Origin of the sequence: Geomicrobium sp. JCM 19037, from assembly GCF_000698105.1 — a bacterium.
Lineage (GTDB): Bacteria > Bacillota > Bacilli > Bacillales > Marinococcaceae > Geomicrobium_A.
Map to the genome: position 1 here is coordinate 57,672 of NZ_BAWZ01000001.1, position 56,701 is coordinate 114,372.

Annotated in this window: 60 protein-coding genes and 11 pseudogenes (2 of these 71 only partly in view); 39 read left to right on the forward strand and 32 right to left on the reverse strand. The window is 43.0% G+C overall.

Going from position 1 to position 56,701, the window contains the following annotated elements; genetic code table 11:
* The 4 genes from JCM19037_RS21675 to JCM19037_RS26340 all read left to right on the forward strand — a co-directional run.
* Positions 1–306: the 3' portion of a D-alanyl-D-alanine carboxypeptidase family protein gene (locus JCM19037_RS21675; protein ID WP_052363375.1), read on the forward strand. Its footprint begins 174 nt before the window's first position; the window shows 306 of its 480 coding nt (coding positions 175–480); its start codon lies off the left edge, out of view; its stop codon occupies positions 304–306.
* Positions 269–1,069: an aminoglycoside phosphotransferase family protein gene (locus tag JCM19037_RS00245; RefSeq protein ID WP_081828946.1), complete on the forward strand. Its 801-nt coding sequence runs from the start codon at positions 269–271 to the stop codon at positions 1,067–1,069. The genes JCM19037_RS21675 and JCM19037_RS00245 overlap by 38 nt, the downstream gene beginning before the upstream one ends.
* Before the next feature lie 186 nt (positions 1,070–1,255).
* The gene (locus JCM19037_RS00250; protein WP_052363377.1) at positions 1,256–1,912 is read left to right on the forward strand and encodes an alpha/beta hydrolase; all 657 of its coding nucleotides are present in this window, start codon (positions 1,256–1,258) and stop codon (positions 1,910–1,912) included.
* Positions 1,876–2,181 (forward strand): alpha/beta hydrolase, encoded by a 306-nt coding sequence (locus tag JCM19037_RS26340; RefSeq protein ID WP_238544461.1) that lies wholly within the window; start codon positions 1,876–1,878, stop codon positions 2,179–2,181. The genes JCM19037_RS00250 and JCM19037_RS26340 overlap by 37 nt, the downstream gene beginning before the upstream one ends.
* Positions 2,182–2,197: 16 nt before the next feature.
* On the opposite strand, the gene JCM19037_RS00255 is transcribed toward JCM19037_RS26340, so the two are convergent.
* From JCM19037_RS00255 to JCM19037_RS00265, 3 genes are read right to left on the reverse strand one after another with little or no spacing between them, the layout of a single operon-like run.
* Complete coding sequence (locus tag JCM19037_RS00255) at positions 2,198–2,404, reverse strand: hypothetical protein (RefSeq protein ID WP_042396619.1); 207 nt, start codon at positions 2,402–2,404, stop codon at positions 2,198–2,200.
* Positions 2,401–2,613: a hypothetical protein gene (locus JCM19037_RS00260; protein WP_042396622.1), complete on the reverse strand. Its 213-nt coding sequence runs from the start codon at positions 2,611–2,613 to the stop codon at positions 2,401–2,403. The genes JCM19037_RS00255 and JCM19037_RS00260 overlap by 4 nt, the downstream gene beginning before the upstream one ends.
* A 45-nt stretch (positions 2,614–2,658) precedes the next feature.
* Positions 2,659–3,882: an MFS transporter gene (locus JCM19037_RS00265; protein WP_042396624.1), complete on the reverse strand. Its 1,224-nt coding sequence runs from the start codon at positions 3,880–3,882 to the stop codon at positions 2,659–2,661.
* 152 nt (positions 3,883–4,034) lie between these two features.
* On the opposite strand from JCM19037_RS00265, the gene JCM19037_RS25365 reads away from it, so the two are divergent.
* From JCM19037_RS25365 to JCM19037_RS00325, 14 genes and pseudogenes are all read left to right on the forward strand, one after another.
* Positions 4,035–4,196 (forward strand): hypothetical protein, encoded by a 162-nt coding sequence (locus tag JCM19037_RS25365; RefSeq protein ID WP_193744614.1) that lies wholly within the window; start codon positions 4,035–4,037, stop codon positions 4,194–4,196.
* Positions 4,197–4,211: 15 nt separating this feature from the next.
* Positions 4,212–4,370 (forward strand): hypothetical protein, encoded by a 159-nt coding sequence (locus JCM19037_RS26345; RefSeq protein WP_238544462.1) that lies wholly within the window; start codon positions 4,212–4,214, stop codon positions 4,368–4,370.
* 2 nt (positions 4,371–4,372) lie between these two features.
* A pseudogene (locus tag JCM19037_RS00270) lies at positions 4,373–4,827 on the forward strand (RraA family protein).
* Between the two features lie 117 nt (positions 4,828–4,944).
* Positions 4,945–5,142 (forward strand): hypothetical protein, encoded by a 198-nt coding sequence (locus JCM19037_RS00275; RefSeq protein WP_042396627.1) that lies wholly within the window; start codon positions 4,945–4,947, stop codon positions 5,140–5,142.
* A gap of 28 nt (positions 5,143–5,170) precedes the next feature.
* On the forward strand, positions 5,171–5,500 hold the full coding sequence (locus tag JCM19037_RS26350; protein WP_238544463.1) for an NAD(P)/FAD-dependent oxidoreductase: 330 nt from the start codon (positions 5,171–5,173) through the stop codon (positions 5,498–5,500).
* Positions 5,431–6,690, forward strand: a complete 1,260-nt coding sequence (locus JCM19037_RS00280; protein ID WP_238544464.1) for an NAD(P)/FAD-dependent oxidoreductase — start codon at positions 5,431–5,433, stop codon at positions 6,688–6,690. Before JCM19037_RS26350 ends, JCM19037_RS00280 begins: the two co-directional genes overlap by 70 nt.
* A gap of 12 nt (positions 6,691–6,702) precedes the next feature.
* On the forward strand, positions 6,703–7,581 hold the full coding sequence (locus JCM19037_RS00285) for a phytoene/squalene synthase family protein (RefSeq protein WP_042396629.1): 879 nt from the start codon (positions 6,703–6,705) through the stop codon (positions 7,579–7,581).
* A 16-nt stretch (positions 7,582–7,597) separates the two neighbouring features.
* Positions 7,598–9,103 carry an NAD(P)/FAD-dependent oxidoreductase gene (locus JCM19037_RS00290; RefSeq protein ID WP_042396630.1) on the forward strand — a complete coding sequence of 502 codons (1,506 nt, stop codon included), beginning with the start codon at positions 7,598–7,600 and terminating at the stop codon, positions 9,101–9,103.
* Positions 9,096–10,214: a glycosyltransferase family 2 protein gene (locus JCM19037_RS00295; protein ID WP_052363379.1), complete on the forward strand. Its 1,119-nt coding sequence runs from the start codon at positions 9,096–9,098 to the stop codon at positions 10,212–10,214. The genes JCM19037_RS00290 and JCM19037_RS00295 overlap by 8 nt, the downstream gene beginning before the upstream one ends.
* A 97-nt stretch (positions 10,215–10,311) precedes the next feature.
* Positions 10,312–10,751 (forward strand): annotated as a pseudogene (locus tag JCM19037_RS00300) (glycosyl-4,4'-diaponeurosporenoate acyltransferase).
* Positions 10,735–11,848: pseudogene (locus JCM19037_RS00305) on the forward strand (NADH:flavin oxidoreductase). Before JCM19037_RS00300 ends, JCM19037_RS00305 begins: the two co-directional pseudogenes overlap by 17 nt.
* Before the next feature lie 70 nt (positions 11,849–11,918).
* Positions 11,919–12,239 carry a hypothetical protein gene (locus tag JCM19037_RS00310; protein ID WP_042396634.1) on the forward strand — a complete coding sequence of 107 codons (321 nt, stop codon included), beginning with the start codon at positions 11,919–11,921 and terminating at the stop codon, positions 12,237–12,239.
* Positions 12,240–12,722: 483 nt separating this feature from the next.
* On the forward strand, positions 12,723–13,145 hold the full coding sequence (locus JCM19037_RS00320) for a GNAT family N-acetyltransferase (protein WP_042396639.1): 423 nt from the start codon (positions 12,723–12,725) through the stop codon (positions 13,143–13,145).
* A 326-nt stretch (positions 13,146–13,471) separates the two neighbouring features.
* Positions 13,472–13,876 carry a hypothetical protein gene (locus tag JCM19037_RS00325; protein ID WP_052363381.1) on the forward strand — a complete coding sequence of 135 codons (405 nt, stop codon included), beginning with the start codon at positions 13,472–13,474 and terminating at the stop codon, positions 13,874–13,876.
* A 96-nt stretch (positions 13,877–13,972) separates the two neighbouring features.
* On the opposite strand, the pseudogene JCM19037_RS26355 reads toward JCM19037_RS00325, so the two are convergent.
* A pseudogene (locus JCM19037_RS26355) lies at positions 13,973–14,092 on the reverse strand (recombinase family protein); the annotation flags it as partial.
* A 332-nt stretch (positions 14,093–14,424) separates the two neighbouring features.
* On the opposite strand from JCM19037_RS26355, the gene JCM19037_RS00330 reads away from it, so the two are divergent.
* From JCM19037_RS00330 to JCM19037_RS29760, 3 genes are all read left to right on the forward strand, one after another.
* Positions 14,425–14,835, forward strand: coding sequence for a PadR family transcriptional regulator (locus JCM19037_RS00330; protein ID WP_052363382.1), 411 nt, complete (start codon positions 14,425–14,427; stop codon positions 14,833–14,835).
* Positions 14,836–14,969: 134 nt separating this feature from the next.
* Positions 14,970–15,659, forward strand: a complete 690-nt coding sequence (locus JCM19037_RS00335) for a type II CAAX prenyl endopeptidase Rce1 family protein (RefSeq protein ID WP_042396642.1) — start codon at positions 14,970–14,972, stop codon at positions 15,657–15,659.
* Between the two features lie 729 nt (positions 15,660–16,388).
* Complete coding sequence (locus JCM19037_RS29760; RefSeq protein WP_202963208.1) at positions 16,389–16,541, forward strand: M23 family metallopeptidase; 153 nt, start codon at positions 16,389–16,391, stop codon at positions 16,539–16,541.
* A gap of 159 nt (positions 16,542–16,700) precedes the next feature.
* Here the strand turns inward: JCM19037_RS29760 and JCM19037_RS00345 are convergent, their stop codons facing one another.
* Both JCM19037_RS00345 and JCM19037_RS00350 read right to left on the reverse strand, forming a co-directional pair.
* Positions 16,701–17,069 carry a hypothetical protein gene (locus JCM19037_RS00345; protein WP_042396645.1) on the reverse strand — a complete coding sequence of 123 codons (369 nt, stop codon included), beginning with the start codon at positions 17,067–17,069 and terminating at the stop codon, positions 16,701–16,703.
* Positions 17,070–17,272: 203 nt separating this feature from the next.
* Positions 17,273–17,677: a nuclear transport factor 2 family protein gene (locus JCM19037_RS00350; RefSeq protein WP_042396646.1), complete on the reverse strand. Its 405-nt coding sequence runs from the start codon at positions 17,675–17,677 to the stop codon at positions 17,273–17,275.
* 258 nt (positions 17,678–17,935) lie between these two features.
* Here JCM19037_RS00350 and JCM19037_RS25375 point away from each other — a divergent pair, with 258 nt between their 5' ends.
* Positions 17,936–18,379 (forward strand): TetR/AcrR family transcriptional regulator C-terminal domain-containing protein, encoded by a 444-nt coding sequence (locus JCM19037_RS25375; protein WP_373900134.1) that lies wholly within the window; start codon positions 17,936–17,938, stop codon positions 18,377–18,379.
* 157 nt (positions 18,380–18,536) lie between these two features.
* On the forward strand, positions 18,537–19,622 hold the full coding sequence (gene xerS, locus JCM19037_RS00360) for a tyrosine recombinase XerS (protein ID WP_042396653.1): 1,086 nt from the start codon (positions 18,537–18,539) through the stop codon (positions 19,620–19,622).
* 69 nt (positions 19,623–19,691) lie between these two features.
* Here the strand turns inward: xerS and JCM19037_RS00365 are convergent.
* Both JCM19037_RS00365 and JCM19037_RS21695 read right to left on the reverse strand, forming a co-directional pair.
* Positions 19,692–20,368 (reverse strand): annotated as a pseudogene (locus JCM19037_RS00365) (DUF421 domain-containing protein).
* A gap of 192 nt (positions 20,369–20,560) precedes the next feature.
* Complete coding sequence (locus JCM19037_RS21695; RefSeq protein ID WP_052363385.1) at positions 20,561–21,010, reverse strand: hypothetical protein; 450 nt, start codon at positions 21,008–21,010, stop codon at positions 20,561–20,563.
* 127 nt (positions 21,011–21,137) lie between these two features.
* Here JCM19037_RS21695 and JCM19037_RS26360 point away from each other — a divergent pair, with 127 nt between their 5' ends.
* From JCM19037_RS26360 to JCM19037_RS00380, 4 genes are all read left to right on the forward strand, one after another.
* Complete coding sequence (locus JCM19037_RS26360) at positions 21,138–21,677, forward strand: Na+/H+ antiporter NhaC family protein (protein WP_052363386.1); 540 nt, start codon at positions 21,138–21,140, stop codon at positions 21,675–21,677.
* 23 nt (positions 21,678–21,700) lie between these two features.
* Positions 21,701–22,132 (forward strand): Na+/H+ antiporter NhaC family protein, encoded by a 432-nt coding sequence (locus tag JCM19037_RS27995; RefSeq protein ID WP_052363387.1) that lies wholly within the window; start codon positions 21,701–21,703, stop codon positions 22,130–22,132.
* Between the two features lie 13 nt (positions 22,133–22,145).
* Positions 22,146–22,520, forward strand: coding sequence for a Na+/H+ antiporter NhaC family protein (locus tag JCM19037_RS28000; protein WP_052363388.1), 375 nt, complete (start codon positions 22,146–22,148; stop codon positions 22,518–22,520).
* Between the two features lie 75 nt (positions 22,521–22,595).
* Positions 22,596–22,949 (forward strand): hypothetical protein, encoded by a 354-nt coding sequence (locus tag JCM19037_RS00380; protein ID WP_042396655.1) that lies wholly within the window; start codon positions 22,596–22,598, stop codon positions 22,947–22,949.
* Between the two features lie 163 nt (positions 22,950–23,112).
* Here the strand turns inward: JCM19037_RS00380 and JCM19037_RS00385 are convergent, their stop codons facing one another.
* From JCM19037_RS00385 to JCM19037_RS00430, 12 genes and pseudogenes are all read right to left on the reverse strand, one after another.
* Positions 23,113–24,123 (reverse strand): NAD(P)/FAD-dependent oxidoreductase, encoded by a 1,011-nt coding sequence (locus JCM19037_RS00385; RefSeq protein WP_042396657.1) that lies wholly within the window; start codon positions 24,121–24,123, stop codon positions 23,113–23,115.
* A gap of 2 nt (positions 24,124–24,125) precedes the next feature.
* Positions 24,126–24,923: an ABC transporter ATP-binding protein gene (locus JCM19037_RS00390; RefSeq protein ID WP_042396659.1), complete on the reverse strand. Its 798-nt coding sequence runs from the start codon at positions 24,921–24,923 to the stop codon at positions 24,126–24,128.
* A gap of 16 nt (positions 24,924–24,939) precedes the next feature.
* Positions 24,940–25,937: pseudogene (locus JCM19037_RS00395) on the reverse strand (FecCD family ABC transporter permease).
* A 2-nt stretch (positions 25,938–25,939) separates the two neighbouring features.
* Entirely contained in the window at positions 25,940–26,953 is a 1,014-nt protein-coding gene (locus JCM19037_RS00400) for an iron ABC transporter permease (RefSeq protein ID WP_042396662.1), read from the reverse strand.
* Between the two features lie 7 nt (positions 26,954–26,960).
* A complete protein-coding gene (locus JCM19037_RS23830; protein WP_081828948.1) occupies positions 26,961–27,554 on the reverse strand; it encodes an ABC transporter substrate-binding protein in 594 nt (197 codons plus the stop codon).
* A complete protein-coding gene (locus JCM19037_RS23835) occupies positions 27,482–27,886 on the reverse strand; it encodes a hypothetical protein (protein ID WP_081828949.1) in 405 nt (134 codons plus the stop codon). Before JCM19037_RS23835 ends, JCM19037_RS23830 begins: the two co-directional genes overlap by 73 nt.
* A 10-nt stretch (positions 27,887–27,896) precedes the next feature.
* A complete protein-coding gene (locus JCM19037_RS00410; RefSeq protein WP_042396665.1) occupies positions 27,897–28,838 on the reverse strand; it encodes an ABC transporter substrate-binding protein in 942 nt (313 codons plus the stop codon).
* Between the two features lie 194 nt (positions 28,839–29,032).
* A complete protein-coding gene (locus JCM19037_RS00415; RefSeq protein WP_042396668.1) occupies positions 29,033–29,347 on the reverse strand; it encodes a cytochrome c in 315 nt (104 codons plus the stop codon).
* 77 nt (positions 29,348–29,424) lie between these two features.
* A pseudogene (gene purU / locus JCM19037_RS00420) lies at positions 29,425–30,307 on the reverse strand (formyltetrahydrofolate deformylase).
* A 13-nt stretch (positions 30,308–30,320) separates the two neighbouring features.
* Positions 30,321–30,590, reverse strand: coding sequence for a hypothetical protein (locus tag JCM19037_RS24770; protein ID WP_152548873.1), 270 nt, complete (start codon positions 30,588–30,590; stop codon positions 30,321–30,323).
* A gap of 33 nt (positions 30,591–30,623) precedes the next feature.
* Positions 30,624–31,130, reverse strand: coding sequence for an inositol monophosphatase family protein (locus JCM19037_RS24775; RefSeq protein ID WP_193744616.1), 507 nt, complete (start codon positions 31,128–31,130; stop codon positions 30,624–30,626).
* Positions 31,131–31,141: 11 nt separating this feature from the next.
* Entirely contained in the window at positions 31,142–32,044 is a 903-nt protein-coding gene (locus JCM19037_RS00430; protein ID WP_042396671.1) for a LysR family transcriptional regulator, read from the reverse strand.
* 104 nt (positions 32,045–32,148) lie between these two features.
* Between JCM19037_RS00430 and JCM19037_RS00435 the strand changes: the two genes are divergently transcribed.
* Positions 32,149–33,120: a YeiH family protein gene (locus JCM19037_RS00435; protein ID WP_052363389.1), complete on the forward strand. Its 972-nt coding sequence runs from the start codon at positions 32,149–32,151 to the stop codon at positions 33,118–33,120.
* Here the strand turns inward: JCM19037_RS00435 and JCM19037_RS00440 are convergent.
* From JCM19037_RS00440 to JCM19037_RS00465, 6 genes and pseudogenes are all read right to left on the reverse strand, one after another.
* A complete protein-coding gene (locus JCM19037_RS00440; protein WP_042396674.1) occupies positions 33,115–33,684 on the reverse strand; it encodes a histidine phosphatase family protein in 570 nt (189 codons plus the stop codon). The two genes, JCM19037_RS00435 and JCM19037_RS00440, sit on opposite strands and share 6 nt — an antisense overlap.
* Positions 33,685–33,773: 89 nt before the next feature.
* Positions 33,774–34,228: pseudogene (locus JCM19037_RS00445) on the reverse strand (dTDP-4-dehydrorhamnose 3,5-epimerase family protein).
* A gap of 405 nt (positions 34,229–34,633) precedes the next feature.
* Complete coding sequence (locus JCM19037_RS00450) at positions 34,634–35,425, reverse strand: SDR family oxidoreductase (RefSeq protein ID WP_042396678.1); 792 nt, start codon at positions 35,423–35,425, stop codon at positions 34,634–34,636.
* Between the two features lie 17 nt (positions 35,426–35,442).
* The gene (locus JCM19037_RS00455) at positions 35,443–36,309 is read right to left on the reverse strand and encodes a fumarylacetoacetate hydrolase family protein (RefSeq protein WP_042396680.1); all 867 of its coding nucleotides are present in this window, start codon (positions 36,307–36,309) and stop codon (positions 35,443–35,445) included.
* Positions 36,310–36,324: 15 nt separating this feature from the next.
* A complete protein-coding gene (locus JCM19037_RS00460; RefSeq protein WP_042396682.1) occupies positions 36,325–37,110 on the reverse strand; it encodes a carbon-nitrogen family hydrolase in 786 nt (261 codons plus the stop codon).
* 14 nt (positions 37,111–37,124) lie between these two features.
* Positions 37,125–38,297 carry a pyridoxal phosphate-dependent aminotransferase gene (locus JCM19037_RS00465; protein ID WP_042396686.1) on the reverse strand — a complete coding sequence of 391 codons (1,173 nt, stop codon included), beginning with the start codon at positions 38,295–38,297 and terminating at the stop codon, positions 37,125–37,127.
* Positions 38,298–38,392: 95 nt separating this feature from the next.
* Between JCM19037_RS00465 and JCM19037_RS29765 the strand changes: the two genes are divergently transcribed.
* The 5 genes and pseudogenes from JCM19037_RS29765 (at position 38,393) to pepF (JCM19037_RS00485) (ending at position 44,222) form a co-directional block, all read left to right on the forward strand.
* Positions 38,393–38,632 (forward strand): 2-dehydropantoate 2-reductase N-terminal domain-containing protein, encoded by a 240-nt coding sequence (locus JCM19037_RS29765; RefSeq protein WP_373900136.1) that lies wholly within the window; start codon positions 38,393–38,395, stop codon positions 38,630–38,632.
* On the forward strand, positions 38,590–39,342 hold the full coding sequence (locus JCM19037_RS00470; protein ID WP_255357822.1) for a 2-dehydropantoate 2-reductase: 753 nt from the start codon (positions 38,590–38,592) through the stop codon (positions 39,340–39,342). The genes JCM19037_RS29765 and JCM19037_RS00470 overlap by 43 nt, the downstream gene beginning before the upstream one ends.
* Positions 39,339–41,147 carry an oligoendopeptidase F gene (pepF, locus tag JCM19037_RS00475; RefSeq protein ID WP_042396689.1) on the forward strand — a complete coding sequence of 603 codons (1,809 nt, stop codon included), beginning with the start codon at positions 39,339–39,341 and terminating at the stop codon, positions 41,145–41,147. The genes JCM19037_RS00470 and pepF (JCM19037_RS00475) overlap by 4 nt, the downstream gene beginning before the upstream one ends.
* Before the next feature lie 292 nt (positions 41,148–41,439).
* The gene (locus tag JCM19037_RS00480; protein ID WP_042396691.1) at positions 41,440–42,321 is read left to right on the forward strand and encodes a RimK family alpha-L-glutamate ligase; all 882 of its coding nucleotides are present in this window, start codon (positions 41,440–41,442) and stop codon (positions 42,319–42,321) included.
* Positions 42,322–42,427: 106 nt separating this feature from the next.
* Positions 42,428–44,222: pseudogene (pepF, locus tag JCM19037_RS00485) on the forward strand (oligoendopeptidase F).
* A 62-nt stretch (positions 44,223–44,284) separates the two neighbouring features.
* Here the strand turns inward: pepF (JCM19037_RS00485) and JCM19037_RS00490 are convergent.
* On the reverse strand, positions 44,285–44,620 hold the full coding sequence (locus JCM19037_RS00490) for a metal-sulfur cluster assembly factor (protein WP_042396696.1): 336 nt from the start codon (positions 44,618–44,620) through the stop codon (positions 44,285–44,287).
* Between the two features lie 110 nt (positions 44,621–44,730).
* Here JCM19037_RS00490 and JCM19037_RS23845 point away from each other — a divergent pair.
* Positions 44,731–45,350 (forward strand): annotated as a pseudogene (locus tag JCM19037_RS23845) (DNA-3-methyladenine glycosylase).
* On the opposite strand, the gene JCM19037_RS00500 reads toward JCM19037_RS23845, so the two are convergent.
* A complete protein-coding gene (locus JCM19037_RS00500) occupies positions 45,340–46,509 on the reverse strand; it encodes an aminotransferase A (protein ID WP_042396698.1) in 1,170 nt (389 codons plus the stop codon). The pseudogene JCM19037_RS23845 and the gene JCM19037_RS00500 sit on opposite strands and share 11 nt — an antisense overlap.
* Positions 46,510–46,624: 115 nt before the next feature.
* Here JCM19037_RS00500 and JCM19037_RS00505 point away from each other — a divergent pair, with 115 nt between their 5' ends.
* Both JCM19037_RS00505 and JCM19037_RS00510 read left to right on the forward strand, forming a co-directional pair.
* A complete protein-coding gene (locus JCM19037_RS00505; RefSeq protein ID WP_042396703.1) occupies positions 46,625–46,816 on the forward strand; it encodes a hypothetical protein in 192 nt (63 codons plus the stop codon).
* Between the two features lie 235 nt (positions 46,817–47,051).
* A complete protein-coding gene (locus JCM19037_RS00510) occupies positions 47,052–48,815 on the forward strand; it encodes a BCCT family transporter (RefSeq protein ID WP_238544465.1) in 1,764 nt (587 codons plus the stop codon).
* Between the two features lie 424 nt (positions 48,816–49,239).
* Here JCM19037_RS00510 and JCM19037_RS00515 read toward each other — a convergent pair whose 3' ends face one another.
* From JCM19037_RS00515 to JCM19037_RS00525, 4 genes are all read right to left on the reverse strand, one after another.
* Positions 49,240–51,483, reverse strand: coding sequence for an NlpC/P60 family protein (locus JCM19037_RS00515; RefSeq protein ID WP_238544474.1), 2,244 nt, complete (start codon positions 51,481–51,483; stop codon positions 49,240–49,242).
* Positions 51,484–51,677: 194 nt separating this feature from the next.
* Positions 51,678–53,303 (reverse strand): catalase, encoded by a 1,626-nt coding sequence (locus JCM19037_RS00520; RefSeq protein WP_042396706.1) that lies wholly within the window; start codon positions 53,301–53,303, stop codon positions 51,678–51,680.
* A gap of 63 nt (positions 53,304–53,366) precedes the next feature.
* Positions 53,367–54,188, reverse strand: coding sequence for a methylated-DNA--[protein]-cysteine S-methyltransferase (locus JCM19037_RS21725; RefSeq protein WP_081828951.1), 822 nt, complete (start codon positions 54,186–54,188; stop codon positions 53,367–53,369).
* On the reverse strand, positions 54,146–54,967 hold the full coding sequence (locus tag JCM19037_RS00525; RefSeq protein ID WP_052363395.1) for a D-serine ammonia-lyase: 822 nt from the start codon (positions 54,965–54,967) through the stop codon (positions 54,146–54,148). The genes JCM19037_RS21725 and JCM19037_RS00525 overlap by 43 nt, the downstream gene beginning before the upstream one ends.
* A 110-nt stretch (positions 54,968–55,077) precedes the next feature.
* Here JCM19037_RS00525 and JCM19037_RS00530 point away from each other — a divergent pair.
* The 3 genes and pseudogenes from JCM19037_RS00530 to JCM19037_RS00540 form a co-directional block, all read left to right on the forward strand.
* Positions 55,078–55,942 (forward strand): annotated as a pseudogene (locus JCM19037_RS00530) (YitT family protein).
* A 53-nt stretch (positions 55,943–55,995) separates the two neighbouring features.
* Positions 55,996–56,583: a flavin reductase family protein gene (locus JCM19037_RS00535; protein ID WP_042396709.1), complete on the forward strand. Its 588-nt coding sequence runs from the start codon at positions 55,996–55,998 to the stop codon at positions 56,581–56,583.
* Positions 56,584–56,646: 63 nt separating this feature from the next.
* On the forward strand, positions 56,647–56,701 hold the start of the coding sequence (locus JCM19037_RS00540) for an HAD-IIB family hydrolase (protein ID WP_042396713.1). 704 nt of this gene lie beyond the right edge of the window; 55 of the gene's 759 nt are visible here — the first part of the coding sequence; it begins with the start codon at positions 56,647–56,649; its stop codon lies off the right edge, out of view.

Here is a 56,701-nt window from a genome sequence, read left to right on the forward strand (position 1 = left end):
GAACGATTTATTAATACCAATCAACTACTTGAACGTGAAGATGATTGGAACGAAAATGGAGAATGGCCAGACGACTCATTTCTCATGGAAGTTGGCATGCCAGGAATGGATGGCTTGAAAACAGGTTATACGAGAGCGGCAGGATATGCGTTTATTGGTACCGCAGAGCGTGAAGGGACGCGACTGATTTCTGTTGTGATGCGTACGAGTAGTTCTAGCGAACGTTTCAAACAAACCGAGCAACTGCTGGAAGCAGGTTTCTCCCACTATGGAAACGGAAGTTTGCTTACTTCAACAAACGATTGAGGGGTGCGGTATGGAAATAAAATCACTGATTAGCGCATTTGGTCTTAATGAAACGCATTCGCGCGAGAGTCTGTACGCATATGCGCCGGTATATCGAGTCGGCGAATACGTGATTAAGAAAACCCAAAGCCCATTAACCAACGCAAAACGGCTCATGCAATTTACGACGTCACTTAAAGAAGCAGGTGTGAGAATTGTAACACCTGCCCTACTTTCGTCACCAAACCCCATTCAGGTTGGTGACGATTGCTTTGTTGTGTACCCTTTCATAAAGGGGGATGCATATACTGGCACACGAAAGCAAATTCGAGAAGCCGGAAAGCTACTCGGACAAATCCATCAACAATCCGAAGGTCAAAATATGTGGAAACTTCCGGTATACGATGTGTTTGATTTTTATCACCATGAGGTAAAAGAAAGTATGGCAAAAATTCGTGAGCATGCCATTCGTGCACAGTCTCTGATCCCTCTTGACCAACTCGAGCAAACGTTTGCGGCCGCGGTCGATGCTCAAGACGAGCTCGGCAATGCACCGCTCAAATACGTGTTAACCCCACATGATTATAAAGCGAACAACCTACTCTATACCGATTCATCACCGGTACTCATTGACCCTGATAATGCCGGTTACGTACCTGCTATCTTTGATCTGGCGTTGGTGTTATTATTATTCCATAATGAAATGGCTTCTGCCCTCATCGTGCATTTACTCCGGATGAATGGGCGTCGTTTATGGAAGGGTACAATGAATACTACGAAGTAGGCGCATCAGACCTTCCTGGTGGCATCAAGCAGTTAAACACGTATTTCTTGACGAAGTGATGTGGTTAATGGCAGAAGTGGAAGAGGATTGGGCGCGTCAAGAGCAAGTGAGCAGATTTGAAAGTGCAGTCAGTATCGTCCAAAATATTGACCAGTTTCGAATCGACGGGAGAAAAGAGGAATAAGAATGAAGAAAAAAGGCTGGCTAGCTGGTGGAGTTGCAGCCGCCGCAGGTTTGATTGGAGCGGGTACATATTTTTACTCTGTCGCGATCAAACGAGCGCCGAAAGATTTCTTGGAAGGTAGTGCAGATTTGCAAGATGACTTTTTTGAGCATCAGGATGTAACGGACGATTGGTTGCGGGATTACGATGCTGTTGAAGTGAATGTTCAATCCACGGACGGTTTTCGTCTTCATGGGTTTTATATTAATGGTGACATTACGCTAGGAAAAACCGTCATTATCGCCCACGGCTATGCAGGACAAGCTCAAGATATGAAAGATTGGGCTCAGATGTATGTAAAAAAAGGATACAACGTGCTGCTCCCTGACGCCCGTGGTCACGGGAAGAGTGAAGGGAATTACATCGGTTTTGGCTATCATGAACGTGAAGATTACGTCTCTTGGGTCAATTGGATTGGAAGACGGCGACCGAACGACAGTATTATTTTGCACGGTGTGTCAATGGGCGGTGCGACAGTGCTCATGACGAGTGGTGAAAAAACGCTATCCGAGCAAGTAAAAGCCGTCATTTCCGATTGCTCATTCTCTTCCTTAAGCCTTTGCTTGCCTACCAACTGCAACGAATGTATAAACTGCCCCGATACCCACTCGTTCCTTTAACGAGTGCGATTACGAAAATGCGTGCAGGCTATTCATTTAAAGATGCGTCCCCGGTAGATTTTGTTCAACGTTCTTCACTGCCAACGCTATTCATTCACGGAGGCGACGACTCTTTTGTGCCAACGTCGATGGTGTATGAGTTGTATAAACGAGCAGCCGGTGAAAAAGAACTTTATGTTGTCGAGAGTGCTGAGCACGGGAATTCCTATCATACCGATCCACAAGAATATGAGGATCGCGTTTTTTCATGGATCTCACAACACAGTTAACGATCGTACCGAGCCATTACATGCCGAGTAGCGCACGTAGTTGCTCGGTTTCCTTTTCAGTAAAGCTAAAATGAGCATCATTGTTTTCGGTATACTGGAAGCTTGCAACCCCTTGTTCAAAAAGCCAAAGATGGTATTTGGTGCCCTCGAAATCGAGTAAATACGGAGGGTCAACGATGTCAACAACACTCGGTTGACTCTCTTTCTCTCTTTCAACGATCAACCTTGGATGGATTGAACGGTGTCGGTGTCACGAAATGTCACGATGGGCTCGCCGACCTCTCTGAAGCTAACCATTTCATATAAGGCGACCGAATCGATATGGGCAGTAGCTAGTGTCGATTCATAATCATCTGAATACGGATCACTCGTATCGTTACACGCTGCGCATAAGGTTATGAGCAAAAGAACCAATAGCCTTTTCCAACTCATTGCAATACCCCCTTTTTCGATTAGACGGTGAACGGTCTTTCATTGTTACATCGTTTGATTTTCACGATCTCGACGCGCAACCGCCCGTTGTTTAATAAATAAAACGAGTGACAACAACACGAGAGCTGTACCGACGACGAAGTAGACAAAATGGACGCCAAACAGTTCAGCCTTTACGCCACCGAGCAATAAGCCAAAAATCGATGCACCGCTCGTTACGCTTGAAATCGCACCGAAAATGCGACCCGTACTTTGAACAGGAATCGTTTTTTGCACGTAGATTTGAAACGACACAAGCACACAACCAAAAGCTCCTCCACCAAACAAAAAGCAAATGGGAATCAATACCATCATTAATTCCTCAGGTAGTACACTTACGACTAAGATGAATAAAAAGGAACATCCTAATACGCTTGTAGCAACGCGTTGATATTTTTCAAAATGGACAAGTGTTTTTTTGCTCAAGTAAAACGCTGCAATGAGTGTTCCGAACCCACTTGCCGCTATCGCCATTCCTAACGTTTGCTCAGCGGATTGCATCGTTTGAGTGAGAAAGATCACGAGTTGAGAGTCGACGAGTTGTAAGAAAAACATGCACGTTGCAAGTACCATTAAGCCGGTGTAAATAGAGGTATGAGCACGGATTTCTCGGAATCCTTGGCTGAATGAAACCGCGGGTTTTTCTTCTGTTTGCTCAATCGGCACACTCTTATTTAAAAATAAGAGTGTGAGCACAGATAGAACGTAACTTCCACTAATAAATAAAAACAAAGACTGGGTAGAGAATAGTGCGAGCAGGAAGCCGGAAAGCGAAGGGCCGAGTACTTTGCTAGCATTGTCGATCATTCCGCTAATCGCAACGCCTTGTTGCAATTGGTCGTCACTTAGTATTTCTTTAAGCTTTCCGTTTTTTGCAGGAATAAAAAGACTGGAGAACGTACTAAGCAAGCCCATGATAATCATCAATTGCCACATGCTAAAAACGGCAAATGGAACGCATAAGACGACCACTGATCGGCCGATATTCGAGAAGATAATGACTCGTTTCCGGTCAAACCGATCACTCAGACTTCCAGCAATCGGAGAAATAAGAAGTTGAGGTAAGATGAACGCAAGCATTAAAAGCGACATTTCAATAGAACTCGCATTCAGATGAACGCCTGCAATCGTGAGGGCGGAGAGGAGAAACATCCAATCTGCAAACGAAGAAAATGTTTGCGATACAATCATCAGTCCATACGGTTTGTTACGCCAAACGGTTTCTGTCACGATAAACGCTCCTTAACGGTTGCTTTCTTTAGACAACGTAACAAGCGAAGTCATTGACGAAAAAAATCAAAAACTTGTAAGCCTTTCTAGATTCTACAGTGACTCGAGTATGATACATTGTGAATACATCTAGAAACAGGAGGATTTTTCTCATGAGTGAAGAAAAAGAAAAGAACAAGAAGATTGCCGCTAGAATTGGGATTGGCTTTTTGATCGGCATGGTCGTTGGGTTGGTCATTAACAATCTCGCAGTCGGCATCGGCTTAGGACTATTATTTGGTGTTGGATCTGTCGCATTTAAAAAACCAACGTAAAGGAGCGAACAAAACATGGTTACGTGGGAATCATTTAAAGAGTTGCCGACGACAGCGATCTCTGATGGATTGTCAGGTTCCAATCATATGAATCAAGGAATTTTTCCGCTAACCGCGTCGTGGCACACAGCGGACCAGCGTTTACTGTCAGCATTCCAGGTGGTGAAAATGTGAGTGTGCTCGAGGCGATTGGAGCTGCGTCACCTGGTGATGTGCTTGTTATTGACGGTAAAGGAGAACGAAATGCTGCGATTGCCGGGGACTTCATCATCGGGCTCGCAAAAACGAAGAAACTTAGTGGAATTGTTGTAAATGGCGTTATCCGGGATCTCTCAGATATACAAGCGCTTGATTTTCCGGTCTTTTGCTAGGTACTACGCCTGCAGCAGGGAAAAAGAATGTCAGAGGACAACTGCAAATACCCATCTCTGTTTGCGGGGTTGTTGTTCACCCAGGAGAACTCGTTGTCGCAGACAGAGATGGTGTCGTCGTTGTTCCAAAAACGCAAATGGAAGAAGTCTATCGAGCGGCAATAAACAAATTAGATAAAGATGAGCAACGAGCAAACCATATTGGTGAAGATCCTTTAAAAGTCGACGAATACATTCGGTCTGTTTTGTCAAAACAGTAAGGAAAGAAGAGTATTTTACTCTGAAAAGGTTTTAAAATGAACAGAAGGGGAATGGCACTTTATAACAGTGAATAAAGTAGCGATACAATCCATCTAAATTGTGAGGTGCACATTTCTATGGTGAAAATATCCCATATTAAAAATGTATTAGATGCAATGAAAATTGGACAGTCTCAAGTATACGAGCATGACTATGTAGGAATTGGCCGAGCATTTGATGAGCATCGACTAGCCGACCAAGGGGACGCACAGATCGATTTAGAAACATTTATCGTTTCACATGTACACGCCTTAAGAAATCCACAATCAGAGTAATTGAAACGAATGGAGCGGTAAATGATCCATGAATAAGAAAAGTGTAATCGTCATTGGTGCAGGCGTAGCAGGATTAGCGAGTGCCATTCGCCTCCAGCACGCCGGGTATCAAGTTGACTTATATGAAAAAGAATCAACCCCTGGTGGTAAGATGAACGTCATTAAACAAGATGGCTATCAATTTGACCTCGGGCCAAGCATCGTTATGATGCCTGAATTGTATCGAGAAGTATTCGAACTTGCAGGTAAAGACCTGATGACTACATACCGATGGAGCCGATTGATCCATTGTATTCAGTATTTTTCGGTGAAGAAAAGGATGACCATCACGAAGTGTCTACAGACCTCGTCAAATTAACGGAGACGTTAGAAAATATTAGCGAGGAAGATACGCAAGGATTTTTCACGTACTTGGAAAAGATCTATGAGCGGTTTCTCGTTGCGAAGAATCACTTTATTCAACGCCCATTTCGAAATGCTTCGGATTTTTACACACCGGCGATGATTCGCCAAGGGTTGAAGTTGAAAACATTTGGAAGTGCAGACCGTTTTATTAGTAAGTACATTAAAGATGAGCGGCTCAAACACATGATAAGCTTTCAAACACTGTATATTGGTATTTCGCCTTTTCAAGGGCCGTCTTTATATACGATCATTCCGATGATTGAGATGTTGTACGGAGTATGGTTCATTAAAGGTGGCATGCATACGATGGCTACCTCGATGGAAAGATTGTTTAAAGAACTCGGTGGACGTGTGCACTACAACACGAATGTCGATGAAATTGTCATTCACAATCAGCAAGCAAAAGGCATTCGTGTAAACGGAGAAGTGATAAACAGCGACTTTGTCATGTGCAATGCCGACTTCCCTTACGCAATGAAAACGCTCGTGAAGGACACGGTGGCAAAAGGGAAGTATACCGATAAAAAGATCGACAGTATGAAATATTCATGTTCTTGTTTCATTATGTATCTCGGAATGGACCGAAAATATGACGATGTGAAAAACGTCCATAATTTCGTTTTTAGTGATGATCTAAGAAAAAATTTGGACGATATTTTTAGTGGAGAGCGTTTGGAAGACCCGTCTTTTTATGTGTACATTGGTTCCAAAATGGATGCGGACCTTGCCCCTGAAGGGAAAGATGGGTTATACATCCTCGTCCCCGTTCCTGAGCTTTCCACGTCCAAAGATCAATGGGACGAAGAAACGATTGCCTATTACCGCAATCACGTATTGCAGTCATTAGCAAAAATGGAGCCTTTCAAATCCGTTGAGGATGAGATTGTATCTGAATCGTATATGACGCCGATTGACTTTAGAGACAAGTTTAATGCATACAACGGCGCATGCTTTGGCTTGAGACCAACGCTTACCCAAAGCAATCATTTACGTCCGCAAAGTAAAGCAAAGAACTGCGAGAACTTATATTTTACGGGTAGTAGTACACATCCTGGTGCAGGGGTGCCGATTGTATTGCTTTCCGCAAAGATTGCTACAGAGGAGCTGCTCTTAGATGATAGAGGAACACAGGCAACTTCTTAAGGAGGAATCGGTATGACGAATCTAGCACAACTTGAACGGGACTATACCTATTGTGAATCGATCATTAAAGAGAACTCGAAAAGCTTTTATTTCACATTTAAGCAATTGCCTAAAGAGAAAGCAAAGGCGGTCTTTGCCATCTATACGTTCTGTCGATTTGCAGACGATCGCGCTGACCAACATGCACCGGCGAATAAACGATTACATGAAGTCGATCAACTGGAGCACGATTTAAGCTTGTTCCAAAAAGGGTATGTGATTGATCAACCGATGTGGCGAGCTCTACGAGACGTTTTCCAACGTTACGAAATGGATATTCAGCCGTTTTTCGATCAGATCAAGGGTCAACGCATGGATATTGCATTTGAGCGATTAGAAACGGTTGAGGACGTCGAACAGTACAGCTATTATGTTGCGGGTACAGTAGGCTTAATGTTGCTGCCGATTATTGCAAGTGAGACGGATCGCGATTTAACGTCTCAAGCAATCAGCCTCGGTATCGGTATGCAGTTTACGAATATTCTTCGGGATATAGGCGAGGATTATCGTGAGATGTCGCGCGTCTATTTACCTGTACAAGAAATGAATCGATTTGCCTACACGATCGAGGATTTATCAACATCAACGATCAACGACAACTTTATTATGCTGTGGGAACAAATGGCTGCACGCGCAGAAAGTCGCTACGATGAATTTATGAGCGAGCTTCACCATTTTGATGCTGACAGCCAATTACCTGTCGGCTATGCGTCTACCGTTTACCGTGCCATATTAAATGCGGTGCGAGACAATGACTATCAATGTTTTACGACAAGGAATTATGTACGAAAAGAAGAAATGATTCGACTTACGGGGGAACTATCACTCGAGACGGTTCAGTCCGAATCATGAATGGAGGCAGACGAGCGTGACAACCTCGAAGAAAATCGTCGTAATCGGCGGTGGGCTAGGCGGCATATCAGCCGCAATTTCACTTGCCCAATCAGGATTTGACGTCTCTCTTTACGAGAAGAATGCCCATTTAGGTGGCAAGCTAAATCGCTTGGAACAAGACGGATTCGGTTTTGATCTCGGTCCGTCAATTTTAACGATGCCGCGGATTTTTGAGCGGCTTTTTCATCGTAGCGACAAACGGATGAGTGACTATGTTACGATATCCAGGTTAGATGTGGAGTGGCGCTCATTTTTCCCTGACGGGGTAAAAATCGATCTGCACCAGAATCTACAACAGATGTTTTCCGAACACAATCCGTCGTTAACACCGGAAGATAAGAAAGACTATGAAAAGCTATTAGCTTACTCCAAAAAGTTATACGATGTAACGGAGAAAGGGTATTTTGGTGAAGGAAGTGACAACGTTCGTGATATTCTCAAGCATCACGGAATGAAAGAGACGTTAACGCAATTTGATCTTTTTCATTCGATGTTTGACGGTATTGATAAGCGGATTAAAAACCCACACTTACGGGATATGCTGGCGTACATGATTAAGTATGTTGGATCCTCACCGTACGACGCTCCAGCAATATTGAACATGCTTCTTTACATGCAACACAAAGAAGGCGCATGGTACATACACGGGGGAATGCACAAGTTAGCAGAAGCTCTCGTCCGTTTAGGAAAAGAAGTGGGGGTTAACTTTCATCCATCGACAGAAATCTCACGGTTACATACTCAAGATCATCGGGTTGTAGGCGCTGAGCTCGCAAACGGTGAACAAATTCATGCGGATTATTTCGTTTCCAATATGGAAGTGATCCCTGCGTACAAGCATTTACTGCAAGAGGATGAGCCGTTTGTTGAGAAATTAGAAAAGAAATTCGAGCCTTCTAGTTCGGGTATAGTCATGCACATCGGTGTGAACCGGACGTATCCCGAGCTCGCTCATCATAATTTCTTTTATCCAGACAACCTTAAGGAACAAATGACGCGGATTTTTCACGATAAGCAACTGCCGACAGATCCGACGATTTATCTTGTGAATGTGAACAAAATAGACCCTTCACAAGCACCCGCTGGGTGCGAAAACATTAAGATTCTCCCGCACATCCCACCGATCCAAGACCGCCCGTTTACAAGTGCAGATTATGAAGCATTTCGAGATGTTGTGCTCACAAAGCTGGAGCGCATGGGTTTGAAAGATTTAAGAAAGCACATTATTACGGAAGATTTTTGGACGCCTGAAGATATTGAACGAAATTATTATTCCCATCGAGGCTCAATCTATGGAACGGTCTCTAATAAAAAAATAAACCAAGGATTCAAACACCCGAAACAGAGCAGCAAATATCGAAACCTTTACTTTGTTGGTGGTACGGTAAATCCAGGTAGCGGGATGCCAATGGTTACACTGAGCGGTCAACAAGTTAGTGAACGTATTGTTCAAGCTGAACAGGGGGCAAACGATGATTGAATGGGGGTTGATCGTTAGTTTTGCTTTCGTTTTTATGGCAACTGTAAGTTGTTTGCTCATGCTTTGGCGCATGCCTAAAATTGCAGACGAACCGCATGAAACGTCTGGCGAAGCACAAGTATCCATTATTATCCCAGCTCGAAATGAAGAAAAACGGCTAGGCCCACTACTCGCGTCCATTCAGCCTAAAAGTCGCCCGAACATGGAAGTGCTCGTCATTGACGATGACTCTACCGATCAGACAGCGGAGTTTGCACGTTCATTTGGAGCACGAGTGATTGCCAACACTCAAGTGGAAGACGGTTGGATTGGTAAATCTGCGGCATGTTGGCAAGGAGCAACTGCTGCGAGTGGCGAAATTTTATTGTTCCTGGATGCAGACACGCGCTTTTATAAAAACACGAGCATAGATGAGCTCATCGGTGCTTATCAAACATCGGGCTCTCGCGGCATTCTCTCCGTACAACCGTTTCATACGGTTACAAAGCCATATGAAAACCTATCGTTTATTTTTAATATGATCGTAATGGCGGGGATGAATGTATTTACCCCGTGGTCGTTTAAAGGAGCGGGCTCGTTCGGGCCATGTATCGTGACGAACCGTACAGACTATTTCGCTTCGGGGGGACATAAGAAGATTAGCGGGGCAGTGATGGATGATTTGGCACTCGGTGAGGCTTACCAGCACGTTGATTTGCCCGTCGACTGTTTCAGTGGCAAAGGATTGATTCATTTTCAAATGTATCCTGAAGGGTTGCGTCCACTCATTGAAGGATGGACTAAGAATTTCGCCACCGCATCACAATCGACGCACCCCCTCGTCACAACATTAATCAGCATTTGGATTAGCGGTGGGTTTTTAGCTTTGCCTGCACTCGTCCTTTCGCTCGTCGTTGGGAATGGCGCTTTTGTCGCAACGAGTGTACTGTTATTCGCACTGTTTACGTTGCAACTGTATGCGGTCGGTCGACAGGTTGGAAGCTTTCACTGGTGGGTATATCCATTGCATTTTATCTTCTTTGTTTTCTTTACCCTACTCTTTATGCGGTCGGTCTATTATACAAAAGTGAAGCAAACGGTCACTTGGCGCGGTCGAAAAATCCGAGTGTAGGGGGATCTTTATGCCACTTGTAGAACTTTCATTCGTTTGGCTTCTCGTCGTAAATATTGTGGCTTGGGGTTTCTTTCATATCGCCGTTTCTTACGCAATGCTAAAAGTTCCAGATCATTTTTTTCAAAAGAACATCCGCTTATTACGTATCCGAAATTGGGAGCGAGAAGGGGAGGTTTGGCAAACTCTCACACGTGTAAAAAAGTGGAAACATATCGTCCCTGACGGTGCAAAAATGTTTGAGGGTGGTTTTGAAAAGAGGGAATTGCAGGACCGTAGTATTGGTTATTTTGACAACTTTATCACGGAGTCAAAACGTGCGGAAGTTACTCATTGGTTAAGCATTGTTCCTGCCGCTTTATTCTTTTTATGGAACCCATTATGGCAGCTTGGCTCATGGTCGTTTATGCACTCGTGATCAACGTACCGATCATTATATTGCAACGCTTCAACCGCGGACGGCTTTCACGGGTCGTGAGAATGAAAAAACGAAAACGAACAAAAGAGGAGACTTACGAACATGAACAACTTAGGTAGCACACTACTCGACCAAGCCCCGTTTAAGAACAGTCACTTGCAAAGCCGAATTGCAATGGCTCCGATGACAAGAATGTTTTCACCAGAAGGCATACCAGGTGAAGATGTGGCTAGTTATTACGCAAAACGCGCGACCAACGGTGTCGGCTTAATCATTACTGAAGGAACAGCGATCAATCATCCGGCGGCGGTCATGTCCGATCAAATCCCACGCTTTCATGGTGATGACGCCCTCCAAGGATGGAACGAGTTGTTTTTGAAGTTCACCGAGCCGGTGGAAAAATTATTCCACAACTCTGGCACGTCGGGGCAGCGAGAAAAGCGGGCAGTTTGCCGAATCCCGAAGCGGCTCCAGTAAGCCTTCTGGCTACAGCTTAAAAGGGGAACCGGTAGAAGGGATCCATGAGTTAACAGCATCCGAAATTGAAGATTTAGTGAAGCAATATGCTAATGCGGCCAAAGATGCAAAAGACATCGGTTTCGATGGGATTGAACTTCACGGAGCACACGGATACCTGATTGATCAGTTTTTCTGGTCCCGTACGAATCACCGTACCGATCGGTATGGAGGAACCCTTGAAAAACGAATGACGTTTGCCATCGATATTGTGCGTGCTTGTAGAGCAGCTGTAGGCCCGGAATTCCCAATCGTGTTTCGCTTTTCTCAATGGAAAGGCGCTGATTACGAAGCAAAAATTGCTCGAAATTCCCAGGAGTTATCTACGTTTTTGAAGCCACTCGTTGAAGCTGGCGTTGATATTTTTCATTGCTCGACTCGTCGGATTTGGGAAGCGGAGTTCCCGGAGGAAGACAGTGAGCGGAACTTAGCTGCCTGGACAAAGCATTTGACAGGGAAACCGGTGATTGCTGTCGGTTCCATTGGTATTGATCGCGCATATCGAAGCGAAGAAGTCCATGAGCCGTCCATCATCGACAACATCCATTGGACAGAAGAGCAGATCAGACAAGGGCACTTCGATTATGTTGCCATCGGCCGCTCCTTACTTGCTGATGCAGCGTGGCCAACAAAATTAAAAGAAGGGCAACTAGATCAAGTTATTCCTTATTCAAAAGAGCGCGAAAACGACCTCATCTAAAAGGTTTACCGGATTGCCATTTGCGGTATAGAAGTAGAAGAGAGACAAGCTAACAGGAGGGAGAAGCACCATGAACAAGTACACAACAACGAAGCGTAGCAACCAACCGATTGCGCTTGTGGAAAATGTAGGAAACGATAGTGAAGAGAAGGTATTAAAACAGCTGGAACAGATGCATGAGCAGCTTTTGCTATTGCCGTGGAAATCACATCGTGCGCAAAAGGCAAATGATCAAACGTACACACTTGAACTATTTGAAAAAGAAAATCAAACGGGTCATCTCGTTTATCGTGTAGAAGTCAAGCAACAAACGAATGATGCGGAAGTTCCATTGCCGGTGGCCGCGGGGTTGACGTATTTCGACAATGGCCAGCCAAATTCCGCTAATTAAAGATCTAAGTGTTTTTATTTGATCATTGTACTAGGTCTATGCTAAGGTTAATATGTGCTTCAAATATTGGTAAGCGCTAGACCACCTTTTGTTTGACCCTACCAAGTAAACCGTCCAGCCTAGGGCGGTTTTTTCTTATTTTACCTAGTAAGCAAATCGAAGTGGGTAGCAAAATTCATAATTTCACATACCATAGATGAAATTAATCGTTTATTCTTACTATTTTAAAGGGAAGAGTAACTTAAAGCATTCCATGTGGAGAAGGAGTGAAAAGGTCATGCTTTTACGATTGATTTTTAGTGCCCTTGGTGGCGTTATTTTAATACTTGTTGTATACACTTTACTTGATTTGCTGTCATTGAACTTTGAAACTGCTCAAACAATTTTACTAGGATTTATCGTAGGCTGGTTACTTCTTATTTATGTCGAATTGCACAAAATCTCTACATCAATGAACAAACAGTAAACATTGGAGTTGAAGGAATGAACATTTCATACAGTAAAAGCAAAACGTTACCCCGTGCAGACGTGCTCGCTCTTTATAAAGATGCAGGCTGGACGGAATATACGAAAGATATATCCACTCTAATGGCTGGAATCGAACAATCATTAGCGATCGTTTCAGCATGGCACGAAAACCGATTAATCGGTTTTGTACGAATCGTAGGTGATGGAGAAACGATCGTTTATATCCAAGATCTTCTCGTATTACAAGCGTACCAGCATTCAGGAATAGGGTCATCACTGCTAACTAAAGTGATTAACGACTTCAAGCACGTGCGACAACTCGTATTGTTAACCGACGATGAACCAGCGGTGCGTTCCTTTTACGAAAAGCATGCATTCACGTCTTGTGATCAAGGAAGTTTAGTCGCATTTGCCAAACTAAATCATAGGGAGAGGTGAGCAGCTTGCTCGGTGTGTTAAAGAGGCATTGGCTGAAAATTATTATCGTGTATAGCATCTTTTTCAGCGTGAGCATGCCAATCTTTTTTTGGGTTCCTTCGCCTAGTAATACATTCGTTCATATACTATTGTCAATCGTTGCATTTTCCATTGTCATCATGTGGGCAAGGAAGAGCAGGAATCATGAACAGTGGGTATAATAACGCATACAATTATAGAGGGAAGTTATAAGGCAAGTTATCGAATGAAAAATTCGAACAATCATTCTTAACTAGGAGTGTAAAATAGAACTTGACGTCTAAAGCAGGGTTTGGGAGGGGCATCTGATGATTGATGCAAAGCGTGAACCAGTCAGTGTAGAGTTTCCATTGAGAGGGGAGTGGTATTGTCCAAACACACCAGGCAATAAAATTCCAAGTCACGGCACGAATCGATTTGGATCAAGGTATGCGTATGATTTCGTTCAAGTAGATTGGAAACGAAAGGGTCGGCCAGCCTATCGAACGAATTTTGGGCAGTATTTATTTTTTGGTGTGCCAATAGAGAACTATTATTGTTGGGGTCAAGAAGTGTTTGCTCCTTGTGACGGAATCGTTGTTAAAGCAGAGGACGGGTGTAAAGAGCGAAGACGAAGTGGCTTTCAGATCTGCGTAACGCTCATAAAAATGCTCGTAATTTTAATCCGAAGGAAAATGACATTCAATCCGTTGCTGGTAACTATATCACTATAGGGTAAAGGTAGCATCTGACGATCTTGCCGCCATTTCTCCTTAAACCACACTTAAGTAGTAACGCCACTCAAAATAAAGCATTGAGCTAGGAGCTCTGTTCGCTCGATCAACGAAAATGCGACGTGCCTCAACACCCCTTTCCAACATTTTGTGTAACTGAAGCTGTTCATTCTGTTCTTTAGTGTTTACCCGTATGTATCCATAAGTAGCAACCATGTTTCCTCCCACTTATATTTTTGCTACCCTCATTGTACGTTTCCTGTTTATCAAGGTAAACGGTAAACATAAACGTTTATAAATGTTTTTAACCATATTTATAAACATGATATGCCGCATTTTGATCAATGCGTTCTTCCTTTCCTTAAAGGCATACTTTTATAAACGTTGGCAGAGATCTATTACTGAATAGGAGCATATAACGAAAAGTTGTGATTACTTCGCCCATTGACATTCTTAGTACAACAGTATAGTATGAATATACAAATTTGAATATACAAAGGTGATATTATGGCGAAATTATTGGTTCTCGCTTTATTAGGATACAACCGATGTCAGGATACGATATTAAAGAAACACTGAAAAGTATGGATGCTGAACGATGGAGTGGACTACTTATTGGGTCAATTTATAATGCGCTCAATAAACTGGAAAAAGAAGGATACATTGAAGTCAGCCATATTGAACAAACTGGCCATCGCCAGAAAGCAATTTATGCAATTACAAATAGAGGAAAGGAATATGAAAAGCAACTCACAAAAGAAGCGTTAGAAAAACCATTGAATCCATACCCTACACAATTGTATTCTGGATTTTCTTTTATGGAAAAGTTGGATAGAGATGAAGCACTTGCAGCATTGCGAAGGCAACAAAAAAAATTTGGAAGAAGAGCAAGAAATAGTATCTTATGGATTAAAAGTAAAAAAAGAGAACCTCTCCTCTTTTGCCTTGCTTGTTTTTGAACACATGTTTGAAACCATAAAGCTACAACAAAAATATATTAATAAAGCGATCAAGTTACTTTAAAAAGAAAACGAATCAATTGGAATAAATCTATTTTGGCTTATGTTATTTGAATGAAAAATTTGGAGGTAATATGAAATACTTTAAACTAGTCATTTTTACTATCTTGATGTTACTTGTCACTTGGCTATTATTCATAGTAACTGAGAATCCAATATTTAATTTTAATATTTTTGATAACACTGTTTTAAATAATCATTTAAACTATCAACTTAGTGGATTAATCGTAGCGGCTTTAGCTTTATTATTGATTTACATATTTGCGGATAAAATTAAATTGGGTTATTTAAATTTTAATCGTAAGGGCAAGATGAAACCTTCATTTTTATTAGGCGAAGGAAAATGGGAACACGATGCTTTGGGTATAGGCATAATAATGGTAGCTATCATGGGAGTGGTAGCATTTTTACAAACGTATGCGGTAGGGTTTGATTTTAGCTTAGTAGCTTTATTAATGGTTATTCCATTAGCAGCAACAAACGCTTTTATTGAAGAAGTAATTTTTAGACTTCCGTATGTGACAATGGGAGATAATGAAACAAATTCTTCTCTATATGGTTTAATTATGGGATCTGCTATATTTGGAATTATCCATTATTGGGGTGTTGCCCCGAATGGAATATTTGGTGTGTTAATATCAGCGTATTTAGGATATTTCTTAGCGAAGTCTATTCAAGAAACAAAAGGATTCTATTGGGCTTTTATGATACACTTTATGCTCGATGTAGTAATTTTGATATTTATATTTAATGTTGCTACATAGTCAACAATTTGAACACACTGGCCATCGTCAGGAAGCAATTTATGCAATTACAAATAGAGGAAAGGTATACGAAAAGCAACTCATAAAAGAAGTGTTAGAAAAGCCATTGAATCCGTACCCTACGCAATTATATTCTGGATTTTCTTTTGTCGATAAGTTGGATAGAGATGAAGCACTTGTATCATTGCGAAAGCAGCAAGAAAAGAAGCTTAAAAGTGAATGCTCTCCATTTACGCTTCTCGTTTTTGAACACATCTTTAAATCCATAAAGCTATAAAAAATATATTGATAAATCGATCAAGTTACTGGAAAAAACAAAACGTACCTACTTATTCCCTGTGCCAGGGAATTTAAAAATAATTTTATAGTCAAAATTGAATATACAATATTAATTGAGGAGGGAATGTTAGATAACATCAGTTCACTCGGTCTTCAGCTAGCTATGCGAATGCGTTATTGAGGAATAACATTGAAGCTCAATCAAAAATTGAGAGGAATGAAACTTTTAGAATAACAGAAAAAGAACTTGTTGAAATCTTAATATTACTACCAGCTGAAAGACAATTAATAAACAATAAAAGGAATACAACATGCCTTGGCTTTGCTGTGCTTTTGAAATATTTTCAACAGGAAGCACGATTCCCTAGGGATCCGTCCACATTCTATTTCGTGTTGTTGCGTTCATAGCAAAACAGCTCTTACCGCACAGCCATTTCAGAACTATCACGTATGTTAGAGTTCCGTTTTAGTGTTTTTGCTGCATTCGTGCATTTCCAGACCGGGTCAGTACAAGTATCAGCTGGTCAGCGAGTAAATCAAGGAGAATTGATTGGTAGAGTCGGACATTCTGGTAACTCCTTTGCTCCACATTTACATTTTTAATTAATGGATCACGATGACATAGCTATTGCAAACGGATTACCGTGCGTGTTTGAATACTACGAGCGATTCGAAAATGGGTTATGGGAAACAGTAAACAATAAACAATGGAATTCCAACACGTAAGGATAGAATAAGATTCATGGGTGTTGGTGGAGTAGATTAAAGGTATTCTTCCTCTAAGTCAAGTAGTTCTTGAATTTCTAACCAGCTCTCTTCAGATAGTTGGTAAAATTGCTTTTCAGCGTCGGCCAAATGACCTCTGAGCAAGGTAGGTGTAGAACCACTATCTGTCCATAAAGAAATGCTCATAACCATTGTGGAGTATTGCCAGTCATTAACATGGATGACTATGTTTGGAGGCCCGTCAGGGGGTTCAGTTGCTTCATCAGCAGCATTGACGATGTTTTTAACCTCGTCAATGACCTTTTCTTCGCTAATCTCTTCATCGTGGAACACAATGGTATACGGGTCTTTGTAACTGCCAACAGCTAACGTTTCACCAGTAGAACTGCAGCCAATTAAAAGCAAGAATATAATCCCTAAACGAGTGAACTTGAGTATGATAATCGCGCCCCTTAATCAAAGTTCAAAGATGATTAATTATAGCATAAGTGAATATGATTTAGTGTCATGCCAATCCGGGTTTAGAACGTTAAGAATAGTATTAATATAAAAAGCTTACCTTCTAAATAAATTAGAAAGTGAGCTTTTTTAATTAAAGAATAGATAATTTAAAAATCATAATCAGTAGCACTTAAGTTTCTTGAATTATCATCACTACCCCAGTATGCTTTCATATCAACAATTTTACATGAGTCATCGAAGGTCATTACATCAATTGCATGAGTTTTAGAAATAATACCATTGACAGTTGTAACAAAAGAGAAAGCAACCGCAGCATAATTGCCATGAGATCCAACAATCGGTGCTTCAATTTTAGCCTCATCAATAACATCTACAGAGTATTTATACATCGTATCAATAGCTTCTCTACCTTCAACAACTCGACCTAAACCAAATGGATCTTGAATTTTTGCGTGATCTGAAAAAAGGGATGATAATAATTTTGCATCGCTATTGTGAAGTCCTTGTACGTAGTGCTGTAAAGCAGTTTTCATTTCTACTTGGGTTGGCATATCAATCACTCCATCGTAATTTTTAGTAGTTGATGACTGATCAACAGTTTATACTATAGTAATTGATGCACGATTAAACAATCGTTAATTCTCGATGATTTGTTCATTAGTGGACAAGCTTTTGTTAATTGTTGAATAAAAGGTGGCTAATCATGAAAAAAGTAGACCGCAGAATAAAAAAAATCAAAAGCAGCCATTCAAAAAGCTTTTATTGAACTGCTAGAAGAAAAGAACTTTGAGAAAATAACAATAAATGCTATTGCAGCTCGAGCAGATGTTAATCGAGGAACGTTGTACCTTCATTATCAAGATAAATATAATTTACTTGATCAAATCATCCAAGATTATTTGGGGCAGCTAAAGAGTAGTTGTATCCTCTCAAAAACAAATCAATCACTGTTTAATACTATAGATTCACTCTCGGCTATGTACAATTACTTCCATCAACACAAAGTGTTTTATTTGATGCTGTTAGAAAAGAGAGGGGCGCAAAGTTTTCGAGAACAACTTGTAAAAATGGTGGTTGAAGGTGAAAATTGGTATTTAGGGGACGGGAGTAGAAGCGTGTTAAAAACACAATTTCTTGCAAATGCGCTTGTAGGTGTCATCGAATGGTGGTTAATTCATGAATTTCCATTATCAACAGAAGAAATGGCACAGTACACATACGAAATGATTAACCATCAGTTAAAATCAACTTAGTAGAAGTGCAGCTAACTTGTATACAATCTAGCTAATGAAGCATGAAACTCCAAATCTCATGGTTCTTAATAATATATTATTACGTAAAATATAAATTTGACGTAATAAATTGCTTTTTTGAATCGGATCTTGTAAAATATGGTTATGAGGTGATCATTTGGAAAATCAGTCTAAGCAGCAAATGTACACGAAGCTTCAAACCCATGTTAAGGATCTTCCGTGGTTTGTTGAAGAATATGTTAATTATAAAAAACGAAAATTATCCGTAGCATCACTACTCAACTACGTACACGATTATAAAATCTTCTTTCATTGGCTAGTTACGGAAAATGATTATCCTGGTGACCTAAAGGAACTACCTCTTGAGTTGCTTGAATCAATGACCGTTCAAGAAGCCGAGCAATTTTTGACGTTTCTTCAATATGAATTGCAAAATAAAGAAGTGACTATTAATCGCAAGCTGTCTGGCTTAAAATCGCTTTTCAATTACCTTCAAAATATCGCTGAAACCCGTGATTTGCAGCCCTATTTAAAACGTAATGTGATGGCAAAGCTTGAATTTAATGATATTAAAGAGAGTATGGAAACGACGGCAAATAAAATGGAAGGAAACATCTTAATTGGTGATGAGTATGAAGAATTTCGCCAATTTGTTGCGTCTGAGTACGGGAAGCTTGTTACTGACAACAAAAAACTCGTTAATTTTCATTTAAGGAACCGCGAACGAGATACAGCGGTTGTGTCGCTCATTTTAGGTTCAGGCTTACGGCTTTCAGAAGTTGTTAATCTAAATGTTGATGATATTGATCATAGCAAATATACCGCACGAGTGATTCGTAAAGGGAACAAAGAACAATTCGTTTATTTCAGCAAACAAGCAAAAGCGGACTTAGATGACTATTTGCAAATTCGAGCACAGCGCTACAAAATCAAGCAAACGAACAAAGCGTTATTTGTCGCGGCGGCTATGGGCCCAAAAGGAACCCCAAGACGATTAACGGCACGCTCTATAGAGAAATTAGTTGAAAAGTATTCAACTGCTTTTGGCAAACCCTCATTATCTGTTCATAAATTACGGCATTCATTTGCAACGAGGTATCATAACGAAATTAATGATGTACCGAAGTTGCGACGTCAACTTGGCCATTCATCGATCCAAACGACGATGATTTATACGCACATTCATAACGATGATTTGAAAAATGCTGTAGATAGGATGGATTTGCCTAAAGATGATGAGTAATTTCATTTTGATTTACAATATATATATTATGTAAACTTAAGATCTTAGCAGTTTCATTGATGCAAACTGCTAAGTGTTTTTCTGAATATGAATGCCCTCTTCTTTTTGCCAATCCATATAGAGCACGTCGTAATAGTTATAAATGTTCCTCTCTTGTAAACGACTGAGTAACCATCGTTCATCAAAACCTGCTTGGCTTAGGTTATCCCATTCAACTTTGCCATCTGTTATGAATGAAATTGGCAATGAGACTTGCTTTTCAGGAACGTGTAAGTCGGCATTTGTTGGGGTTGCATACGTTGATTTTTGCAACACACTAACGGTACCGTCTGTTTCAAGAATGGCGTACGCAATATTTCGAATGGAAAATACATTCACCCGCCGTAATAATTGCTGCAATTGATTAATATCAAGCTTATTCTTTTTTAGTTCTAATCGATCTAATTGTCCGTCACGTACAATAATCGATGGTTTGCCTTCTAGAATGCTTCTCGTTCCTCTATATTTTTGCGTTGTCCATTCTAATAAATAGATGAGCCCACCCCAAACGCTTATTGAAAATAAAATAGATCCAATTCTAGCTTCCTCTTCATAAATAGCATTTCCGATTAAATCCCCAAGAATTAATGCAGAAATAAAATCAAACGGCGTTATTTGGCTAATGTCGCCTTCCCTAGCAGCTTTAACATGATGAGCAATGCTACGAATCCAACGATTAACTCTGAAGCTGTTTGTAATAGATTCATAAAATCCCTGCTTTTTATAAATCATTATCGTCAACAATGGATTGCTCTAAACGCATTGTTCTTATTATATAAATATACGGTATGTGAAATTCATGTAATGGGTGTTAAACTTTTCTGTAAAAAAATGGTTAAACGAGTTCACCTCCTTCTTCCCTTAATACAGTGCGTGAAATTTTAATTTTTACTTTTATGCTAAAAATTTGTTAATCTCAAGCTTACGTCTCGCCACTCCTTGTTCTCATCTTCATCGTTCGTTTTGACGACCCAATTCTTTGCCAAACTGGTATTTAATTGTCCGAGTTGATCTGAATGAATGGTAAAATCAATGAGGGCATCTTCGGATTGCTTGTAATCTACATCTTCTACCCAATTAAACTTCTCATGGAGCCACAACTTCAATCCTTTGAGTGTATTAAATTTAATTTCGTAACCTTCTTTTAACGCGAGTGCCGCATCTTCATCGTGCGTTTCCATGTATGAAAAGAAGTCTTTATAATCCATTCTTTCATCGGCTAACTGCCGCAAGAAATCGGTGTCTTTCTCTTGTAAGGCATTTTGCAACTCGATTTCGCTAGGCGTTTTACGATACGCATGTTCAAGCAAAATCGCGGTCATCTGTGAAAGCATCGTTTTTTGTACCAATTGGATTCCCCATTTCTATAATAGTAATCTTTTCCTTTGGCATACTTATTGTAACATGTTATAGTATATGAATGGTTTTTTGCTTTACCGCGTTTAAGTAATATAGTTTAGACTAGGAGCTTGCCTTATGCATCGAACTGCTTCAATACGAGGTTCATTTATCGTTTTAGCTATCATTCTTACCATCTTGTCTGTTGGCATCCTTTATTACGGGGTCTACCCGCATATCCCTATTCTTTTAGCGGCCATCGTGACGGCTACCTACGGTCTCATTGTGAAGCAACCTTGGCAGGATCTTGAACAACACATGATCCGAGCCATCTCACACGGGATTATCCCGATGCTCATTTTGTTACTTATCGGGATGTTAATTGGGGTTTGGGCGTTAAACGGAACGATCCAAACGATGACGTCATACGGACTAAACTTATTATCCCCTACATTCTTTTTAGCAGCTACGGTCGTTATTGTCGCCATTATTTCTACGATGGTTGGTAGCTCACTTAGCTCCATCGGGACCGTTGGCGTTTCATTTATGGGTATGGCGTATGGTATGGACATCGACCCAGCAATGACCGCCGGTGCAATCGTCAGTGGTGCAATATTTGGTGACAAATTATCCCCATTGTCTGACACGACGAATTTGGCTGCGGCTACGGCGAGGTAGATCTATTTGAACATATCCGCCATATGTTATGGACGACGATTCCTGCACTCATTATTACGATTATCATCTTTGGCCTGATAGGTTTTTTTATGTATGGAAGCCAAACTGGAGATGATAGAGAGATACAGTCGATGATTACCGTCTTAAATGATGAATTTACGATTCACCCGGTAACCTTGTTATCTCCTGCGGTCATTATTTTGCTTGCCATATGTAGAGTGAAGCCAATTCCTGCACTTGTTTTCGGACTCGTCGTAGCAGGACTTACGACGTTCTTTACGTCACCTGGCAGTGGGTTAGCTGATGTAATGGGAGCTGCTCATTCGGGATTTGAACCCGCTACGGGAAATGCAAACATCGATGATCTGTTAACGATTGGCGGACTTGAACACATGTTGTTCGGTGTTTCACTTATTATGATTTCCCTTGCATTTGGAGGTTTGATTCACGCATAGGTATTGCCGACGCATGATCAAAGGCATCCAATCTTTTTTACGAACGCGTGGAAATACGATTCTTTCTACGATGCTGTCTTGCTTCGGTATTAATCTCGTTACTGGCGAACAGTACTTGTCAATCATTTTGCCTGGACAGACGTATAAGCAAGTTTACGCTCACCATCAGTTGCATCCAAAGAATTTAAGCCGAACACTAGAGGACGGCGGAACGATTCTTCATCCTCTCGTCCCTTGGGGGATTATTGGCGCGTATGTAATGACGACGCTTAATGTCGGCGTGGATTATGTATTTTTTGTTTTCCTTAGCCTTGTCACTCCGATCATTGCATTGTTTTATGCTTATACTGGATTTACACTTCAAGAACGAGATGAGGATGATCAGTAATTGCATACTGATCATCTGTTTTTTGATTAACATCGACTCTTCTGTAGGATATAATGACACAAAGGGGTGAACTTATTGGCGTACATACATACTCGCTATTCTTCGTTTTTGGAGCAGCGCACCTCTATTCGTATACTGTTAAAAGAAATTCACGAAGCCGCTCATCATACCGGTGTTACGAGCAGCGAGCCAATCATCATCGGAGCAGAACCGATATCAACGTATGTGTTCAATGGTGAAGCGCATCAAGAGTTTTGCCGGGTTACGATTGACTTGGACCGTTCATATGATGATTCACAGTTGCAAAAACTAGGAGAACAGGTCACATCTGCCATTACTAATCAACTTCAGCCAGTATTACAAACGACTTCTTTACATATTAGCGTGAAAATTGTTGGCTTCTCCCCTGTTTTTTATTTTTCTAGTTAATTACAGTACGTGAAATTATGATTTTTTCCTTTTTGAGCACTTTTTGTTGGATTGACAAACTCCCCTGCCGTCTATACAACAAGGCCATAAACTGAATACGGTACGTGAAATTAACAGATGCACAATAATCTGTGCCCCTTTTATATAAAGAGGCACCCATTTGTTAACTTCCTTGTTCTTGTAATCGTTCATCATGTGATGACACACCCGCGAATGCATTCGCTTCTGGCGTAATGTACGTCTTCACCGCGTTGACTGCTAATGCTGCATCGGTAAATGCACCGGCGATCAGCGGCAATTTCCCTGGGTGTCCAGAAATGTCACCTGCAGTAAATATTCCTGGTGCACAGGTTTGCATCGACGATTCGGTCGGAATTCTCATCTCTTCAAGCACAAGTCCCTCTGGTGCTTGATCCATAAATGAAAGATCAATATCATAACCATGATTCACAATGAGTGCGTCGATTTTTCGCCGTTCGCATTGCCTGCTTTCGCAATGTTCAATTTCTATCTCTTCTACACGACAGTTGTTACTGCACCCGGTAAGGCCTTTTACTTGAAACGGTGTCATCACTTGAACGTTCGATTGCCGCATTTGTTGAACGAATTTTTCATGACCGCCAAATTCATCACGACGGTGGATGACCGTGACGCTTTTCGCAATTGGTTCAATTTCATTCGCCCAATCGACCGCCGAATTCCCCCCACCTGAAATCATCACATCTTTATTACGAAAACGTTCAATGTCGGTCACCGCATAAAGCAAATTGTCTTGTTCATATTGCTCTGCTCCGTGTATCGTTAACTTTGCTTGCCGAAGTATGCCGTAACCTGATGCAATGATGATTGCTTTAGAGCGATGAGTTGATCGATTCGTTTTAATGAGGAAGTTCCCGTCTTTTTCACGAGAGAAATCGACGACTTGTTCTCCTAAAACAATGTGTGGCGAAAATGTTTTCGCTTGCCCAATGAGATGAGCAATCACTTGCTTCCCTTTCGTTGGAGGCAGACCGCCAATGTCCCAAATCGTTTTTTCTTTAAACACATTTAGTTTGCCACCTAAATGGTCTTCCGCTTCGATAATTTTCGTTTTGAGATCGCGCATACCGCTGTAAAATGCGCTGTACAGTCCAGCAGGCCCGCCACCAATAATTGTCACATCATACAGTTCCATCGCTACTCGCCTCCTGTTCTTAACAGATCATAACTTAAACAAAATGGCTTATTTGTTCGAGGGTCCAAAACGACATCAGCATCAATATGAAAAACGTCTTTCAGCACTTGTTTTTGCATGACTTCCTCAGGTGAACCTGCTTGCATAATCGCTCCTTGTTTCAAAGCAACCATATAATCTGCAAAGCGTGCAGCGTGGTTCAGGTCATGAATGACCATGACAATCGTTCTTCTTTTTGTTTCATTCAGTGTCTTTAATACTTGCAACACTTCTAGTTGGTGAGCGAGGTCTAAATATGTCGTTGGCTCATCTAACAATAAAACTTCCGTTTCTTGCGCCAGAGCCATCGCAATCCACACTCTTTGCCTTTGGCCACCTGACAATGCTTCAATTTCTCGATCTTTAAACGTTTCCATTCCTGTTTGCTCGAGTGCGTGTTCAATGACATGATGATCTTCACCGGTAAGTGAACGCACCCCGCTCTGATGAGGATATCTCCCGTAGGCGACCAACTCTTTCACTTTCAAACCCGCAGGCGCTTCTGGGGATTGCGGCAATACCGCCATTTTTTTCGCAACTTGTTTTGTCGGTTCCCTATGAATCGCTTTTCCATCAAGGTATACAGCGCCACTTGAAGGCTTTAGTATTCTCGCCATCGTCTTTAGTATGGTCGATTTCCCACAACCATTCGGGCCAATAATCGTCGTAATCTGACCTGCGGGTATCGATAGATGAAGCTGTTTTACGATATCCACCTTGTCATAACGGACCGACATTGCTTCTGCTTGTAATACAGTCATATGGATCCCTTCCTTATCATGCGGTTTTCATAAGCAAATAGAGAAAATAAGGTGCCCCAATCATGGCTACGATAATACCTACCGGTATTTCAGACGGGGATAACACGTTTCTTGCGATCATATCTGAGAACAATAAGAAAAAAGCACCGACCAATGCAGCCACTGGAATCATTACCCCATGTCTTGGGCCTACGAGCCTTCTCGCAATGTGGGGAGCAACGAGACCGATAAAGGAAATCGCTCCACCTGCAGCGACCGAAGCTCCTGCTAAACCTACCGCAAAAACGAGTAAACGCCGCCTCACTGGTTCCACCCGAACGCCTAAAGATACAGATGAAGCATCGCCTAACCGCATCACATTTAACGTATTGGCATCCCGTAAAACGAGAAGCATTAACACGAATAACCAAGGGAAGATGGCAAGGACGTACGTCCAACTTGAACCCCAAATATTTCCTGTCAACCAGATGGTCGCTTGCATAAAGTCGTTTGGATTCATGCGTAATTGGAACACAATGAGCAACGCCATAAACCTGCGTTAATACCAATGCCGACTAACACTAACCGAACCGGCGTAACCCCTTGCTTCCAAGCAATTGTATAAATGAGAAAAGCGGCTACGAGCGCTCCTAGAAAGGCAAATAATGGCAACATATAAATGGACCAGCCTAAGTCTGCATAAGAACCTTGAAAGAAGTAAATGAACAGCACAATCGCAAGCCCTGCACCGGCATTTATTCCTAAAATTCCGGGGTCGGCAAGGTCATTTCTTGAAAGGGCTTGAAGAATTGCACCTGAAACAGCTAAACCTGCACCGACAAGAATGGCCAGCACCATTCTTGGTAAACGAAATTGGAACAACACGAGTTCCTGCTGTGAGCTACCTAAACCGAAAAACGTTTGAAACACTTCAGCGGGCGACATCGTAAATGTTCCAAGCGTCATGCTTATAAGAAACGTTGATACAATAAAGATCAAAAGAACAGAAATGATCATGGTTCGTCGCTTTTGCATAATTAGACGCCCCTCCCCTCTCGTCTAGCAAGATAGAGGAAGAATGGAACCCCAACGAGGGCTGTAATCGCACCTACAGGCGTTTCATAGGGGGCGTTGACCATTCTTGCTATAATATCTGAAACGAGTAGTAATAAACTACCTAATACCGCGGATGCCGGTATGACAAACCGATAATCCATACCGGTTAGCGCCCTTGTAATATGAGGAATTACAAGGCCTATAAAACCAATGGTTCCCGCTGCTGCCACCGCTGCACCTGTCATTAACATAACACTCACAATCCCAAGAACACGGACGACCGCTGTTCTTTGACCTAACCCTCTTGCCACATCCGCGCCTAAGCTCAAAATTGTAATTGATTTAGCAAGAAAAAGAGCGATGAGTAGACCAATGAGGCACGCCGGAACAATAAGCTGAAGCGTTCGCCAATCCATGCTGGCAAGACCACCAGCGAACCAAAAACTAATGTCTTGAGCAACGTCAAAGTAAATCGCAATTCCTGAAGATATTGCACTTAAAAACGCGCCAATTGTGACTCCTGCCAACGCTAACTTGGCTGGGGTCAGTCCTCCTTTTGCAAGTGTTCCGACTAAGAAGACGAGCACTGTACCGACACCTGCACCGATAAATGAAGCAAACAACAATCCAACGTACGGCACAGCAGTAAAAAAGGCAAACATAATGGCAAGAGCAAGGGCAGCACCGTCCGTAATCCCAATAATCGACGGTTCTGCTAATGCATTTCTCGTCATTCCTTGCATTACCGCCCCAGAGACCGCGAGAACCGATCCGATGACAATCGCGCCTAATACACGTGGAATGCGAATTTCTCGTATAATTTGATGTTCAGTAAGAGACGGATCAAAATAAAAAATCGCGTCCCAAACGACCGCTGGTGTAATCGAGGCCGCTCCAAATGTAAGTGATAGTATCGTTGCGAAGAAAAGGAGTACTGTGCCTAGCAGAAAGACGATTGTAAATGTTGCTCGTTTTTTTGGCGCTGATTGCTTCATTTTGTCACTACCTATTGAGATTTAAATCCATAATCATTTCTGTAAAAAGTGGGATCTGGCCACGAATTGAGATCGGGTCATACGGATAAAATGTATCAAAATCATTGATCACGACACGGTCGTTTTCGACCGCATCTAACCCTTGCCATACAGACGAGTCCACAAAAAAATCTAACGATTGGTGACTTCCTTCTGGGTCATAGCTCGTAACAAACATCACATCTGCACCGTAGTCAGGAATTGCTTCTCTGGACAATTGTAGCACGTCCTCTTCTTCCATCACGTCTTGTGCGATTGATTGTGGGGCAGGCAATTCAAGTGCATCGTAAATGACTTGTCCTCCCCTTCCAAAATTTTCACCGAAAACATACAGTTCTTGTTGATTCGTCACTTCATACAACCCAAATGTCTCATCGCCATTCAAATGATCTTCTAGCTCCGCTCTTGCTTCTCTAGCTTCTTGCTCATACCCTTCTAGAAATTCAGCAGCGGCTTCTTCGTTATTCATCAGAGATCCAAACAGTTCTGTTACCCCTTCAATCGATGTCGCTGTATTATAAGGAATGTAAACTGTTGGTGCAATTTCTCGTAATTGTTCCAAGTCTCATCATACATGACAACAATTAAGTCTGGATCCAACTCTAAAACGCGTTCAACATCAATCGGCTCGCCTATATTTTCAGTGCTTGCGAGTTGATCTTCAAGGAATGGATTGTCAAAAGCAGTCGTTGTCGCACCTACAACTTCAGCGTCAACAGCAAGCAACTCTCCTGCATAATAATCGGTCACGACACGCTCCGGGTTGGCAGGCACATCATAGGAGGTGTCTCCAATCTCAACCGACCGCATACTTTCTTCGTTTTCACTTTTCGCACCGTCTGAACATCCCATTAAAACAATTCCACATAACGCTAAGCACAGTGTTTTTTTCATCATACTCCCCCTATTCCCCGAGAATATGAGCGGCAACATCATCGATGGTTTGGCGATTCGCTTGATAACCATTGTATAACCAACTACCGTCAGGATCGACTTCAAACACTTGATCTTGGTCGACAGCAGGAATGTTTGACCACACATCTTCTGTCATGAGTGCTTCACTGCTTTCACCATCACTGTTGACGAGAAAAATATAATCAGCATCTAATTCAGCAAGTGCTTCTCGAGACAGCTCATTCCAATGCGCCTCCGCATCGGCTGGGATATTCGCAATGGCATTCGCAGGCTCTAAGTCTAAATCATCAAACAGTACTGTACCACTTGCCACACTCGGTGCAACAATGAAGTATGTGCCGTTTGTTAGCCATAGTGCGGCGACTTTGTCACTGCCTACCTCACTCATCAACTCTTCTCTCACTTCATCTACATGGGCTTCATATTCCTCAATCGTTTCATTGGCAGCTTGTTCCTCACCGAGTACCTCACCGACTTCTAACAGTGCCGCTCGCCAGTCATTTTCAGTGTCGCTGCTGAGAACATATGTCGGAGCAATTTGATCGTATTGGCTGTACTCTCCACCGCCAAGAGAAGCTGAATCTGGGACGATAATAAGGTCTGGATCTGCCTCAATGACAGACTCTAGTGGCAACTCAAAATCAATAAATGGAATATCCGTGAGCGATTCTTCTAGATAATCTTGATGACTGCTTCCATTCATAACCGACCATTGCACGACAGGGGTTTCACCTAATGTAAGTAATGGATCTTCTAAGTACGGGGCAATGATTCTCTCCGGCGAATCTGGAACTTGGACCTCGTTTCCTGCTCCATCTGTCATCGTTTGCGCTGATTCACTTGCATCAGAGTCTGCCGATCCGTTTCCGCAAGCTGACGTCAAAGCAACGGTTAGCAAAATGCCGCTCATATATGGATAAATTTTTTTCATAATTTCCTCCGTTTAATGAAATGTATTCTCAATCATAGTAAGTGATAATGATTATCACTGTCAATCTATATTTTGAAAATAAAGGAACCCGCTCACTAAAAACAGTAGAAATGAGCAAGTTCGCTCGCCTCACGGTCATCAAAAAAGGCGGGTAAGGATGTTCACTCATCCTTACCCGCCTTTATCAGCTCTTCTTATTCTTCCTCATCTTCTTGATTTACAGCTTCTACGTACTGAGCGACCGTCTCCGCCTCTTCGCCTTCAATAATATCTACAGGCATCGTGCCCGGTCCTTCCTCGATGGCAGTAACCACATCACGATACGGATATATCGTAATGTCTGGGCCGACGTCCCCTTCCATGTTTTGACCGTGGCAACTTAGGCAATGCTCTTCATAAAGTTGCTGCCCAGCGTCCATATCAACCGTCGCTTCTTCTGATCCATCATCGTCTCCACACGCAGCCAAAACGAGAAGACTTCCAACTAGGATCGAACTGATCTTTTTCATGTGTGTATCCTCCTCGTCAGTTAAAAAGTAAGTATATGGGAGGAATACCCTTTTTCATCATGAAGTAACCCTACATCCTAGAAAACAATCGTTTTATTATCATTCACCATAACACGGTCTTCCACATGCCATTTTAATGCGCGAATGAGTACACTTCTTTCAACGATCCGACCGTTCTTTTTTAAGTCATCAACCGTCTCGGTGATTGACTCGTTTAATATCTTGTTCAATAATCGGACCTTCATCTAAATCATTCGTCACATAATGGGACGTGGCTCCAATGAGCTTCACCCCTCGTTCATAGGCACGATCGTACGGTTTTGCTCCTACAAATGCAGGTAAAAATGAATGGTGGATGTTAATAATCCGCTGATCGTATTGCTCGACAAAATCGGGAGTGAGAATTTGCATATAACGCGCGAGCACGACCACATCAATCTCATACTGTTTTAGAAGGTTCAATTGTTCTTTTTCGCTTTGTTCACGGTTGTCTCTAGATGCTGGAATATGCACGAAAGGAATATCAAATGATTCGACGAACTCCCGAGCACTAGGATGATTACTAATTACGACAGGTATTTCAATGGGAAGATCTCCATTTTCCCACTCCAATAGAATTTCACGTAAACAATGAAGCTCTTTTGAAACAAAAATCGCCGCGCGTTTTAATTGTTGTACATCTGTTAACGTCCACTTCATCTGGAACGTCTGTCCGATCGCTTCAAGGTCTTTTTTTATGTTCACTTTATGCGCCTGAAGATCTGCGCATTCAAACTCGATGCGCATAAAGAATTTCCCTCCATGGGGATCGGTGGAATACTGGTTGGATTCAATAATGTTCGCTTTATGATTTGCGAGTGTAGATGATACAGCTGATACAATACCAGGTTGGTCCTCACAGCTGATCAACAAGCGACCGCGGTTTTTATAAATGTCTTGGAGCTGTTCGTGTTTATTCATGTAAGCACTTCCTTTATCTAATCGGTTCCTTACTCTGTAAACCTTCGTTTACGAGCTGTAACATTTGTGACTTTTTATTTGCGTGACAAGCAATCAATTTTGGGCGACTCAGCATCTGAGAGACGTCACGACCGTCAAAATCAATGATCTCTCCTCTCGCTTCCTTTACCATTAACATGCCCGAGTATAGATCATATCCTTCAGAATCATAAAGAACTATGCCGTCTAGCTTTCCTTTTGCAAGCATGTTCCACACTAACGTCGGTGCCCACGTCCGAATCATTCGTTTGCAATACGTGTCAATGTGTTGGCGGAGTCAAACGGCTTCTCTCGTTCGCTGCACATGATGTCCTTGAATCCATGCAACAGATAGTTGCCGCAGCTCTTTTTCAGTACGTGTCATTGTAAACCGCTCATTGTTCACGTAAGACCCTTCGTCTTCGATTGCACAATACAATTGATCAACCATCGGTTCGTAGATGACCGACAACACTGCTTTCTTTTTATACATTAACGAAATGGATACGGAGAACAACGGCAAGTCTAACGCAAAGTTGTTCGTTCCATCAAGGGGATCAATGAGCCATAGCCATTCACTTTCGTAGCCGTTATCCCCAAATTCTTCACTTTGTATTTGATGAGTTGGAAACGTCTCCGTAATATGTTGGAGAATAATTCGCTCACATTCAAAATCGACATTCGTAACGAGGTCCCCATCGTTCCCTTTTTCATGAACAAAAGAAGGTTGCAAAAATTGACGTTTCATATAGTTTCCTGCTTCAAGCGCAGCGGCTATTGCCACGGATTTAGCTTCATTGATCATCCGGATTCCCCTCACCATTCTTTTATCGTTGTTCCCCATCGCTCATTTAATACGTGAACAAATGCCTGCTCGTTACGACTCGTGGATGATATTTTAGAAGAAATGAACGAGAACATTCGCTGCATCTTCACTGCATCAAGCGGGATGACAACGAGCGTCCCTCGTTCAACGTCTTGTTGAATGACGTGTTTCGATAAAATGGATAACCCTAAATTCCTCATGACTGCTTCTTTAACGCCTTGGTTACTTCCGATTGTCGTCACCGATTTAGGTTGGATGTGATGTTTAAATAAAAACTCATCAAAATAGTTACGCGTCCCAGACCCTCGTTCCCTCATCACCCATGCTTGTCCGTAAAGATCTTGTATATCAATGGTAGCACGCGCCAACAATGGATGATGTCGACTTGCAGCAATTCTGAGTTCATCCTCCATGAAAGGCTGTACCCACACATCTTTATGCTCGGTTTTCCCTTCAATAAACCCGAATTCAACATCTAAATTTGCAACCTTCTGTACGATTTCTTCAGTATTGGCAATCGTGACTTCCACTTCAAGATTCGGAAAGTCAGTGTATACATCGTGCAACATATTCGGTACGAGGTATTCTCCAATTGAAAAGCTAGCTCCAATATGAAGCTTTCCTTGCACATGATTATGTAGTGTATCAATTTCTGTATGGATTTGCTCGTACAAAGCTAAGATTTGCTTTGCCCTTACGTATAACCGCTCACCCGTCGGTGTGAGCTTTACCGATTTTGACGATCGAATGAGAAGGGTCGTCCCGTACGTTTCCTCAAGCTTTTTTAGTGCGATGCTCACATTTGGTTGTGAAATCAACAATTTTTCAGCCGCTTTCGTAAAATGTTGCTCGTCAACAACAGTAACAAAAATCTTGAGTCGTTCATCTACCATCTACAACTCCCCATTCATTAAGATTTATAATGATAAGCATTATAATTATGTATTTCATTTATCATCAATCTTTATGTACAGTAATGAGGAAAGGAGCGAAACTCGTGCATTACATAAAAGGAATTCTACTCACACTCGCACTTACATTAATCGCGCTGCTCCTTAGTCAATGGGGGTTACTGTCCATTATCGGACCGCTCGTTTTAGCGTTATTTATCGGTATGTTATACCGATCAATCTTCGGTTTGCAAAACGAGTGTCAGTCTGGCGTAACACTTAGCACAAAGATCCTGCTTAAAATCGGCATCGTATTCCTTGGGTTTCGTCTTCACTTTGGCGACATTCTCTCCCTCGGAACTGAAACTTTGCAGTTTGCGATTTTGGCGACTGTCGTCGGATTTATCGCCGTCATCATCCTTGTTATGATTACAAATACTGATCGCTCATCAGGCGTTCTTGTTGCATCAGGAACCGCTATTTGCGGGGCAGCGGCCATTGGGGCCGTGAGCACGCAAATGAACGTCCGCCAAACTGAAGTCGCCACAGCAGTGGCCATTATTTCAATGACCGGCACACTGTTTACGCTATTGCTCATCGTAAGTTACCCGTTATTAAGTATGACAGACAGCCAATACGGCATGCTTGCTGGCGGTGTCTTACATGAAATTGCCCACGTTGCAGCAGCTGGAGCAAGAGGGACTTCAGAAGCACTTGATCATGCACTCGTTGTTAAATTGACCCGTGTACTATTGCTCATCCCTTTGCTACTCATCCTCGCCTTTGTTTTTCAGAAGTCAAACAGAAATAGCCAACCTATTGGCAAGTTCCCGATTCCTTGGTTTGTATTCGGCTTTCTATTCACAAGTGCCATTCATACGACAGGGATTTTGCCGACAGCTATGTCTGAGATTTTCGTGCAAATCGCGTACGTATTGATCGGTATGGCAATGGCAGGGTTTGGTCTACAAGTGAGCATCGGTTCACTAAAACACGGCAAACGCTTATTCTTGATTTGCATCCTTGCTTCGCTCGTCTTGTTCGTATTTGGGTATGTTTATGTCACAATCTTACTATAAGTGTTTCGTACAATTATAAACTGAACACGTCCAACGTTCATCTATCTTCGAAACATAGCTTACCGACGTATTGTCTAAAGGTAACCGATCATTCGTTTCCGTCATGCTCTCAATTAAAAGTCTGAGCAGTGTTCCGTGAGCGACGATTAGTACACGCTCACCAGGATGGTTGTTTACAATATCAGCGATCGCGAGCAACCCACGTCGGGCAGCCGCTTCAGCAGATTCCATTTGCAAGTCTTTGTCTCGCCAGTTTGTTCCCCACCGCTCGATTCGCTCGGCTTCAGTCGTTCCTTCGATCAAACCTCCACCGATTTCGCGTAAACGCTCGTCCGTGTGGATCGGGCGAGGCAAATGATCGCCACTCGCAATGTCTGCGGTTTGATAGGCGCGCCTTAGATCACTGGCGTACACGTGGTCCCATTGTTCATCACGGAGTCGTTCTCTTAAGCGTTCAGCTGTAACGATCCCTTCTTCATCCAAAGGAATATCAGAACTTCCTTGTGCCCGCCCTGTATGATTCCACGCTGTCCGACCGTGTCGAATAAATCCAATTGTCGTCACACTTCCCACTCCCTTTAGTCATTTTCCCTTAGTTTAACATACAGAGGCCGAGCGAAAGGGCGCTATCTTTGGATAGCGCCCTTTCGCATTTAATAATGTTTCGTGTTCCAATCAAACCCAATTCGGGGATCATTCCAAGCGATGCGCTTTTCATCGGGTTCGTCTTTTTCATACGCGTGCGTCGTCAAATAGATAATTGAGAGCGGCGTGTTGCCAAGCACTCGGTATCCGTGGGCAACAAAACGGGGAATAAGAAGCACAATGGGATTGGACTCGCCCATATAATACACATCGGTTTCTTTGTACGTCGGTGAAGACCGACGTGTATCATACAAAACCACTTGTGCGTTTCCAGCTGGAAAGAACCAAACATCATCTTGTTTTTCATGATAATGAAAGGCTTTAATAACGCTGGATAACTCATTGACAAAGACATCTGGCCAAATTGCGTGAGTATCGATTCGTCTTCACGGACAAGTTCAGCAAAATAGCCGCGATCATCATGATGTTTTACGAGCTGTTTTACTTTGACACCTTCGATCAAAGGAACCTCTCCTTTCACATTCATCACTCATCTTATTCAACTGGACCTTGATTCATGACCACGCCTAACCGGTTCACTAGGCACACCAAAAAACCATCAGCTCCACACGGCTGATGGTTATCACGTTTATTTCATAGCAATGTACCCCAGATCAACAAAAGCCCTACCTGCTCTTTTGCCTTTACGGCTCCAATGGCCGCCCCTTAAAGATCTGGATGAAATGGTTGAATGGTCGTTATCTTATGTTACGTCAACTTGCTTATTTAAGCTCAATATGAGCACAAGCCTCGCTTCCATTCTCTTCTCGTGAAATTCACATGGGAAGGGTAAAGTCGAGGGATCTGTGTGAGTAGCTAGCAACTACACAACGTCCAGCATACCATATTGAGGAGAAAAGTCAAGAGACTATAATGAGCGGACGAGTCCTCCATCGACGAGTAACGACTGCCCGGTCACATACGTATTCGCTCCTGATGCGAGGAACACAACTGTTTTAGCAAACTCTTCTGGTTCTCCGTAGCGACCCGCCGGAATCTTTTTCTCTGACTCTTTTTTAATGTCTTCAGGTTCTTTGTCTTGTTTGTTCGCCGCAATAGCGTCAAGCTCTGCCACCCGGTCGGTTGCAATACGTCCAGGTCCTACTGTATTGACAAGAATGTCTTCCCCAGCAAGTTCTGTAGCAAGGCTTTTCGTCAAGCCGAGCACCCCTGCGCGAAACGTATTGGAGAGAACCATTCCGTCAAGCGCCTGTTTAATTGACGACGATGTAATGTTAACGATCCGACCAAATTGTTGTTTTTTCATGTAAGGTAACACCGCTTGTGTCGTCCGTACATAACTAAGTAAATTCAATTCATACGCTTGCTGCCAATCTTCACCCGTCATATCTTCAAACAGACCTGCTCTTGGCCCCCCGCTATTGTTAATGAGGATGTCGACTCCGCCAAGTGTTTCAACGGTTTCATTCACAAGCGCTTGTAAATCCTTTTCCTTCGTAATGTCACTTGAGAAAAAATGAACGTTCTCGTTCCCCGTTTCTTGTTTGATCGTATTTGCTGTTTCTTCTAGAGCACTTTCGTCTCGGCTCGTAATAACGACGTGGCTGCCTTCGTGCGCAAAAGCCGTCGCAATCGCACGACCTAGTCCCTTACTCGCAGCGAGAACGAGCACTCGCTTATTGTCTAATGATAGATTCATGCCAACACATCCTTTTTTTAATCAGCTGCTTTCACAGGATTGGTGAGCGGTAAAAAGCCGTCAATCTCACACCCGACAATATCCCCTTCTTGGAGATGTACAGCACCAGGTGTACCCGTCGAGATAATATCCCCAGGGTGGAGTGTCATCACTTTAGAATGAAAGGATACGAGCATTTCTGGCGAGAATGTCATGTGAGCAATCGTATTTTTTCGATGTAGCTCGCCATTGTGCATCGTACGCACTTCGAGACTGTGAAGATCTTCTACCTCATCACGGGTCAAAAAGACCGGACCGAAGCTGAAAAACGTATCAAAGCTTTTGGACCGCGTAAGATACCTCGGATTCTTCTCTAAAATATCTTCTGCTGTCATGTCAATAATCGTCGTATAGCCTGCAATCACATCGAATGCCTCATGTTCCTCAACGTCCTTACACGTTTTCCCAATAATTATACCTAGCTCTGCTTCGCCGGTCGTGCGCTCAGATTGCGGGGGCAACTTTATCGTCTCTCCTGGACCGATAATTGTCGTTACAGGTTTCATAAAACTTGCCGGTTCTGTATTGGGAGCCACTTCGTTTAAGTCAGCGGCATGATCGACATAATTAAGGCCGATCCCCCATATTTTCTCAGGGTCTCGGTAAAGAGGTCCCCAAGTGACGTCACAAAGAGGCAAGACTCCACGTATTTCAGTGACGATGTGTTGCTTGTTCGCTAACCACCTGGCAAGCTCCGAGAGTTGGTCGCTTTCAATCAGCGGTTTCATCTTCACTTCAAAGTCTAACCGATAATGATCGTTAATGCACTCAATCGGCACGACCACATCGTCAAGTAAAATTCCTGCTTTTTCTTGATCATTTGCAATAACCGTCACTAGCTTCACGAAAACTCCCCATTTCTAATAGAGTGATGGCACGCGATTCGTTAAATTTGGCACTGCTTTTCGAAACTGTTGTACTTCTGAAAAGTCCAGGTCAGCAACGACCGTCTCCTCGTCAACGGGTGACGCACGGACAATTAAGTTCCCCCACGGAGAGTAGACTAATGAATTTCCAGAGTAATCCACGTCATTATGTGAGCCAACAGCATCACACGCAACAATATAGCATTGATTTTCGATTGCTCTCGCCTTTAACAACGTATCCCAATGGTCTCTTCTTGCCGCTGGCCACTCTCCAACGACAAAAATCACTTCCGCTCCTTGCAACGCTAGCGATCGAAACAACTCAGGAAAACGTAAATCATAACAAATCAATACGCCAGCTCGAGCAGACGATACAGGAAAGACCGTCGGTTTCTCTTGGCCACGTACGAGATAGTCAGGCTCATTTAACATCGGCACGAGATGAATTTTGTCATACCGATGAACGCACGTACCGGTATGATCATAAACAAGACTACGGTTCACGATGCCGTCCGCTGTTTTCACAGCCATGCTGCCGGCAACGATCATCACATTATGTGTCTTCGCTTGCTCGATTAGAAACGACTCCGTCACCCCTCCTTCTTGTTCGGCAATGTCTTCAAGTTGTTCGAGCGCATACCCGGTCGTCCACATCTCAGGTAAAACAACGACGTCAGGTGCATATTTGTTCACTTCTTCACGCATCCACTCTTCGACCCGTTGTCGATTTTCAAGAGGGCTACCTGCTACTACACGCATTTGATATTGTAAGACTTTCATTTGGATCGTCCTTTTTAAAAGAGATTTAATGCTTGAATTCTTGACATCGCTTCTTTAATCTTCGTTTCGTCGTTCACAAGCCCGATACGCACGTATCCACGCCCGTGTTCACCAAAGCCATTGCCAGGCGCAACGGCGACGTGAGCTTCGTGGAGAAGCTGTGTAGCAAATTCGGTTTCACTCAACCCATTTGGTACTTTAAACCATGCAAAAAATGAGCCTTTCGGTGCCTCTTGTGCCCACCCAATTCGCTTTGCTTCTTCAACGAGTACATTTCTTCTCTTCTCATACATTTGTTGAAGCTCTGTTACTCCTGCTTGCGATGATGTTAAAGCGGTCGTCGCCGCTCGTTGAACCGCCCCAAACAGGCTTACGTATTGGTGATCTTGAAGCACATTTAAATGCTTAATGACCGAGCGGTTCCCGACCGCAAAGCCGACGCGCCACCCTGCCATATTGTACGTCTTAGAAAGTGTATAGATCTCAATGCCGTTTTCTTTAGCCCCTTTTGTTTGCATAAAACTTGGATGTTTCACGCCATCGAAGCTAATGGCTCCGTATGCAAAATCATGGACTGTACAGATGTCATGATCGTTAGCAAATCGGACGGTTTCTTCAAAAAACGCAGAAGACGCCACCGCCCCTGTCGGGTTGTTTGGGTAGTTGAGAAATAGCAACTTTGCATCATCTCGCACCCGAGCCGGAATGTCTTCATACTGAGGAAGGAATCCGTGTTCATGGCGCAGTGGCATCATGTGCATGTTCGCTTCTTGCATCGCAACCCCTGACCAATAGTCAGGGTACCCAGGGTCGGGAACGAGGGCAACATCCCCGCGGTTCAATAAACATTGACTCACTTCAACGAGGCCGCCTTTGCCCCCAAAAAGAATGCACACTTCTTCATTTGGATCTAGGTCCACATCATATTGATTTTTGTAAAATTCGGCAACCGCTTCTTTAAAAAACGAGAAACCTTGAAACGGTGAATACCGATGAAATTGCGGGTCTGTTGCCGCTTCTTGTAAAGACTTGATAATGTGGTCTGGTGTCGGTTGGTCCGGGCTACCTTGGGCAAGGTTTATAATATCTGCCCCTTGTGACTTTAATGCCACAATGGATTTTTCCAATTTCGAAAAATACTGTTCGGGCAAACGACGAATCATCGTTGAAGCCGCGTATTGTTTCACCTTTTGTTCAGCACCTTCCGTTTTAGTTCTTTTCAGTCTAACATGTGTTCATAGATATGTATTTCTAATTTTCTTTTTCTTCGATATACTAAATAATAGAGAAAGGAGGGCAATATGATGAAAATTCTAGTCGTCGGCGCGGTGCCGTCGGGGGTTACTTCGGAGCAAGGCTTCATGAAGCGGGACAACAAGTCACATTCCTCGTTCGATCGAAGCGACGTGTTCAACTCCAAAAAAATGGACTCATCGTAAAAAGCAGAAATGGTGATTTGAACATCTTCGACCTCATCTTATCACAACAGCAGATGTCGGAGCTTTTGATGTGGTTCTTATGAGCACAAAATCGTATCACCTCCATGATGCAATCGAAGATGTATTGCCTTTTGTCCATTCAGAGACCATCGTCATTCCTTTGCTTAATGGCATTCAACATCTCGATGTGCTCGATTCTGCTTTTTCCAAAACACAAGTGTATGGAGGGGTTGCCTTTATTGAATCGACCTTATCCGAAGATGGGCACATCCTTCACCAAGGGGCGAATGCCTTGATGATGTATGGTCGAAGAACACATTCTGCTCCGCCCTCTGCCACTCAGGTTGAAAAAGCACTTTCTTCTGTTTCTGATATTAAGTCTCGAGAGAACATTGAAAGTGACATGTGGCAAAAATATATGCTCATCACGATTCTTTCCGGAGCAACGACCCTTTTTCATACCGATGTCGGCACAATTCGAACCTCTACAAGTGCAGGGTCATTTATCGATCGCTACATAAATGAAGTTGCTAGGTTGATTGAACAGATTGCACCAGAAATGGATGCAGAGCGTTTGCAACAAAAAGCGAAGCGACAATGGCAAAACCTTGACGCTTCTTTTAAAGCTTCGATGCAAAAAGATAAAGAAAAAGGACAAGCCGTCGAGTATGAGCATATTCAAGGGTACCTGTTGGAGAAAGCGAAAGCGTATCATTTGGACGCGCCTGCATTACAAGTCGTGTATGCCAATCTTGAACTTTACGAACAAATACGAAAGGGTGATTTTCAATGACACAAGCGATTCAACAATACCGACAAGATGTACGAACTGAAGAGACATGGGATTTAACGAATCTTTTTGCGTCAGACAAGTCGTGGGAGAAAGCTTATGAAGAACTCGAAATGATTCTTCCGCGGTTAAAGCCTTATCAAGGAACGCTACATGAAAGTGCCAAACAGCTGCTGGACTGCTTGAAAACGTACGAAAACATGATGCAAATGCTCATTCCCGTCGCCACTTACGCGATGCTTAAAGTGGCCGCAGATGGAAGTGATGCGAACAATCAAAGCCGGCAAGGGAAAGTAAGTCAACTTCAAGCAGCCTTTAGCCGAGCAAGTGCTTTTATCAATTCAGAAATCGTTAAAATAGATGATGAGACGTTGCACCAATTTTTTAAAGATAATGACGAGCTACACACGTATGAAGTACAAATTCAAAAAATCCGAAAAAATAAAGATTACATGCTCTCTGATGAGACTGAGGAAGTGCTTGCTGCTTTAAATGAATCACTACGTGCTCCGTTTTCAATCTACAAACAGGGCAAGGCAGCCGACCTTTCATTCGCTGACTTTCAAGATGACAAAGGAAATACTCACCCGCTTACTTTTGCTCTTTTTGAAGATAAATACGAGTTCTCAAAAGACGCGAGTATCCGAAGAAATGCCTACAAAACCTTTATTGATGGGCTGAGCAACTACCAGCATACGTTTGCAGGAACATACGCCGCAGAAGTGACGCGACAAGTGAACGTGTCTCGTTTGCGAGGATACCCTTCTGTCACTGACATGCTCCTTCATGAACAAGATGTGGAGCCGGCGATGTACCATCGACAAATTGATACGATTTACAACGAATTAAGTCCATACATGCAACGATATGCGACGTTAAAGAAAAATGTACTCGGGCTCGATGAGCTCACTTTCGCTGATCTAAAAGCACCGCTTGACCCAGACTATGATCCAGACATTAGCTTCGAAGAAGCGTTCTCCTTAATTAAAGATTCTCTAAAAGTCATGGGTGAAGACTACAACAAGATGATTGACCGAGCGTATGAAGAGCGATGGGTTGACCGAGCGGAGAATGTCGGAAAACAAAACGGAGCATTTTGCGCAAGCCCTTATGGTGCGCATCCTTATATTCTCATGACGTGGACAAACATGATGCGCGGCACGTTTATCCTCACCCATGAACTCGGGCACGCTGGCCACTTTTATACAGCGCATCAACATCAGAAGCTTGGTAGCGCCAGACCGTCAACGTACATGATCGAAGCGCCTTCGACGATGAATGAAATGCTGCTCGGTGACCACCTTTTAAAAACCGCGGATAGCAAAGAGATGAAACGGTGGGTGGTCCTCTCATTATTAGGTACGTATTATCATAACTTTGTGACCCACTTACTTGAAGCCCACTTCCAACGGGAAGTGTATCAAGCTGCAGAAGAAGGAACGATTTTAACAGCAGACAAATTGAATGAACTCAAACTTGCGACACTTCAAGGTTTTTGGGGGGACACGGTTACTTTTGATAAAGGCGCCGCACTTACATGGATGCGCCAGCCTCACTATTACATGGGCTTATATCCTTACACGTATTCGGCAGGTCTCACCGCATCCACCTATGCATCGAGAAGAATTATTGAAGAAGGAGCCCCAGCAGTCGAGCGTTGGTTAGACATGCTACGAGCTGGGGGATCGAAATCTCCGCTTGAGCTACTCAGTATTGCAGGGGTTGACCTTTCTACCGCAGAGCCGATTTCTGAAGCCGTTAATTATGTCGGTTCGCTCGTGCAGCAGTTAGAAGAAAGCTACGCATAACCATCGTTTCGATCAGAGCCGTTATTCTAGACGACGGCTCTTTTCTATGCCAAGAAGTTCATTCTTCACCTTCCCATGCTCGGACGACCATGGTCGTGTTTGACCAAAAAAGTCGCTCGCCTTTCTGCCCTAACGCATCGAGCCGAAGTGCGATTTGATTGAGCCATCTCCTGTTTTTTTCGGTCACTTTTCTTTTTCACGGTGTATATTTTCCGCCCTTTCTTTGCAATCGCTTTTTTTGCACTGCTTGGTCAACTGCTTTACAATCAGAAATAGAAAAGGGTGTGAAATAATGGCAAAAATCTATGTACTCCATGAAAATGATGAATGGACAGCTCCACTAAAAACCGCCCTTGAAACGCTTGGTGCAGAATTTGAATTGTGGCACTTGCATGAAGGGTCGGTCAACTTAATGGAAGCCCCGCCTGAAGGTGTATTTTACAACCGTATGAGCGCGTCTTCACATACACGGGGACACCGGTACGCTCCAGAATATACCGCTGCGGTCCTTCGTTGGTTAGAAAGCTACAATCGCACCGTTTTCAACGGTACAGAAGCGTTACAGCTAGAATTAAGTAAGGCGGCTCAATACACGAGCTTGGTTTCACATGGCATTCGTGTGCCAGAGACGATTGCAGCTAGCGGAAAACAAGCAATTCTCGATGCGAGTAAACAGATGGGGAGCACCTCTTTTATTACGAAGCATAACCGGGCAGGTAAAGGACTTGGCGTTCATCTTTTCCAAGACACAGCTGGGTTAGAACGCTACTTACAGACAGATTTTGAACCCTCCATTGATGGGATTACGCTTTTGCAAACATACATTAACAACCCCGACTCTTTGATTACACGGTGCGAATTCGTAAACGGGAAGTTTCTGTATGCAGTGAATGTGGACACGTCTGATGGCTTTGAACTTTGCCCAGCAGATGTGTGCCAGATCGATGATGCTTTTTGCCCGACAACCGATCAGCCTCGGGATAAATTCTCAATCATCCCGAACTTCCAACACGAAATCATTGAAAAATATGAGCAATTTTTGCAAACACATCGCATATCTTTTGCAGGGATTGAATTTATTCGTGATGAGTTCGGCACACTGTACACATACGACGTCAACACGAACACAAACTATAACAAAGACGCTGAAGAAAAAGTCGGCATCTACGGATGAAGCATGTCGCTGACCAACTCGTAGCGGCTTTAGCGTCAGAATTGCATCAAAACGCATGAACGCCAAAAGAGCGTTCCCTAAATTCATGAAAAGCAGGTGATTGTTCATGGCAACTTCGTACACGTCGAGAGAAGACGTACCTGAACAAGAAAAATGGGACCTAACCGATTTATATGAAAACGAAGAGGCTTGGCAAAAAGATGTGGATACGTGCAAACAGCTTGCAGATGAATTGGCTCAATTCGAAGATCACATTACAGATGCCTCTTCCCTTCTCGCTTATCTAAAAAAACAAGAGCAACTTTCCCTCATTGCCCGCAAAGTTTTTGCGTATAGCATGTTTTTGTCTGACATTGATACTCGTGACACAAATGCGCAAAGGTTAAGTGGCAAAGCTGCGCAGCTCAGCGTAAAAATGAGTGAAGCAACCGCCTTTTTTATGCCATTTCTGCTCAGCTTGTCCAAAGATACGTTAACGTCTTACATTAACGAAGAAAAAGAGTTGCAGTACTTTGAAGATGAGTTGTGGAAATCATTTCGCTATAAACCACACGTTCTTTCAAAAGAACAAGAAGAGCTGCTTTCTCAACTGAGCGAGACGATTGGAGCTCCGAGCAATACGTACAATATGTATAATAACGCCGACATCCAGTTCGGCATGGTTCACAATGAAGAAGGCGAAGAAGTTCAGCTTACAAGAGGCATGTACTCAAAAATGCTTGAAGACGAAGACCGAGACGTTCGAAAAGCAGCGTACAAAGCATACTACAAGCCGTATTTGGAGATGAACAATACAATTGCGACGAACTATGCATCCGAAGTGAAAACAAATGCCAGTCTCGCAAAGATCCGCAATTACAACTCAGCCTTGGATGAAGCGTTGTTTAGCGACAACATTCCGAGTGAAGTATATGAGAACCTTCTTCAAGCCGCCAAAGACAATAGCCAACCACTACACGATTATGCGAAGCTTCGTAAAGAACGTCTAGCGGTTGAAGAACTTCGTCAGTATGACTTAAGTGCACCGATTGTCGCTGGTATTAAAGAAGACATCCCTTATGACGAGGCGTACGAGACGATGATCAAGCGCTTATGCCCCTTGGCGATGATTATATCGAGCAGCTACGTGCATTTAAAGACAAGCGCTACATCGATGTTCGAGAGACGAAAGGAAAGAAATCTGGGGCGTATAACATGGGCGTTTACGGTGTTCACCCGTTCGTTCTCTTAAATCACAACGATGACTTAAACAGCTTGTTTACACTCGTACATGAGATGGGCCATGCGCTCCATAGCCACTATTCAAGCAAAATGCAGCCGCAAATCTCAGCGTCGTACAAAATCTTCGTCGCCGAAGTTGCCTCTACAGTGAATGAAGTGTTGCTCATCCAGCACCTACTAAAAGAAACGACCGATCAAAAAAAACGCGCCTACTTGCTCAACCATTTTATTGAGCAATTTCGAGGAACGTTCTTTACACAAGTGATGTTTGCCGATTTCGAAAAACAAACCCACGAACGAGCTGAAGCCGAAGAACCGCTCGATGCGGCTTCCCTTAATGAACTGTATGAAGGTTTATTCCGGACATACTTCGGTGATGAGATCGTGTTTGATGATGAAGTAAAATACGGATGGTCACGCATCCCCCATTTTTACCGCGCGTTTTACGTTTACCAGTACGCAACGGGCTTTGTTTCAGCCATTGACATTGCGATGAGAATTCTTGATGGCGACGAAGAAACATTGAAAAATTACCATACGTTCTTGCAAAGTGGAAGTGTGAAAGATCCTCTTGACTTGCTCCTTGATACTGGAGTGACTTAACGTCTGATGAGCCAATTAAAAACGCCATGAAAATGTTTAAAGACACTGTCGATGAACTTCGGAAATTAGACGTGTAGAATAGAAAAAAATAAAAAGAGAGGCACAGGCGAACTCCCGTGCCTCTCTTTTTATTTCATAATTAATCTGCCACACCGAGGGCAATTTTTGCGTAACGTGACATCTTGTCCTTCGTCCAAGGCGGATTCCAAACGATGCTCACTTCCACTTCGCCAATTTCCTTGTTTTCACTTAAATCAGCGAGGGCATTTCTCACTTCTGATTGAATCATCCCTGCAAGTGGACAACCCATCGATGTGAGTGTCATAATAACGGTCGTATTCATGTTCTCATCAAGATCAATGTCATAGACGAGACCGAGATTAACAATATCAACACCAAGCTCTGGGTCAATTACATTTTCCAGTTCGGCAAGAACTCGTTCTCTCGTTTCTTCTAATAGCTTTTCATCAGCCATGATTTCACCTCAACAATCATTGTTCGAGAAGGATTTCAACTCCTTCACTTTCCTCCATCATACTGGAACTTTGGCTTGATCTCAATCGCTTTGCTTAAAGGAGTTGTATTATGCAGTTACAAACCGCTTTTTTTGAGCGAGATACGCTAATTGTAGCCCGTGAATTAATCGGTAAACATTTCGTTCATCACACAGAAGAAGGCGAGGTACTCAAAGGCCGCATTGTAGAAACTGAAGCTTATATCGGCCTGATGACCGAGCAAGCCACACATTTGGCGGCAAGATCACGAACAAAAACAAAACGATGTTTGGAAATGCCGGCGTTCTATACGTGTACATTAATTACGGCATTCACCATTGCGTAAATGTCGTGACGAAAGGAGCGGGTTACCCAGAAGGCGTTCTTATACGAGCTGTAGAGCCTTTAGAGGGGCTCCAGCACATGAGTCACAGACGCTTTCAGAAACCACTCCACGAATTAAAGGAACGAGAAATGTTCCAGTTAACGAACGGACCCGGTAAACTCGGACAAGCCTTCCACATTCAAAAACATAAACATAACGCCCACTCTTTAAACAGTGAGACGTTATACCTTGAGGAAGGGTCGGGTTGTGGTGACATCGTTACCTCGCCACGAATCGGCATTCCAAATAGTCAAGAAGCGAAAATGTATCCGTGGCGTTTCTTTGAAAAAGACAACCCGTACGTATCCAAATCTCCTAAACGTTAAACCGTTTAACAAATGTTTCTAAACGATCGGCCGCTTCTTTTAGATTGTCCATACTGTAGGCGTACGAAATGCGAATGAACCCTTCGCCATACGTTGAAAAAGCGGTCCCAGGAACTGCAGCCAACTGTGCTTCATTTAACAAGCGATCGGCAAATTCAAAAGAACTAAGCCCTGTTTTTTCAATGGAAACAAACAAGTAAAACGCGCCGCTTGGACTTGCAAACGGCAAGTTCATGGCATCTAACCTTTCCATTATATAATCTCGTCGCTTTTGATACGCTTCGCGCATCACTTGAGGGTCGTCTTGTCCATGTTCTAACGCCTGAAGCGCTGCATATTGAGAAACGGAAGACGCACAAGACACGTTATACTGATGAACTTTTAACATCTGTTTCATTAATGATGCGGGTCCGAATAGAAAGCCAATACGCCATCCTGTCATGCTGTGAGATTTTGATACACCATTGACGACAAACGTTCGCTCTTTCATCTTCGGCAATGATGCGATGGACACATGAGTTCCCTCATAAACAAGCTCGCTGTATATTTCATCACTAATAATAAATATTTGTTGATTTACGAGCACATCGGCAATCGCTTGAAGTTCTTGCTCGTTCAACGTGACACCCGTCGGGTTGGATGGGTAAGATAAGATCACAGCTTTTGTTTTCGATGTGATCTTTTCTTGTAATGCCTCAGCCGTTAATTTAAATTGTGTTTCCCTCGTATCAACCCACACCGGTTCAGCCCCTCTCATACGAATCAATGACTCGTACGCCGGATAGGCCGGCGCTGGGACAATCACTTCATCACCTTCATTAATCAACGTGCGCATCACAAGATCCAACGCTTCGCTAGCCCCTACCGTCGTGATGACTTCCGTTTGTGGGTCGTAATCGAGGTTGTAATTCGAATTTAAGAAGCGAGACGCAGCTTTTCTTAAAGGGAGAATCCCTGCGTTTGGGGTGTACGTCGTGTTGCCTTCATTAATCGCTTGAATCGCCGCCTCTTTCACGTGATCGGGCGTTGGAAAATCCGGTTGCCCGAGTGTGAGTTGTACCGCATTCGGCACTTCACTCACCCGATTAAAAAATTGACGTATTCCAGAGACTTCAATCGATTGAACATTGTCATTTACAAGTTTTTCCCATTCACTCATTCGCCTTCATCCTTTGCTATAGCCGTTTTTCTATTTTTACATACTTTTCTTTTCTAGAGAAGTGATAGAAATGTAGAAGGTTTTTCTGTACAATAGTGACACGAGGTGATCAATCATGGCAAGACCTGATGAACGAGTATTGTTTCATGTAGACGGATACCAGTTCAAAAAAGCGAAACAAGACGGACATGTGTTTATTACGACTCCCGAAGGGGTGAATGTTACAGTGCACGTGAATGTCCTTAAGTCCTTTTTGTCGTCTGTAGAGTCAGACGCGGACTTATCACAACAATTCGGATTACGTTAATTCGGATTGTTTTTATTTCAATGATCAAGTAATTTCATGTTAGTGAAAGGAAAGATTTGGGTAACATACTATATACCGTCTAACATTTAAATACACAATGTTAGAAATTTGGAAGGAGGAAGGTAAAGGTGTAGGGAATTAAACCTTTACTGTGAATATGTCTAAACATTATACATATGAAACAAAACGCCCGGATATAGTATTTGCCATATCCGCGATTTTAGTAGCGGCGTTCGTGCTTTGGGGGGCTCTTGGCACAGAGTCAATGGATGCGGCTGCCAACACCGCTATGGACTTTATGCTAGAGAACTTCGGTTGGTATTATATGATAATTACTGCATTCTTTGTTGCTCTTTCCCTTTTCCTTGTTGTGAGTCCGTTTGGTAAGATTCGACTCGGAAGTTCAGATGACCGACCCGAATATAATTACCCGACATGGATAGGAATGATCTTCGCAGCAGGTATTGGTGTTGGTTTTGTGTTTTGGGGGGTTGCTGAACCTGTCCTCTATTTCGACGATCCACCTGACAATGTTGTGCCAGGTACTGCTGAAGCTGCGACTGTCGGTCTAAGGTACGGTGTATTCCATTGGTCACTACACGTTTGGGCCATCTTCGGACTCGTTGGACTCGTTCTCGCTTATGTACAGTTTCGAAAAAATCAACCTGCCTTAATTAGTTCGGCATTCACCTCATTAATGGGTGACAAAATTGCTGGCTGGCCAGCAAAAAGTATCAACATCTTTGCTGTTCTTGCAACGGCCATGGGTGTGGCGACAACATTTGGTTTAAGCGCTCTGCAAATGTCCGGTGGTTTATCGTATATTAGTAATATTGAGAATAACTTTCTCACTCAGTTTACGATTATCGGGATTGTGACGGTACTCTTTATGGTTTCTGCGGCTTCCGGTGTGAATCGCGGGATCAAATATTTGAGTAATGTCAACCTTGTTCTCGCCGCAGTGTTATTACTCTTTGTCATTATTGCGGGGCCGACCATCTTTATTGCCAACAACTTTGTTGAAGTGCTAGGCGGTTATATTGCAAACATCATTCCAATGAGTTTGCAAATGACACCATACTCAGATTCCGATTGGCTCGGAAACAATACGATTTTCTTCTGGGCTTGGCACATGTCTTGGGCGCCATTTATTGGTTTGTTTATTGCAAGAATTTCACGTGGACGTACCGTACGTGAATTTATGATGGGTGTTCTTTTACTCCCTTCTCTCGTCGGTGTAATTTGGTTTACAGCGTTTGGTAGCACTGGACTTTTCCAAGAAATCGAGCAAAACACAGGCATCGCAAGTGTTGTCGCAGACAATCCAGAAAATGCACTCTTTGACATGCTGAGCGGTTTGCCAATTGCTTTTATTACGAGTGTTCTCGCCTTTATTTTAATTGGTATTTTCTTCATTACCTCCGCCGACTCTGCTTCATACGTACTTGGAGTTATGACATCACAAGGCGGCTTAAAACCAATGCTTTCAATCAAATTTATCTGGGGCGTACTCATTGCTGGTACGGCTAGTGTACTCTTGTTAACCGGCGGTTTGGAAGGCCTACAAACGGCAGCCATTGCGTCAGCGCTTCCGTTTAGTTTCATTATGATCGCCATGATTATCTGCATGCTGATCATGATGGGTCGAGATTTGAAAGAGATTCGAAGAAACGAACAGATCGCTCGTACTGAACAACTAAAAGAAGACATTAAAGAAGAATTCTACGACGACTGGAAACAGGAAGTTACGAAGAAATTAAAGAAGAAATCAAAGAAGATATGGAAGAAACAAAACGAGAAGAACCGAACAAAGACCCACAAGATAGTGAGAAAAAGAACGATTAAACAAACGGGATGGCCCAATCATTTGATGGAGCCATCCCGTTTTTATATGAGACAGTGGCATTACAGTTTCGCTTTGGAACCGACATTGTCGATTGTTGCTCGTCACTACAAGGTTCGCGGGCAATACGAAGAACGTTTATCGAAAGGTAACTAGACTTGACCGATGGTGATTACTTCGCACAAGGAATATCATGACCTGTCACTTATATGACAATCCAATCCTCAAACCGGGCACTTTCGCCCCTCAACGGTCACATATATCGCGATTTGTGACCGTTGACTCCGTTTATGTGCGGATTCACGTTTAAAATAATGATTTTTCTTTCTAAAGTGTCACATAAATGAATATATGGGGCGTTTGGACTTCTTTCCACACACCGTAGACAGTAGGCAGAAACGTAAACCGCATCGCCTTATGCTCTGGCGTGCATAAGGGCGATTCTTGACCACCGATGTTGCACTTGTGCTCTGGAGTGCAATCAACCACTTGTACTTGAAAGTAAAGGCCGATATCTTATGTTCATACCATTTAGAAGTGAAGCAGCCATTAGAAAGCTCCAAACTTCAACACGTGCATATTACTCAATGCTCGTTGCGCTAGAAAAACGATCGAGCCAGCGAAAATCTCCATTTAACGATTGTACACTTACCTGTTCGTTGACAATTGTAATAAATTTTCCATCTCCAATATAGATGCCAACGATTGTTGGGTCATCAAAAAATATGAGGTTTCCGACTTGTAACTCCTCAATGTGAACGTCATCACCGAAATCTCTTAGCTCATCCCAGCTTGTTGGCAATTGAACGTCTTCCCCTTGCTCATAAATATGAACAATAAATGAAAGAGAAGTATCATTGAACGATTGACCAATGAGTCCCTCTGCTACTCGGGCCGCTCCATTTTCTTCGGTTTGGTGTGTATAGGTATTTGCACCAATAAACCGAGGTGGCCAGTAGTCACTCGTTGTAAGATCAATGACAGTTACTCCATTGGCGACGGTCGCCGCAATCATTTGATTGTTCCCAATATAGATGGCGGGGATAATGCTTGAGCCTTGGAAAAATAACACGTCGCCAGGTTGTGCATCTGCGTCACCTATTGGTGTCCCCTGCTCCATTTGTAATCTCCCAAAACGGGGCATATTGTAGTCCCACGCTTTTTTAAAGACATACTGCACAAGTCCTCCTGTATCAAACCCTTCGTTTGAATTGTTACCACCTGACTGATAGTCTGAACCTAATAATTGAAAGGCTTCATAAACGACATCATTTTCAAATGAAATGGTTAGATCATCAAATCGCTTCGCCCCAGTGAAATGATCTCGCCAATATTGTGTCATATGAGAGATCGTTGTCTGCCCTTCTTCTCCGGTAGCATGAACGATGTAATCATCACCCAAATAGACCGCTGTATGAGAAATATCAGACTGCCACGTACCGGAGAAATAAAGAACATCACCAGGCTGAAGCTCATCGTCCAAGTCGATCGCTTCTATATCGGCTCCTTCAGGAATCATCGTCTCTCCTACTTCCCACTGCTTATAGCTAATGCGTGGCAAATAGATGTCCATCGCATCGCGAAAAAGCATTTGCACTAAAAACGAACAATCAAACGCATCCAATGTACTGCCCGTCATTAAATATGGTGTTCCTAAATACTTCATCGACTCTCGCACTACCGGATGGTCGGCGTTTTCGTACGTGGACGGATGAGCTTTCTCAAGTAGTTCACCGGTATAACGGACCGCACCAACATAACGCTCTTCATAATAGCGATTATATTCCATGTGTCGCTCCTCAACACCCGACGATGTCGCTATAATAAATTGGTCATTTTCAGCATAGATGCCAACGATGAGTTCTTGCTCATCATTTTCGAAGAATACAAGATCTCCAGGTTCGAGCTCGTCTCGCTCAACCGAGTCACCGGTTTCAAACAATGAAGCTGTCCGCATCGACAACCAACTACCTGTAATCTCTTCAAATACATAAAACACGAATGATCCAGAGTGAAACCCTTCATCCGGGTTTGTGCCAGAACGATTGTACGGACTCCCAATCAGCTCTCTCGCCAGTTCAACAATTTCATCGTCTGTAGAAACTGGTGGTTCAGTGCTTTCAAAATGCCTTGCGCCAATATAGCGCTCACCCCAATAACTGCTCGTCTCCATATTCCGCTCAGAAATGCCTTCACTCGTCACAATGACAAATCTTCCGTGACCAATATAAATTCCTGACATTAAGTACGAACCTTGGAAAAAGACGGCATCACCAGGCTCTGGTTCCGATACAGCATCACCTTCAATCCATTGTTGGACAGCGGACCGCGGCAATGAAATTTGTTTTGATTCAGCGTACACATGTTGAACAAATTCCGATGTGATCCAATTCTGAACATTCTCCCCTAACAAAACAATCGCTAGTGTCGCTGCTTCATCAGTTACATCATGATCAAACCGAACGGCTCCAGTGTATGCATTTTCCCAATATGCACTCGAATGTAAGTTTCGTAGAGAGATTCCCTCGCTCGTCACAATGACAAAGTTCCCCTCACCCAAATAGATACCAGACATCAAGCCTGTTCCCTGGAAAAAAACAACGTCACCAGCTTTTAACGCCTGTTTCTCAACAGGATCGCCGACTTGTTGTTGCTCATTGGCATACCTTGGTATGCTCTTTGACTTCGCTTCTTGGAAAACATACTGAACAAACTCTGATGTTAACCAGTCGCCTGAACTTTCCCCGATCATCTGCTCGGCCAATGCTGCTGCAGGATCGGTTGGTTCTTCTGCTGTTGCTACTCCAGAGAAACTAGCCATCATCACTACAAGAATTATCCCTATTAATCGAATGATCAGCTTTCCCACCACCTTATTTGATATATGAATTGCAAACTCTCATTATAGGTGATGATCGCTAAACATGACGATGGGCATAAGTTACTTTATATACACTTCACTTGTGGATGCACTTTCAATAAAGAAGCTACGAGAATCCACTCTCGTAGCTTTTTTGTCTAGTATGGATCTGAAGATTGACCCATTTCACGTGATTTTTCTACAGCTTCATCATGTTTTGCTTTCGTGCTTGCGATTTGCTTCTCGATACCTTCTTTTAGTCGTTTGCCGTATTCTTGATCGGCTTCTGTACAGTTTTTAATCATCGTTTCTTGAATGCGAGTATCCGCATCTGCGAGCGCTCCAGATAAGTTTGTAATGAGCTCATCACGCTCCCAATCATTGAACCTCCGCCACGTCTCACCTGCTTGTCCAAAGTTATTCGGGCGATTAATTGCTTCACGAACGAGCTTTCCGTGAATTTCGGGTTCATGAAACTTGCGACCTTCTCGATCTGCTTCTTGTAAGCTTCCAATTAAGGAAGGTTCATAATTGATATGTGGGTTATGACTCTTCGGACTATCGACGTGATAAGCCATTTGGCCATCTCGTTGATTTGTGGCGACTCGTTTTTTCGGCGCATTGATTGGCAACTGCAAGTAGTTGGCGCCAACACGATAGCGCTGAGTGTCGGAATAACTAAACGTCCGACCTTGCAACATCTTATCGTCAGAGAAATCCAAGCCATCGACAAGTACACCGGTTCCAAATGCTGCTTGTTCTACTTCTGCAAAATAATTTTGTGGGTTTTTATTGAGCGTCATTTTCCCAACTTTATACCATGGGAACTCGTCTTTGTACCATAGCTTCGTGTCATCTAATGGGTCAAAGTCAAGTTCTTTATGTTCACCGTCTTCCATAATTTGTACGTAAAGTTCCCATTCTGGATACTCCCCATCTTCAATGGCCTTGTACAAATCTTCAGTTGCATGATTAAAGTTCTGACTTTGAATATCATCCGCTTCTGTTTGGGTCAAGTTTTTGATGCCTTGCAACGGCTCCCAGTGATACTTCACAAGAACAGCTTTGCCTTCTGCATTAACCCACTTGTACGTATTCACACCAGACCCTTGCATTTGCCGGTAATTCGCAGGAATTCCCCACGGACTAAACAAAAACGTAATCATATGTGTAGATTCCGGACTGGAAGCAACAAAATCAAAAAACCGCTCCATATCTTGAACATTTGTGACTGGATCTGGTTTAAATGCATGCACCATATCAGGGAATTTTAACGCATCTCGAATAAAAAAGATCTTCAAATTATTTCCGACTAAATCCCAGTTCCCGTCTTCTGTATAAAACTTGACGGCAAAACCCCTAGGATCTCGCAACGTTTCTGGGGAATGTGTACCGTGAATAACGGTTGAAAATCGTACGAATACTGGCGTTTTCACTTTTGTGTTCGTGAACACTTTCGCTCTCGTATACTTGGAAATATCGTCATCTCCAACTTTTCCATACGATTCAAAATATCCGTGCGCACCCGCACCACGCCCATGAACGACACGCTCTGCCACCCGCTCTCGATCAAAATGACTCATTTTCTCTAAAAAGTCGTAGTTTTCAAGAGTAGAAGGCCCTCGGTTTCCGACCGTACGAATGTTCTGGTTGTCTTTGACCGGCTGACCTTGTCGATTTGTTAGTGTGTCATCATTCTCATTTTCTGCTTTTCGTTCATCATTTGCGTCCCCTGCGCCATCTGCGTTCGTTCCAAATGCACGCCATTTCTTTTCATCATCCATGTTGCTTCGCTCCTTCGCCTAGATGTTCCGAATTCAGTTCTATCGTTACCTGATCGGAAAAATCTATGCATCAAAACAATCCGTTACTGGACCTGACCAAACGGCTTTGTTCATATCAATGCGGTCATTACCGCTAAAGGGCACACCTTCATTTTCAAGCAGTTCTTTTTGAATGTCTGATCCCCCAAATACATGGTCTGCTGCTAGCGTACCATCTCGACGCACGACCCGGTGAGCTGGAATACGAGCACCGTGAGGCGTTCTTTGCAGTGCCCAGCCAACCGCCCGAGCACCTCTCGGGTTGCCGAGCCACCGTGCAATGAGACCGTACGTCGCAACAGAACCTGGCGGAATTTGTTTTGTGAGCACATATACTTCTTCGTAAAAGTTACTCATGAGCATCCCCTCTCGTTCCGACATCGGAACCATACTGCCCCCTGTCGACCAGACGAGGTGTGTAGTCTGTTTCCACGCCGTTTCAGTGAAATTCATTTCTATGTAACGTTTACCTGCTTCGGTATGTTCGAGTAAGTCTCGTCCTGCCAATCCAATCGCCGCTGAAGGCTCGAGGTAGATGTTTTGCTTAGAAAACATCTTTTTTTGGAGTTGAATCAACGTTTCATCACGCACCGTCATACACCCGCTCAAAAAAGGTTCGATTCGTTGACCGACAAACCGAGATGGCGTAGCCACAGCTAAACCGTCGGCAATCGTTTGATTTGTAAGGCCCGTATTATAAACTGAAGCGCTGTCATGAAGGCCCGTAACAAGTCCGAGTAACATCGATGGAGATGCGGTTGGTTCCATCATGAAGCCGTGCACATGCTCACCAAATTGCTGTTTTAAGCCGTAAAGAACCCCACCAGGCCACCACCTACCCCACAAGGCAAATACACAATGAGCGGATGGTTCGCATCGACACGGATGTTTTGTTCTTTCATTTGTCTCTTAACGAGAATTCCTGCCGTGCTATATCCCGTAAACAAAGTCTCTGACAACTCATCGTCAATAAAATGCCACTTCTCTTGTTTTGCCGCTTCATTTCGACCTGCTTTAACTGCAGAGCTGTAGTCTTGTTCGTGTTCTGTAACAATCGCACCGACGTCTCTAAGTTTACGTTTCTTCCAATCGCTTGCTTCTTTTGACATGTGTACTTCAACCGTGTAGCCAAAGGCCCGTCCAACGGTTCCGATGCTTAAGCCTAGATTGCCAGTAGAGCCAACGACAAATCCATAGGATGAAAAGATTCGCTTCGCTTCTGGGCGAGCGAGTTTCTCATAGTCGTCGTTTACAGAGTGCAACAGCTTGTGTTTGAAAGCAATCTGTTCGGTCACGTACAGAACTTCATAAATCCCCCCTCGCGCTTTTATCGAACCCGAGATCGGTAACAGGTCGTCCCGTTTCATCCACAGGTCTGTACCGAATTGATTATCGACAGGATGAATGATTGAATCTAATCCATCAATCTCTACACTTACATCTGTAAACAATAGAGACAGCACCGGTAAAAATCGTTGAATGCGCAAGAACGCGTCTTCTGTGGTTTGTTGATCGGCTAAAAATGAGTGATCTGTCGGTTCGTAATTAGGATTTGTCCATAGATTGGCTCGTTCCTCTACAACCCAATCTAACCCTTGTTGTTGCATCCACTCTTTCAGTTGCATGAGAATTCCTCCTATTTGATGGATTATTGGCATGTTTGTCCACCCGAAACGATATGTTAATACACAGGCAATCTTTTCGCCGACTACTTTTGATTGAAAGGGCGTTTCGGATGTATGTGACAAGAAAACAAAGTCCGATCTCGAAACTGATCTATCGTTGTTTCATGGTGTCTACCGGCGCCGCCTTAACCGCGGTTGCGATTCAACTTTTTCTTATACCTAATATGGTCATTGACGGAGGCGTCATTGGGTCTCTTTAATTTTAAATCAAATCACCGGTTTAGGCTTTGGGTTATTAGTTCTCATTATCAATTTACCGTTTTTATTTTTCGGATTAAAGCAAATCGGTCCACATTTTTTTCTTACATCGTTGTTTGCCATTGTCGTGCTTGCCATTTTAGAGCAGCAATTGGCTCATATGGATTCGTTTATTCATGAACCACTCGTATCAACACTTTTCGGTGGGTTTATTCTAGGTGCCGGTATCGGCATTGTCATTCGCCACGGCGGGGCGTTAGACGGTACTGAGATTATCGGGATTCTTCTTACGAGAAACCTGCCCTTTTCTGTCGGTGAATTTATTATGTTTGTGAATATCTTTATCTTTGCATGGGCAGGGTTTGTGTTCGGTTGGGAGCAAGCGATGCTCTCAATTATTACGTATTTTGTTGCCTCAAAAACGATCGATGCCGTTTTGCAAGGAATTGACGAAACGAAAGCCGTCATGATCGTGTCCAACAAGCATAAGCGGCTCAGTTCCGAGATTGTTCACCGTCTCGGCCGCTCATTAACTGTCATGACCGGGCACGGGGCTTTCACTCATCGGGATAAGGAAGTGCTCTATATTGTTGTTACACGACTTGAAGTGCTTAAACTGAAATCCATTGTTTTTGACATTGACAAAGAAGCTTTTATTACCGTCATGGAGCTCAAGAAGTTCATGGCGGGAAATTTAAAAACAAGTTCCACAATTAAAAACAATTGTTGTGCTACACTAAAAGAAGAGTATACGGAAAGGAGGCGTTTACATGCCTCAAGAAAACGCCCACCACTTTGAACCTAAAGACATCACAACACAAGACATGTACAAACTGATGACCGGATCGGTCGTCCCCCGGCCAATTGCTTGGGTTTCGTCGCAACACGAGGACGGCACACGCAATATTGCTCCGTTTAGTTTCTTTACCGTTGCGTCAAGGCAACCACCTACGTTGCTTATTTCAATTGGTCCAGGAACTCAAAATCGCGAAGGCACCGTAAAAGATACGTTAGAAAACATTCGCTCAGTGAACGAATTTGTCATCAATATCGTGCCTTTTCATCATGCCGATGAGATGTATACAACGTCCTTACCCTATGACCAAGAAGTAGACGAGTTTGCTAAAAGCGGCCTCACTGCTGCACGATCGAAACTCGTTTCCCCACCTTCGATTTTAGAAGCACCAGTCGCGTTCGAATGCACGTGCACTCAGATTATCCCTGTCGGCACAGATCACGTCATTCTCGGTGAAGTGATCCATACGAGCATCGATACCGCTGTTTATAAAGGGAACTACAAAATCAATTACGATCACTTTGAACCCATTGCGCGAATGCTGGTGACTATCGCAGATTAGAGCCTACATCTTTTACACTACCACTTCATCCTAATAAGTGAAGGCAAAAAGGCGGAATGTAACATGCAGTTTGTATTTGATTTGGACGGCACCCTCATTTTTGGAGGCAAAAAAATGT

What these genes read in the sequence shown, in the direction of transcription:
- JCM19037_RS00245 (WP_081828946.1), top strand. Translation starts at nt 269, where the DNA reads ATGGAAACGGAAGTTTGCTTACTTCAACAAACGATTGAGGGGTGCGGT.
- JCM19037_RS00250 (WP_052363377.1), top strand. Translation starts at nt 1,256, where the DNA reads ATGAAGAAAAAAGGCTGGCTAGCTGGTGGAGTTGCAGCCGCCGCAGGT.
- JCM19037_RS26340 (WP_238544461.1), top strand. Translation starts at nt 1,876, where the DNA reads ATGTATAAACTGCCCCGATACCCACTCGTTCCTTTAACGAGTGCGATT.
- JCM19037_RS00260 (WP_042396622.1), bottom strand. Translation starts at nt 2,613, where the DNA reads ATGAGTTGGAAAAGGCTATTGGTTCTTTTGCTCATAACCTTATGCGCA.
- JCM19037_RS25365 (WP_193744614.1), top strand. Translation starts at nt 4,035, where the DNA reads ATGAGTGAAGAAAAAGAAAAGAACAAGAAGATTGCCGCTAGAATTGGG.
- JCM19037_RS26345 (WP_238544462.1), top strand. Translation starts at nt 4,212, where the DNA reads ATGGTTACGTGGGAATCATTTAAAGAGTTGCCGACGACAGCGATCTCT.
- JCM19037_RS00275 (WP_042396627.1), top strand. Translation starts at nt 4,945, where the DNA reads ATGGTGAAAATATCCCATATTAAAAATGTATTAGATGCAATGAAAATT.
- JCM19037_RS26350 (WP_238544463.1), top strand. Translation starts at nt 5,171, where the DNA reads ATGAATAAGAAAAGTGTAATCGTCATTGGTGCAGGCGTAGCAGGATTA.
- JCM19037_RS00285 (WP_042396629.1), top strand. Translation starts at nt 6,703, where the DNA reads ATGACGAATCTAGCACAACTTGAACGGGACTATACCTATTGTGAATCG.
- JCM19037_RS00295 (WP_052363379.1), top strand. Translation starts at nt 9,096, where the DNA reads ATGATTGAATGGGGGTTGATCGTTAGTTTTGCTTTCGTTTTTATGGCA.
- JCM19037_RS00310 (WP_042396634.1), top strand. Translation starts at nt 11,919, where the DNA reads ATGAACAAGTACACAACAACGAAGCGTAGCAACCAACCGATTGCGCTT.
- JCM19037_RS00320 (WP_042396639.1), top strand. Translation starts at nt 12,723, where the DNA reads ATGAACATTTCATACAGTAAAAGCAAAACGTTACCCCGTGCAGACGTG.
- JCM19037_RS00325 (WP_052363381.1), top strand. Translation starts at nt 13,472, where the DNA reads ATGATTGATGCAAAGCGTGAACCAGTCAGTGTAGAGTTTCCATTGAGA.
- JCM19037_RS00330 (WP_052363382.1), top strand. Translation starts at nt 14,425, where the DNA reads ATGTCAGGATACGATATTAAAGAAACACTGAAAAGTATGGATGCTGAA.
- JCM19037_RS00335 (WP_042396642.1), top strand. Translation starts at nt 14,970, where the DNA reads ATGAAATACTTTAAACTAGTCATTTTTACTATCTTGATGTTACTTGTC.
- JCM19037_RS29760 (WP_202963208.1), top strand. Translation starts at nt 16,389, where the DNA reads ATGTTAGAGTTCCGTTTTAGTGTTTTTGCTGCATTCGTGCATTTCCAG.
- JCM19037_RS00350 (WP_042396646.1), bottom strand. Translation starts at nt 17,677, where the DNA reads ATGCCAACCCAAGTAGAAATGAAAACTGCTTTACAGCACTACGTACAA.
- JCM19037_RS26360 (WP_052363386.1), top strand. Translation starts at nt 21,138, where the DNA reads ATGCATCGAACTGCTTCAATACGAGGTTCATTTATCGTTTTAGCTATC.
- JCM19037_RS27995 (WP_052363387.1), top strand. Translation starts at nt 21,701, where the DNA reads ATGTTATGGACGACGATTCCTGCACTCATTATTACGATTATCATCTTT.
- JCM19037_RS28000 (WP_052363388.1), top strand. Translation starts at nt 22,146, where the DNA reads ATGATCAAAGGCATCCAATCTTTTTTACGAACGCGTGGAAATACGATT.
- JCM19037_RS00385 (WP_042396657.1), bottom strand. Translation starts at nt 24,123, where the DNA reads ATGGAACTGTATGATGTGACAATTATTGGTGGCGGGCCTGCTGGACTG.
- JCM19037_RS00390 (WP_042396659.1), bottom strand. Translation starts at nt 24,923, where the DNA reads ATGACTGTATTACAAGCAGAAGCAATGTCGGTCCGTTATGACAAGGTG.
- JCM19037_RS00400 (WP_042396662.1), bottom strand. Translation starts at nt 26,953, where the DNA reads ATGAAGCAATCAGCGCCAAAAAAACGAGCAACATTTACAATCGTCTTT.
- JCM19037_RS23835 (WP_081828949.1), bottom strand. Translation starts at nt 27,886, where the DNA reads ATGAAAAAAACACTGTGCTTAGCGTTATGTGGAATTGTTTTAATGGGA.
- JCM19037_RS00410 (WP_042396665.1), bottom strand. Translation starts at nt 28,838, where the DNA reads ATGAAAAAAATTTATCCATATATGAGCGGCATTTTGCTAACCGTTGCT.
- JCM19037_RS00415 (WP_042396668.1), bottom strand. Translation starts at nt 29,347, where the DNA reads ATGAAAAAGATCAGTTCGATCCTAGTTGGAAGTCTTCTCGTTTTGGCT.
- JCM19037_RS24770 (WP_152548873.1), bottom strand. Translation starts at nt 30,590, where the DNA reads ATGATTCGGACGTGGGCACCGACGTTAGTGTGGAACATGCTTGCAAAA.
- JCM19037_RS24775 (WP_193744616.1), bottom strand. Translation starts at nt 31,130, where the DNA reads ATGATCAATGAAGCTAAATCCGTGGCAATAGCCGCTGCGCTTGAAGCA.
- JCM19037_RS00430 (WP_042396671.1), bottom strand. Translation starts at nt 32,044, where the DNA reads ATGGTAGATGAACGACTCAAGATTTTTGTTACTGTTGTTGACGAGCAA.
- JCM19037_RS00450 (WP_042396678.1), bottom strand. Translation starts at nt 35,425, where the DNA reads ATGAATCTATCATTAGACAATAAGCGAGTGCTCGTTCTCGCTGCGAGT.
- JCM19037_RS00460 (WP_042396682.1), bottom strand. Translation starts at nt 37,110, where the DNA reads ATGAAAGTCTTACAATATCAAATGCGTGTAGTAGCAGGTAGCCCTCTT.
- pepF (WP_042396689.1), top strand. Translation starts at nt 39,339, where the DNA reads ATGACACAAGCGATTCAACAATACCGACAAGATGTACGAACTGAAGAG.
- JCM19037_RS00480 (WP_042396691.1), top strand. Translation starts at nt 41,440, where the DNA reads ATGGCAAAAATCTATGTACTCCATGAAAATGATGAATGGACAGCTCCA.
- JCM19037_RS00490 (WP_042396696.1), bottom strand. Translation starts at nt 44,620, where the DNA reads ATGGCTGATGAAAAGCTATTAGAAGAAACGAGAGAACGAGTTCTTGCC.
- JCM19037_RS00500 (WP_042396698.1), bottom strand. Translation starts at nt 46,509, where the DNA reads ATGAGTGAATGGGAAAAACTTGTAAATGACAATGTTCAATCGATTGAA.
- JCM19037_RS00505 (WP_042396703.1), top strand. Translation starts at nt 46,625, where the DNA reads ATGGCAAGACCTGATGAACGAGTATTGTTTCATGTAGACGGATACCAG.
- JCM19037_RS00515 (WP_238544474.1), bottom strand. Translation starts at nt 51,483, where the DNA reads ATGATGGCTAGTTTCTCTGGAGTAGCAACAGCAGAAGAACCAACCGAT.
- JCM19037_RS00520 (WP_042396706.1), bottom strand. Translation starts at nt 53,303, where the DNA reads ATGGATGATGAAAAGAAATGGCGTGCATTTGGAACGAACGCAGATGGC.
- JCM19037_RS00525 (WP_052363395.1), bottom strand. Translation starts at nt 54,967, where the DNA reads ATGCAACTGAAAGAGTGGATGCAACAACAAGGGTTAGATTGGGTTGTA.
- JCM19037_RS00535 (WP_042396709.1), top strand. Translation starts at nt 55,996, where the DNA reads ATGCCTCAAGAAAACGCCCACCACTTTGAACCTAAAGACATCACAACA.